51 protein-coding genes, 3 tRNA genes and 1 pseudogene (2 of these 55 only partly in view) are annotated in these 56,810 nt (G+C 64.0%); 21 read left to right on the plus strand and 34 right to left on the minus strand.

Annotated features, from left to right (window positions below; all coding sequences use genetic code 11):
* The 3 genes in view from OOZ51_RS06595 to OOZ51_RS06605 are tightly spaced (at most 5 nt apart) and all read right to left on the minus strand, a layout consistent with a single transcriptional unit that may run on beyond the window.
* Nucleotides 1-389 carry the 5' portion of an acyl-CoA dehydrogenase family protein gene (locus OOZ51_RS06595; RefSeq protein WP_265978446.1) on the minus strand. It extends 775 nt beyond the left edge of the window, so the window shows 389 of its 1,164 coding nt (coding positions 1-389); its start codon is at nt 387-389; its stop codon lies beyond the left edge, outside the window.
* Nucleotides 390-391: 2 nt separating this feature from the next.
* Nucleotides 392-2,524: an acetyl/propionyl/methylcrotonyl-CoA carboxylase subunit alpha gene (locus tag OOZ51_RS06600; protein WP_265978447.1), complete on the minus strand. Its 2,133-nt coding sequence runs from the start codon at nt 2,522-2,524 to the stop codon at nt 392-394.
* Between the two features lie 5 nt (nt 2,525-2,529).
* Nucleotides 2,530-4,137, minus strand: a complete 1,608-nt coding sequence (locus OOZ51_RS06605) for a carboxyl transferase domain-containing protein (RefSeq protein WP_265978448.1) — start codon at nt 4,135-4,137, stop codon at nt 2,530-2,532.
* Nucleotides 4,138-4,289: 152 nt separating this feature from the next.
* Here OOZ51_RS06605 and OOZ51_RS06610 point away from each other — a divergent pair, with 152 nt between their 5' ends.
* Entirely contained in the window at nt 4,290-4,943 is a 654-nt protein-coding gene (locus OOZ51_RS06610) for an SACE_7040 family transcriptional regulator (RefSeq protein WP_323054693.1), read from the plus strand.
* Nucleotides 4,944-5,121: 178 nt separating this feature from the next.
* Here OOZ51_RS06610 and OOZ51_RS06615 read toward each other — a convergent pair whose 3' ends face one another.
* Genes OOZ51_RS06615 through pdhA form a run of 3 tightly spaced genes read right to left on the minus strand, consistent with a single transcriptional unit; the run spans nt 5,122 to nt 8,710 of the window.
* Nucleotides 5,122-6,537, minus strand: a complete 1,416-nt coding sequence (locus OOZ51_RS06615; protein WP_265978449.1) for a dihydrolipoamide acetyltransferase family protein — start codon at nt 6,535-6,537, stop codon at nt 5,122-5,124.
* Nucleotides 6,534-7,544, minus strand: coding sequence for an alpha-ketoacid dehydrogenase subunit beta (locus OOZ51_RS06620; RefSeq protein ID WP_265978450.1), 1,011 nt, complete (start codon nt 7,542-7,544; stop codon nt 6,534-6,536). The genes OOZ51_RS06615 and OOZ51_RS06620 overlap by 4 nt, the downstream gene beginning before the upstream one ends.
* The gene (pdhA, locus tag OOZ51_RS06625; protein WP_416346354.1) at nt 7,544-8,710 is read right to left on the minus strand and encodes a pyruvate dehydrogenase (acetyl-transferring) E1 component subunit alpha; all 1,167 of its coding nucleotides are present in this window, start codon (nt 8,708-8,710) and stop codon (nt 7,544-7,546) included. Before pdhA ends, OOZ51_RS06620 begins: the two co-directional genes overlap by 1 nt.
* A gap of 194 nt (nt 8,711-8,904) precedes the next feature.
* On the opposite strand from pdhA, the gene OOZ51_RS06630 reads away from it, so the two are divergent.
* The 4 genes from OOZ51_RS06630 (at nt 8,905) to OOZ51_RS06645 (ending at nt 11,004) form a co-directional block, all read left to right on the plus strand.
* Nucleotides 8,905-9,390: an Lrp/AsnC family transcriptional regulator gene (locus OOZ51_RS06630; RefSeq protein WP_265978451.1), complete on the plus strand. Its 486-nt coding sequence runs from the start codon at nt 8,905-8,907 to the stop codon at nt 9,388-9,390.
* Between the two features lie 23 nt (nt 9,391-9,413).
* The gene (locus tag OOZ51_RS06635) at nt 9,414-9,869 is read left to right on the plus strand and encodes a hypothetical protein (protein WP_265978453.1); all 456 of its coding nucleotides are present in this window, start codon (nt 9,414-9,416) and stop codon (nt 9,867-9,869) included.
* Nucleotides 9,870-9,997: 128 nt separating this feature from the next.
* Nucleotides 9,998-10,411, plus strand: a complete 414-nt coding sequence (locus tag OOZ51_RS06640) for a DUF4383 domain-containing protein (RefSeq protein ID WP_265978454.1) — start codon at nt 9,998-10,000, stop codon at nt 10,409-10,411.
* Between the two features lie 29 nt (nt 10,412-10,440).
* Complete coding sequence (locus OOZ51_RS06645; RefSeq protein ID WP_265978455.1) at nt 10,441-11,004, plus strand: hypothetical protein; 564 nt, start codon at nt 10,441-10,443, stop codon at nt 11,002-11,004.
* A gap of 84 nt (nt 11,005-11,088) precedes the next feature.
* Here OOZ51_RS06645 and OOZ51_RS06650 read toward each other — a convergent pair whose 3' ends face one another.
* Both OOZ51_RS06650 and OOZ51_RS06655 read right to left on the minus strand, forming a co-directional pair.
* Nucleotides 11,089-12,705, minus strand: a complete 1,617-nt coding sequence (locus tag OOZ51_RS06650) for a solute symporter family protein (RefSeq protein ID WP_265978456.1) — start codon at nt 12,703-12,705, stop codon at nt 11,089-11,091.
* The gene (locus OOZ51_RS06655) at nt 12,702-13,079 is read right to left on the minus strand and encodes a DUF485 domain-containing protein (RefSeq protein ID WP_265978458.1); all 378 of its coding nucleotides are present in this window, start codon (nt 13,077-13,079) and stop codon (nt 12,702-12,704) included. The genes OOZ51_RS06650 and OOZ51_RS06655 overlap by 4 nt, the downstream gene beginning before the upstream one ends.
* Before the next feature lie 164 nt (nt 13,080-13,243).
* Between OOZ51_RS06655 and OOZ51_RS06660 the strand changes: the two genes are divergently transcribed.
* The 4 genes from OOZ51_RS06660 to OOZ51_RS06675 are packed head-to-tail and all read left to right on the plus strand — an operon-like array spanning nt 13,244 to nt 16,994.
* Nucleotides 13,244-14,410, plus strand: coding sequence for a sensor histidine kinase (locus OOZ51_RS06660; RefSeq protein ID WP_265978459.1), 1,167 nt, complete (start codon nt 13,244-13,246; stop codon nt 14,408-14,410).
* A 15-nt stretch (nt 14,411-14,425) separates the two neighbouring features.
* Entirely contained in the window at nt 14,426-15,145 is a 720-nt protein-coding gene (locus OOZ51_RS06665; protein WP_265978460.1) for a LytR/AlgR family response regulator transcription factor, read from the plus strand.
* Nucleotides 15,142-15,504 (plus strand): DUF485 domain-containing protein, encoded by a 363-nt coding sequence (locus OOZ51_RS06670; RefSeq protein ID WP_265978462.1) that lies wholly within the window; start codon nt 15,142-15,144, stop codon nt 15,502-15,504. Before OOZ51_RS06665 ends, OOZ51_RS06670 begins: the two co-directional genes overlap by 4 nt.
* Nucleotides 15,501-16,994: a sodium/solute symporter gene (locus OOZ51_RS06675; RefSeq protein ID WP_265978464.1), complete on the plus strand. Its 1,494-nt coding sequence runs from the start codon at nt 15,501-15,503 to the stop codon at nt 16,992-16,994. Before OOZ51_RS06670 ends, OOZ51_RS06675 begins: the two co-directional genes overlap by 4 nt.
* An 84-nt stretch (nt 16,995-17,078) precedes the next feature.
* Here OOZ51_RS06675 and OOZ51_RS06680 read toward each other — a convergent pair whose 3' ends face one another.
* The 6 genes from OOZ51_RS06680 to rpsB form a co-directional block, all read right to left on the minus strand.
* Nucleotides 17,079-17,663, minus strand: coding sequence for a DivIVA domain-containing protein (locus OOZ51_RS06680; RefSeq protein ID WP_265978465.1), 585 nt, complete (start codon nt 17,661-17,663; stop codon nt 17,079-17,081).
* Nucleotides 17,664-17,684: 21 nt separating this feature from the next.
* A complete protein-coding gene (locus OOZ51_RS06685; protein ID WP_265978466.1) occupies nt 17,685-18,608 on the minus strand; it encodes a phosphatidate cytidylyltransferase in 924 nt (307 codons plus the stop codon).
* On the minus strand, nt 18,608-19,165 hold the full coding sequence (gene frr, locus OOZ51_RS06690; protein ID WP_265978468.1) for a ribosome recycling factor: 558 nt from the start codon (nt 19,163-19,165) through the stop codon (nt 18,608-18,610). Before frr ends, OOZ51_RS06685 begins: the two co-directional genes overlap by 1 nt.
* Nucleotides 19,166-19,267: 102 nt before the next feature.
* On the minus strand, nt 19,268-20,005 hold the full coding sequence (gene pyrH / locus OOZ51_RS06695; protein WP_265978470.1) for a UMP kinase: 738 nt from the start codon (nt 20,003-20,005) through the stop codon (nt 19,268-19,270).
* A 145-nt stretch (nt 20,006-20,150) separates the two neighbouring features.
* Nucleotides 20,151-20,987: a translation elongation factor Ts gene (gene tsf / locus OOZ51_RS06700; protein WP_265978471.1), complete on the minus strand. Its 837-nt coding sequence runs from the start codon at nt 20,985-20,987 to the stop codon at nt 20,151-20,153.
* 121 nt (nt 20,988-21,108) lie between these two features.
* Nucleotides 21,109-22,026 carry a 30S ribosomal protein S2 gene (rpsB, locus tag OOZ51_RS06705; RefSeq protein ID WP_265978473.1) on the minus strand — a complete coding sequence of 306 codons (918 nt, stop codon included), beginning with the start codon at nt 22,024-22,026 and terminating at the stop codon, nt 21,109-21,111.
* 434 nt (nt 22,027-22,460) lie between these two features.
* On the opposite strand from rpsB, the pseudogene OOZ51_RS06710 reads away from it, so the two are divergent.
* Nucleotides 22,461-22,865: pseudogene (locus tag OOZ51_RS06710) on the plus strand (M23 family metallopeptidase); the annotation flags it as partial.
* Nucleotides 22,866-22,967: 102 nt separating this feature from the next.
* Here the strand turns inward: OOZ51_RS06710 and OOZ51_RS06715 are convergent.
* Nucleotides 22,968-24,158 (minus strand): acyl-CoA dehydrogenase family protein, encoded by a 1,191-nt coding sequence (locus tag OOZ51_RS06715; protein WP_265978474.1) that lies wholly within the window; start codon nt 24,156-24,158, stop codon nt 22,968-22,970.
* Between the two features lie 271 nt (nt 24,159-24,429).
* Here OOZ51_RS06715 and OOZ51_RS06720 point away from each other — a divergent pair, with 271 nt between their 5' ends.
* Together OOZ51_RS06720 and OOZ51_RS06725 are read left to right on the plus strand one after the other, a co-directional pair.
* Complete coding sequence (locus tag OOZ51_RS06720) at nt 24,430-25,536, plus strand: hypothetical protein (RefSeq protein ID WP_265978475.1); 1,107 nt, start codon at nt 24,430-24,432, stop codon at nt 25,534-25,536.
* Between the two features lie 206 nt (nt 25,537-25,742).
* Complete coding sequence (locus tag OOZ51_RS06725; RefSeq protein ID WP_265978476.1) at nt 25,743-26,618, plus strand: SGNH/GDSL hydrolase family protein; 876 nt, start codon at nt 25,743-25,745, stop codon at nt 26,616-26,618.
* Nucleotides 26,619-27,083: 465 nt separating this feature from the next.
* On the opposite strand, the gene OOZ51_RS06730 is transcribed toward OOZ51_RS06725, so the two are convergent.
* From OOZ51_RS06730 to OOZ51_RS06750, 5 genes are all read right to left on the minus strand, one after another.
* A tRNA-Ile gene (locus tag OOZ51_RS06730) sits at nt 27,084-27,157 on the minus strand.
* 105 nt (nt 27,158-27,262) lie between these two features.
* On the minus strand, nt 27,263-28,459 hold the full coding sequence (locus OOZ51_RS06735) for a glycosyltransferase (RefSeq protein ID WP_265978478.1): 1,197 nt from the start codon (nt 28,457-28,459) through the stop codon (nt 27,263-27,265).
* A 110-nt stretch (nt 28,460-28,569) separates the two neighbouring features.
* Complete coding sequence (locus tag OOZ51_RS06740; RefSeq protein ID WP_265978480.1) at nt 28,570-29,475, minus strand: DMT family transporter; 906 nt, start codon at nt 29,473-29,475, stop codon at nt 28,570-28,572.
* The gene (locus tag OOZ51_RS06745; protein WP_265978481.1) at nt 29,475-30,098 is read right to left on the minus strand and encodes a CDP-alcohol phosphatidyltransferase family protein; all 624 of its coding nucleotides are present in this window, start codon (nt 30,096-30,098) and stop codon (nt 29,475-29,477) included. Before OOZ51_RS06745 ends, OOZ51_RS06740 begins: the two co-directional genes overlap by 1 nt.
* A 50-nt stretch (nt 30,099-30,148) precedes the next feature.
* Nucleotides 30,149-30,997 (minus strand): phage holin family protein, encoded by an 849-nt coding sequence (locus OOZ51_RS06750; protein ID WP_265978483.1) that lies wholly within the window; start codon nt 30,995-30,997, stop codon nt 30,149-30,151.
* A 175-nt stretch (nt 30,998-31,172) separates the two neighbouring features.
* On the opposite strand from OOZ51_RS06750, the gene OOZ51_RS06755 reads away from it, so the two are divergent.
* From OOZ51_RS06755 to OOZ51_RS06765, 3 genes are all read left to right on the plus strand, one after another.
* A complete protein-coding gene (locus tag OOZ51_RS06755; RefSeq protein WP_265978535.1) occupies nt 31,173-32,402 on the plus strand; it encodes a multidrug effflux MFS transporter in 1,230 nt (409 codons plus the stop codon).
* A gap of 64 nt (nt 32,403-32,466) precedes the next feature.
* Nucleotides 32,467-32,646, plus strand: a complete 180-nt coding sequence (locus OOZ51_RS06760; protein ID WP_059387861.1) for a YMGG-like glycine zipper-containing protein — start codon at nt 32,467-32,469, stop codon at nt 32,644-32,646.
* A 60-nt stretch (nt 32,647-32,706) separates the two neighbouring features.
* Nucleotides 32,707-33,114: a hypothetical protein gene (locus OOZ51_RS06765; protein ID WP_323054695.1), complete on the plus strand. Its 408-nt coding sequence runs from the start codon at nt 32,707-32,709 to the stop codon at nt 33,112-33,114.
* A gap of 78 nt (nt 33,115-33,192) precedes the next feature.
* Here OOZ51_RS06765 and OOZ51_RS06770 read toward each other — a convergent pair.
* Nucleotides 33,193-33,265 (minus strand) — tRNA-Asn (locus OOZ51_RS06770).
* Nucleotides 33,266-33,753: 488 nt separating this feature from the next.
* Between OOZ51_RS06770 and OOZ51_RS06775 the strand changes: the two genes are divergently transcribed.
* Complete coding sequence (locus OOZ51_RS06775; protein ID WP_265978487.1) at nt 33,754-36,885, plus strand: fibronectin type III domain-containing protein; 3,132 nt, start codon at nt 33,754-33,756, stop codon at nt 36,883-36,885.
* 218 nt (nt 36,886-37,103) lie between these two features.
* Here OOZ51_RS06775 and OOZ51_RS06780 read toward each other — a convergent pair whose 3' ends face one another.
* Nucleotides 37,104-37,802, minus strand: coding sequence for a TetR/AcrR family transcriptional regulator (locus OOZ51_RS06780; RefSeq protein ID WP_265978488.1), 699 nt, complete (start codon nt 37,800-37,802; stop codon nt 37,104-37,106).
* A gap of 130 nt (nt 37,803-37,932) precedes the next feature.
* Between OOZ51_RS06780 and OOZ51_RS06785 the strand changes: the two genes are divergently transcribed.
* The 5 genes from OOZ51_RS06785 to mhpA are packed head-to-tail and all read left to right on the plus strand — an operon-like array spanning nt 37,933 to nt 43,793.
* Nucleotides 37,933-39,075, plus strand: coding sequence for a VOC family protein (locus OOZ51_RS06785; RefSeq protein ID WP_265978489.1), 1,143 nt, complete (start codon nt 37,933-37,935; stop codon nt 39,073-39,075).
* A complete protein-coding gene (locus OOZ51_RS06790; protein ID WP_265978490.1) occupies nt 39,072-40,010 on the plus strand; it encodes a fumarylacetoacetate hydrolase family protein in 939 nt (312 codons plus the stop codon). Before OOZ51_RS06785 ends, OOZ51_RS06790 begins: the two co-directional genes overlap by 4 nt.
* Nucleotides 40,007-41,905, plus strand: coding sequence for an acyl-CoA synthetase (locus OOZ51_RS06795; protein ID WP_265978491.1), 1,899 nt, complete (start codon nt 40,007-40,009; stop codon nt 41,903-41,905). The genes OOZ51_RS06790 and OOZ51_RS06795 overlap by 4 nt, the downstream gene beginning before the upstream one ends.
* Nucleotides 41,902-42,249: a DoxX family protein gene (locus tag OOZ51_RS06800; RefSeq protein WP_265978492.1), complete on the plus strand. Its 348-nt coding sequence runs from the start codon at nt 41,902-41,904 to the stop codon at nt 42,247-42,249. The genes OOZ51_RS06795 and OOZ51_RS06800 overlap by 4 nt, the downstream gene beginning before the upstream one ends.
* Nucleotides 42,246-43,793 carry a bifunctional 3-(3-hydroxy-phenyl)propionate/3-hydroxycinnamic acid hydroxylase MhpA gene (gene mhpA / locus OOZ51_RS06805; RefSeq protein WP_265978493.1) on the plus strand — a complete coding sequence of 516 codons (1,548 nt, stop codon included), beginning with the start codon at nt 42,246-42,248 and terminating at the stop codon, nt 43,791-43,793. Before OOZ51_RS06800 ends, mhpA begins: the two co-directional genes overlap by 4 nt.
* A 47-nt stretch (nt 43,794-43,840) precedes the next feature.
* Here the strand turns inward: mhpA and OOZ51_RS06810 are convergent.
* The 12 genes from OOZ51_RS06810 to OOZ51_RS06865 all read right to left on the minus strand — a co-directional run.
* A tRNA-Asn gene (locus OOZ51_RS06810) sits at nt 43,841-43,913 on the minus strand.
* A 63-nt stretch (nt 43,914-43,976) separates the two neighbouring features.
* On the minus strand, nt 43,977-45,902 hold the full coding sequence (gene dnaG, locus OOZ51_RS06815) for a DNA primase (RefSeq protein ID WP_265978494.1): 1,926 nt from the start codon (nt 45,900-45,902) through the stop codon (nt 43,977-43,979).
* 56 nt (nt 45,903-45,958) lie between these two features.
* The gene (locus OOZ51_RS06820; RefSeq protein ID WP_265978496.1) at nt 45,959-47,269 is read right to left on the minus strand and encodes a deoxyguanosinetriphosphate triphosphohydrolase; all 1,311 of its coding nucleotides are present in this window, start codon (nt 47,267-47,269) and stop codon (nt 45,959-45,961) included.
* Nucleotides 47,270-47,383: 114 nt separating this feature from the next.
* Nucleotides 47,384-48,565, minus strand: coding sequence for a tRNA dihydrouridine synthase DusB (gene dusB / locus OOZ51_RS06825; protein WP_265978497.1), 1,182 nt, complete (start codon nt 48,563-48,565; stop codon nt 47,384-47,386).
* Nucleotides 48,566-48,627: 62 nt separating this feature from the next.
* Nucleotides 48,628-49,239 carry a response regulator transcription factor gene (locus OOZ51_RS06830; protein WP_265978498.1) on the minus strand — a complete coding sequence of 204 codons (612 nt, stop codon included), beginning with the start codon at nt 49,237-49,239 and terminating at the stop codon, nt 48,628-48,630.
* The gene (locus OOZ51_RS06835) at nt 49,236-50,390 is read right to left on the minus strand and encodes a sensor histidine kinase (protein ID WP_265978500.1); all 1,155 of its coding nucleotides are present in this window, start codon (nt 50,388-50,390) and stop codon (nt 49,236-49,238) included. The genes OOZ51_RS06830 and OOZ51_RS06835 overlap by 4 nt, the downstream gene beginning before the upstream one ends.
* A 22-nt stretch (nt 50,391-50,412) precedes the next feature.
* A complete protein-coding gene (locus OOZ51_RS06840) occupies nt 50,413-51,189 on the minus strand; it encodes an ABC transporter permease (protein ID WP_265978501.1) in 777 nt (258 codons plus the stop codon).
* Nucleotides 51,186-52,124, minus strand: a complete 939-nt coding sequence (locus OOZ51_RS06845; protein WP_265978502.1) for an ABC transporter ATP-binding protein — start codon at nt 52,122-52,124, stop codon at nt 51,186-51,188. The genes OOZ51_RS06840 and OOZ51_RS06845 overlap by 4 nt, the downstream gene beginning before the upstream one ends.
* A 105-nt stretch (nt 52,125-52,229) precedes the next feature.
* The gene (locus OOZ51_RS06850) at nt 52,230-53,660 is read right to left on the minus strand and encodes a YibE/F family protein (RefSeq protein ID WP_265978503.1); all 1,431 of its coding nucleotides are present in this window, start codon (nt 53,658-53,660) and stop codon (nt 52,230-52,232) included.
* Nucleotides 53,661-53,734: 74 nt separating this feature from the next.
* Nucleotides 53,735-55,108 (minus strand): FAD-binding oxidoreductase, encoded by a 1,374-nt coding sequence (locus OOZ51_RS06855; protein WP_265978504.1) that lies wholly within the window; start codon nt 55,106-55,108, stop codon nt 53,735-53,737.
* 132 nt (nt 55,109-55,240) lie between these two features.
* Entirely contained in the window at nt 55,241-56,215 is a 975-nt protein-coding gene (locus tag OOZ51_RS06860) for a GNAT family N-acetyltransferase (RefSeq protein ID WP_265978505.1), read from the minus strand.
* Nucleotides 56,216-56,217: 2 nt separating this feature from the next.
* Nucleotides 56,218-56,810 carry the 3' end of a glycine--tRNA ligase gene (locus OOZ51_RS06865; protein WP_265978506.1) on the minus strand. The gene runs 793 nt beyond the window's last position, so only the last 593 of its 1,386 coding nucleotides appear in the window; the start codon falls outside the window, past its right edge; it ends in the stop codon at nt 56,218-56,220.

Raw genomic sequence — 56,810 nt, forward strand, 5'->3', positions numbered from 1 at the left:
TCCGGCTCGGTCAAGCCGAACCCGGCGAGCGCTTCGGCAGATGTCAGCTGCGGCAGCCACTGTTCCTTTTGCGCTTGGGTGCCGAAGCGGTACAGCGGCATGGCGCCCAGAGATACGCCTGCTTCAAGGGTGATCGCCACGGACTGATCCACCCGGCCCAGCTGTTCCAGCGCGAGCGCGAGGGCGAAGTAGTCTCCACCCATTCCGCCGAACTCTTCAGGGAAGGGCAGGCCGAAGAGACCCATCTCGCCCATCTGCTTGACCACTTCATAGGGGAAGCTGTGTTCCTCGTCGTGTTTGGTGGACACCGGGGCCACTACCTCGTCGGCGAATTCCCGGACGGAGTTGCTCAGGTCCTGGTATTCTTCGCTGAGTTCAAAACTTGCCATGGCTAGACTTCCTCGTCTTTCTGGTTTTCTGTCGGTTCTCCCGTGGCTTCCGGGGTGGGTTCTTTAGTGGCTTCTGCAGCCACGTGGATGGTGGCGAGGACTTGGTCGGCCTTGACGAGGTCCCCGGTTTTGCTGCTGAGATGTACTGTGCCGGACACCGAGGCCAGCAATTGGTGTTCCATCTTCATCGCTTCCACGGCAAGGAGGACCTGGCCGGTTTCGACGTGGTCGCCGTTGTGCACCGAAACGGAGACGACGGTTCCCGGCATGGGAGACCGGACTTCCGGATCCGCGGCGCCCTCTTCGCGCTGGATGCCCGCGAGGATGCGTTGGAGCCGGGCCTCCCGGTCCAGGATCTCGAGCCGGCAGGACCAGCCGTCGCTGCCAAGCCAAAGGTCGTGTGTCTCGCGCCCCGGAGAAGGCGAGCCGTGCGCGAAATGGTGCTCGACGCCGTCGAGCACCAGCGTCGTATGTCCCGCGGTTCCCGGCCGCATCTCTGCAGTGTGCACGACGCCGCCATCCACGCGCGCCGTGATACTCGAACCGTTGCCGGTTAGCGCAACGGTGGCCAGGCCGGCGTCGGGAAGTCCGATGGTGGTCTTCCACGGCGCGGGAGCGCCGATGCGCCAACCATCCGCGGTGTTCCAGGGCGATTCCGTCCCGACAGGCGCCGGGACCTGGCGGCTCAGCAGCCCCGAACGGCTCAGGATCGCTGCGGCGATCAGCTCGGCGTCGGTCGCCTGACGGAACTCCAGTCCCTCCAGCTTTCGCTCGATCAAGCCGGTGTCGAGGCGCCCGGCGCGGACGTCGTCGTCGTTGATCAGGAGCCGCAGGTACTCAACGTTCGTGTGAACGCCCAGCAGGGTGTAGTCCCCCAGCGCATGGTCAAGGGTGTCCAGCGCCGCCTTGCGGTCCGGACCCCAGGCAATGACCTTCGCCAGCATGGGATCGTAGTCGCCGGTGATGGACAGTCCCGGCAGCATGGCGGAGTCAACGCGGACATGGGGATCGTCGCCGGCCCGTTCCCGGAGCGTCACGACCTCGCCGATCGACGGCATGAATCCGCGTTCGGGGACCTCTGCGTAGACGCGCGCCTCAATCGCATGGCCATCAAGCACGACGTCGGACTGCGCCACCGTGAGGACCTCGTCTGCCGCTATGCGCACTTGCCATTCGACAAGGTCGACGCCGGTCACCATTTCCGTGACCGGGTGTTCCACCTGGAGGCGGGTGTTCATCTCCATGAAGAAGAAGTGCTCCGGATCCTTGTCCGAGACAAGGAACTCGACCGTTCCCGCACCGCTGTACTTGACGCTTCGGGCAGCTTGGCAGGCGGCCTCGCCGATCCGAGCCCGGACCTCGGCTCCATTTGCCAGGGACTCCAGCAAGGGGGACGGCGCCTCCTCGATGACTTTCTGGTGGCGGCGCTGAAGCGAACATTCGCGCTCGCCAAGGTGGATCACGTTGCCATGGTTGTCCGCAAGGACCTGGACCTCGATGTGCCGGGGCGCCTGGATGAGCCGCTCCAGGAAGAGGGTGTCGTCACCGAAGGCGCTCGCCGCCACGCGGCGGGCGGTCAGCAGCGTGGCCGCCATATCCTCCAGCCGCTCCACGATGTGCATGCCTTTGCCGCCCCCACCGGCCGAGGGCTTGATGAGCAGGGGGAAGCCGACGCCGGGCGCCGCCTCGATCAGTTCCGCATCGCTCAAGCCCGGTTCGGCGATGCCCGGAACGCAGGGGACGCCATAGGACATGACGTGGTTCTTGGAACGGATCTTGTCGCCCATGATCTCGATGGCGTCAATGCCGGGGCCGATGAACGCAATCCCTGCGGCGTCCAAGGCCTTGGCGAACTCCACGTTCTCGGCCAGGAATCCGTATCCGGGGTGGACGGCTTGGGCGCCGCTTTGCAGGCACGCCTCGATGATGGCGTCTATCCGCAGGTAGCTGTCCGCCGCCGCGGCTGTGCCGATCCGGACGGCACTGTCCGCTTCCCGCACGTGCCGGGCCCCGGCGTCGGCGTCTGAATAGACCGCCACCGAGCGGATGCCCATCGCCTTGAGGGTGCGGATGACGCGGCAGGCGATCTCGCCGCGGTTGGCGACAAGGACGGCGTCGAAAGAATTGATTGTCATGGGGGTCACATCCGGAAGAGGCCGAAGGAGGTTTCCGGCAGGGGTTGGCGAGACACGGTATCGAGGGCCATGCCCAGGACGCGCCGGGTATCTGCTGGGTCGATGATGCCGTCGTCCCAGAGCCGGGCGGTGGAGTAATAGGGGCTGCCTTGGTCCTCGTATTGCAGCTTGATGGGGGCCTTGAAGGCTTCCTCGTCTTCCGCGGACCATTCCTCGCCGCGGGCCTCGTACTGGTCCCGTTTGACGGTGGCCAGCACACTGGAGGCCTGGTTCCCGCCCATCACCGAGATCCGGGACGCCGGCCACATCCAGAGGAACCGCGGCGAGTACGCCCGGCCGCACATCGAGTAGTTTCCGGCGCCGAAGGATCCGCCGATCACCACGGTCAGCTTGGGGACGCGGGCGGTGGCGACGGCGGTGACCATCTTGGCGCCGTTCTTCGCGATGCCGCCCTGCTCGTAGTCCTTGCCCACCATGAAGCCGGAAAGGTTCTGCAGGAAGATCAACGGGATGCCACGCTGATCGCAGAGCTCGATGAAGTGCGCGCCCTTGAGCGCGGACTCGCTGAACAGCACTCCGTTGTTGGCCACGATGCCCACAGGGTGGCCGTGCAGCTTCGCGAACCCGGTGACCAGGGTGGTGCCGTAGTTCTTCTTGAACTCGTGGAACCTGGAACCGTCCACCAGACGGGCAATGACCTCGCGGACGTCGTACTGGGCGTTGACGTCCGTGGGAACCGCACCATAGGTCTCGCCCGGGTCCACCACGGGCTCGACGGCGGTGTCCACGACCCACGCGGGCGCGGCCGGCTTGGGCAGGGTCGAGACGATGTCCCGGACGATCTGCAGCGCATGCTCGTCGTTCTCGGCGAGGTGGTCCGTCACACCCGAAATCCGCGAGTGGACTTCCCCGCCGCCGAGTTCCTCTGCCGTGACGATCTCGCCGATGGCGGCCTTCACGAGGGGCGGTCCGCCAAGGAAGATGGTGCCCTGGTTGCGGACAATAACTGTCTCGTCGCTCATGGCCGGGACATAAGCGCCCCCGGCGGTGCAGGACCCCATGACCGAGGCAATCTGCGGGATCTTCGCGGCGGACATCTTCGCCTGGTTGAAGAAGATCCGGCCAAAGTGCTCCTTGTCCGGGAACACCTCGTCCTGCTTGGGCAGGAACGCTCCCCCGGAATCGACGAGGTAGACGCACGGCAGTCTGTTCTCCAGGGCTATTTCCTGGGCCCGGAGGTGTTTCTTCACCGTCATGGGGTAATACGTCCCGCCCTTGACCGTGGCGTCGTTTGAAACCACCATCACTTGGCGGCCATGGACCAAGCCGATCCCGGCAATGACCCCGGCGCCTGGCGAATCGTCGTTGTACATCCCGTTGGCGGCCAACGGAGCGATCTCCAGGAACGGGCTTCCCTCGTCCAACAGGTAGTTGATGCGTTCGCGCGGCAACAGCTTTCCTCGGGAAATATGCCGCTCGCGCGATTTCTCCGGTCCGCCGAGGGCGGCCACGGCAAGTCGCTTCTTCAACTCCTGTACCAGGGACAGCTGCGCTTCCGCGTTGGCCGCGAACTGGTCGCTGCTGGTATCCAGCTGGCTGGCGAGTGTCTCCATCGGCTGTGTCCCATCCCGGCCAAAAGGCCATCTCAGTTAGTACCGCATAACTGGAATTTAGGTTAGTCTCTATTAACTGTGTTGTCCATCACCTCGGCACTGGGGCCGCCCCGGTATCGACGCTGAATTGGACGCTTGCAAAAGGAGGAATTGTGGTCACCTTCCAGCGGAGCTCCCAGCAGGACGGCCCTACCCAGCGGAGCCCCAAACAAGACAGCCAGACCCAGCGAAGCCAGGCTAAGGAAACCCGGCGCAAGGCGCTCCTGACCGCCGCAGCGGGGTTGTTCGCCGCCGACGGCTTTAATCGCGTGTCGCTGGAGGACCTCGGAGCCGCCGCAGGAGTCAGCGGACCGGCCGTGTACCGGCATTTCCCCGGAAAACAGGCCGTCCTTGCTGAGCTACTGCTGAGCGTGAGCCGCAATCTGCTCGACGGCGGCCGCAGCGTAGTGTCCGGGGCCCCCGACCCCGAAGCTGGGTTGCGCGGATTGGTGGAGTTTCATGTGGACTTCGCCCTCAGCAATCCCGATGTCATCCGGGTCCAGGACCGCGATTTCAGCAACCTCAGCGATGCCGACCAAGCCGAAGTCCGTACCCTGCAGCGTAACTACGTGGAACTGTGGGTGGGGGTGCTCGGCGAATTGCATCCGGACACGGATCCTGCCGAACTGCGGGTACGGGCACACGCAGCCTTCGGCTTGATCAACTCGACTCCCCACTCCGTCCGGCACCACGGACGACGCATGGCGGTCAAAAGCGCGAGGCCCATCCTCGAACGCATGGCCCTGGCGGCCTTGACCGTTCGATAGCCGACGCTCGCTCACTTTTAGGGCGTTTCTAACGGACGCTCCTGCACTTGTCCGACAGCAAGACGGCAGTTGTGCAGGAGCGTTAAGCATTTTGGGCCCAAAAGCGAGCGAGCGTTGCGCGAACATCGTGCCTGCACGGATCGGTGTGCGCGCGGAACCGTCGAAACGGCCGCGAGCGCTAGATCATCGTCATGACTGTTGCAGGATCGGACAGGATCGCGCCTAGATCAGCTAGGAATTTCGAACCCTGCTCCCCGTCCACGAGCCGGTGGTCGAAGGACAGGCTCAGGGACATCACCTGACGCACCGCGAGTTCATCGTTGTGCACCCAAGGAGCCCTCCGCACCGATCCCAGCGCCACGATGGCAGCCTCGCCCGGATTCAAGATGGGAGTTCCTGCGTCGATCCCGAAGACACCGATGTTCGTGATCGAAATGGTCCCGCCCGTGAGATCTGCCGGAGAGGTCTTTCCCGAGCGTGCTGTGTCTGTGAGCTCGGACAACGCACTGGACAGCTCCAACAGCGTCATCCTGTCCGCGTCTTTGATGTTGGGAACCGTCAGTCCCCGCGGCGTGGCTGCCGCGATACCCAGGTTCACGTAATTGAACTGCACGATCTCCTGTGCGGCCTCGTCCCAGCGGGAGTTCAGTGTCGGGTTCCTGCGCAGGGCAATCAACACTGCCTTGGCCGCGATGGTCAGCGGCGTGAGCTTGTATCCGGCAAATTCGCGGCTGGCCTTGAGTCGCGTCAGCAGTTCCATGGTGGGCGTGACATCAACGGTGAGAAACTCCGTCACATGTGGCGCCGTGAAGGCACTTTGCACCATGGCGGCGGCCGTGAACTTGCGGACTCCCTTGATGGGCGTGCGAGTCTCGCGTTCAGCGGAGATCCCGACGGCGGGCACAGCAGTAGGAGCATCGACGCGGCCCAATATCTGGACCTGTGGCCCAGCAGCGAAGTCCTGGACGTCCGAACGGGTAATGAGCCCCGCCGGCCCGGTTCCCGTGACCAGCCCAAGGTCAATTCCAAGATCCCTAGCCAACTTGCGGACCGGAGGGGTGGACCGCGGCCGCTCTTGTTCCGCAGTCGGTTCAGCAGGAACTGCGAGCGGTGTGGTGGGTTCGACGACGGGAACCGATTCCCGGACCGGCTCGCGTTCGGCGACGCCTCCGTCAAAGCCTCGCTGGCGTCGCGCCGGGCGTCCGGACCTTTCGACGACGGCGCCATAGCCTACGAGGTTCGGCTCACGTTTCCCCGTGGCCTCCAGCGGGCTGCCCGTGGGGGCGACCCCACCGGAAGCGCCCCCATCGGAACCTGGAACACCGGACGGCGAGGCTCCGGCGTCGTCGACTTCAAAGGAGACAATCGGCTTGCCGACCTCCACCACCGAGCCGGCCTGCTCGTGCAGGACGGCTACCGTTCCCGCGAAAGGCGAGGGAAGCTCAACCACGGCCTTGGCCGTTTCCACCTCGGCAATGACCTGGTTCAAGGTCACGGTGTCCCCCACCGCAACCTTCCAGCTGAGAATTTCCGACTCGGTGAGTCCCTCGCCGAGGTCCGGCAGCCTGAATTCCTTGATCATCGTGGCGCTCATCCTTCCAGGCCGCTCAGGGAGTTACCGCGGCCAAGTGCGCGGTCCACGCCGTCAAGGATCCTGTCCAGATCCGGCAGATGATGCATCTCGAGCTTTGAGTACGGGTAAGGGATGTCGAATCCCGTGATCCGGACTGGCGCCGATTCAAGGTAGTTGAAGCAGCGCTCGGTGATGCTCGCGGCGATTTCCGCGCCGAGCCCGCCGGACTGCGCAGCCTCATGGGTGATGACCAGCCGGCCGGTCTTGCGGACAGACGCCTCCACTGCCGGGAAGTCGATCGGAGCCAGCGAGCGCAGGTCGATAACCTCCACGGAGATTCCTTCGTCGGAGGCGGCCATGGCTACATCACTGGCGGTCTTCACGAGCGGGCCGTACGTCACCAAGGTGACGTCGCTCCCTGGGGAGACCACCCTGGACTTTTCCATGGACAGCGCAGTGGAAAGATCTGCGGTCTCATCCACTTCGCCCTTGTCGTGGTAGCGGCGCTTGGGCTCGAAGTACAGCACCGGATCGTCCGAGGCGATGGCCTGCTGGATCATGGTGTAGGCATCCTGCGGGTTGGAGACACTGATGACGCGCAGTCCCGAGGTGTGGGTGAAGTAGGCCTCAGGGGATTCGGAATGGTGCTCGGGTGAGCCGATCCCGCCGCCAAAAGGAACCCGGATGGTGATGGGCATCTTCACGCGGCCCTGCGTCCGGTAGTGCATCTTGGCGACCTGGCTGACAATCTGGTCGAACGCCGGGTAAATGAAGCCGTCGAATTGGATTTCGCAGACCGGTCGGTAGCCGCGGTAGGCCAGCCCGACAGCCGTGCCGATGATCGCGGATTCGGCCAACGGAGTGTCAACCACCCGGTGCTTGCCGAAGTCCTTCTGGAGGCCGTCGGTTACCCGGAAAACACCGCCGAGGGCCCCGATGTCCTCACCCATGAGGACAACCTTGGGATCGTTCTCGAGGGACTTGCGCAGGCCGGCGTTGATGGCGCGGGCGAATGTCAGCTTGCTCATCAGAGTGCACCTTCCTGAGTGGATCCGCTGAAGCTTTCCAGATAGCGGGAATAGTGGTCCTTCTGGCGTTCGATCCAGGAGTTGGGCGTGCTGTAGACGTGGTTGAAGAGGTCCAACGGCGCGGGATCCGGCATGTTGATGACGCCTGCCCGCAGGTTCCTGGCCACCTCGTCCGCTTTGGCCTGGGTCCTGGCTTCGACTTCTTCGGTCAGCAGGCCCTTGGTGCGAAGCAGCGCCTTCAGGCGGGCAATCGGGTCCTTGGCCGCCCAGTCCTCAAGCTCATTGGCGTCGCGGTAGCGGGTGGGGTCGTCCGCCGTCGTGTGCGGGCCCATGCGATAGGTCACCGCTTCAATAAACGTGGGTCCGCCGCCCTTGCGGGCCCGGTCCAGCGCAATTCGGGTGACAGCCAAAACAGCCAGGACGTCGTTCCCGTCGACCCGCATGCTGGGGATTCCGAAGCCTGAGGCACGGTCGGCGATCTGGATGTGCGATTGAATCCGGACGGGTTCGGAGATGGCCCAATGGTTGTTCTGGCAGATAAAGACCACGGGCACTTGGAAGCTCGCGGCGAAGACCATTGCCTCGTTGACGTCACCCTCACTGGTGGCACCGTCGCCGAAAAATGCAACCGCCACGGAATCGGCGCCATCGTGCTGGATGCCCATGGCGTAGCCGGTTGCGTGCAATGACTGCGAGCCGATGATGATCTGCTGGGTGGCAATGTTGTGGCGGTACGGGTCCCAGCCGGAGGACGCATTGCCGCGCCAGGCACGGACCAGGTCCGTCGGCTCCACGCCGCGGCAGTAGGCCACGCCGTTGTCCCGGTAGCTGGGGAATACGAAGTCGTCATCCCGGAGGGCCCTGCCCGAACCGATTTGCGATGCTTCCTGCCCCAGCAGCGGCGGCCACAAGGCCAACTCGCCCTGACGCTGCAAGGCAGTGGCCTCCGAGTCGATGCGGCGGATGACTGTCATGTCCTCATACAGCGAGCACAACTGCTCGTCGGTGACATCGCTGACCCAGAGATCGAACTCCGGGTGGCTGATGCGTTCCCCCTCGGGGGAAATCAGTTGGACCAGGTTTCCGCCGGTCCGACGAGGGTTTTCTGCACTGATTCCGGGATTCGGAGCCTTGTAGGCGTCCTGGCCGGCTTTGTCCGTCAACACAGTTGATCGCACCTTTCAGCTCGTGCTCGCAGGCCTGGGATGGACTTGTGATCCAGCCGCGTGCCAGCATCCTGGCGTCTTCGCCTGGATTAATTGTGACCCTACTCACAATGCTCATTGGGTACAACCACCACCGAAAATCCTGCGCATTCTGCCCTGTCTTGACCACTGGCACCGTGCTAACGTTGCGCATTATGCAAGCTTTGGATGGCACAGACACCCGCCTGCTTTCGGCCATGGCAAAGGACCCCCGCGGCACGGTGGTGGCCTTGGCGCAGAAGCTGGGACTATCACGGAATACGGTCCAGGCACGGATGGCCCAACTGGAGAAGAAGCATGCGTTCCTCTCCTTCGAACGGCGCATCAACCCTGCTGCCCTCGGCTATCCGCTCATGGCGTTCATCTCCGTGCACGTGCAGCAGCAGAAGCTCGGACAGCTCGCTTTGGAACTCGCCGAAATCCCGGAAATCCTGGAGGGGTACGGGCTCACCGGATCGGCTGACCTCTTGTTGCGGGTTGTAGCCCTCGACGCCGAGGACCTGTTCCGGATCAACGGCAAGATCCTGGCGTGCGACGGTGTGGAGAGAACCGATACCGCGATGTCCATGGGCGAATTGATTCCGTTCCGGGTACAGCCGTTGCTGAACCGCACAACAAAGACGGCGCTCGGCGCCAACTGAGTTCGCCGGGAAGGGGAACCACCTTGAGCACCCCGGACGTACCGCCGGCCGCCAAAAACCGAAAGCTCCTCTGGATCATTCTCGGAGTGGTGGGCACAGTTCTGGTGTTGATAGTCGTGGGGGTCATCGTGCTGGCGAACGTGGTGGGAAACGCCACGAACAGGGCCCGGGCCATTTCCGACGATTTCACCCGGCTGATCGTGAATGGCAAAAGCGAGCAAGCTTACGACCAGTACCTGAACCCTGCCGTCGCCCAAAGCTTGCCTAAGGCGGACTTTGTTGCCGGCGTCGCTGGCCTTCAGCTGGACAACAGCTGCACGCCCCACTACGACTCCGTGATGGCGAATTCAGTCAATGGAACCAACACAGCCGATGTCGCCGGAACCTTGCAATGCCAAGGAAGAAGCTTCGAGCTCAGGTACAGCTTTGTGGGCAATGACCTGAAGATGAACGCCATCAGCCTCCAGCCGCAGGGCTAGCGCGGAAAAAAATAGTCACCACCCACCCATCCACGGCTCCACATGGTCCGAATATCAGGTTGAGAGCCCCGTCCGGGGTTTCGAACACAGGCCGGATACAAACCCGGCCTTACCGGAAGGTTTGGACCATGCGCACTTCGCCCAACCGCCTGATCGCCACCATCTTTGGAGCCGTCTACCTGCTTGTGGGTGTCGTTGGATTCTTCGTCACCTCAGGGATTGGATTCTTTGCTACCGAAGGTGCCAACCTGATCATCTTTGCGGTAAATCCCCTGCACAACATCATTCACCTCGCTATCGGTGGAGCGCTGCTCTACGCGGGCATGAATAGCACGGTGCTGTCCAAGACAATCAACACCACGGTCGGCGGCGTCTATCTGTTGGTCGGCATCCTCGGCCTGTTCCTCGTGGGGTCTGCGCTGAATATCATTGCCCTTAACGGCGCAGACAACGTCTTGCACCTTGCCAGCGCCGTGGTACTTCTCGGCGTCGGTCTTTCCCAAGACAAGGTTCCGGCCACCACCGCCAGGGCCCACGTCTAGAAGACCTCGAACCCCGGAAGGAGCCGTCCGTGTCAGCTCAAGCAGCGACGTCCGTAGGACCGACCACCGGAGCATCCGTCACCCTGTTTTCGTGTTTTGCGGGAATGGGGGCCGGCCTTGTGGAGCTTTCCATCGCATCAAGCTACATTTCGAGCCGAGGGCCCCTCATGTGGGCGGGCGGAATCTTCGCGGTCTGGGGCCTGGCCCTGCTCGCGGGATCGATTGCGAGCTTGCAACGCGGACGGCTCCGGTTCCGTAAAGCAACAACCATCGGACTCATCGCGGCCGTGCTGGTCCACGTAGCCGTGCTAGTGGCCGGTGTGGCCCAAAGATTGCTCGACGGCGGGCACCTGGCTGCTCTTTTCCTCGTCCTCATGGCGCTGGGATCGTCTGCTTGGCTGGCCCGGAGGTACCGCGACGACGACGGCGGAACGGCCGCGGCTCCCCCGCGGACTGGTGCGCTTGTGGGGGCAGCCTTTGCCGCCGCCGTCGTGGTTGCAGCAGTGACGACGCCGGGGCTGGCCGCCTCGGTGGCCGGACAGCATGCCGTCCCGCACGGATCGCACTCGATACCGAGCGGGCACAACCACTAACCCTCCCAACCGACGCCTGAAGCAAGAATCCTTCCCACACAGCGTGTGGGAAGGATTCTTGCTATCTTGAGCCAGCAGGAATTCCTAGTGATTCACGGCTTTCTCCGCTCCGATGCCGGTCAGTGACCGGACCTCCATCTCGGCTTGTTTCGCCGCGTCTTCGCGCCTCTTGTCCAGCATTGTGCCGAGCCAACCAAGCAGGAACGCGAGCGGAATGGACACGATTCCGGGGTTGCTCAACGGGAAGATCGCGAAGTTGGCGCCCGGGATCATGGACGTCTTGGCACCGGAAACCACCGGCGACAACGCGATCAGGATGACGGCCGCCGCGAGGCCGCCATACATGCTCCACGTGGCTCCCTGGGTGGTGAACTTCTTCCAGAACAGGGAGTAGACGATGGTCGGCAGATTGGCCGATGCCGCCACGGCGAAGGCGAGCGCCACGAGGAAGGCGACATTCTGGCCGTTGGCGAAGATGCCTCCGAGGATCGCGAGGACCCCGATGACCACCACCGTCCGGCGCGCCACTTTGACCTCGGTCCCGGCGTCGGCCTTGCCCTTGGAGATGACGTTCGCATAGATGTCGTGGGCGAACGACGCCGCTGCCGTGATGGTCAAGCCGGCCACCACCGCAAGGATCGTGGCAAACGCGACGGCGGAGATGAAGCCCAGCAGCAACGGCCCGCCCAGATGGAACGCGAGAAGCGGTGCAGCGGAGTTGACGCCGCCCGGAGCGGACTTGATGGTGTCAGCGCCAACGAGTGCCGCGGCGCCGTAACCAAGGACCAAGGTGAACAGGTAGAACAATCCAATCAACCAGATGGACCAGACCACCGATTTGCGGGCTTCCTTGGCGGTGGGCACGGTGTAGAAGCGCATGAGCACGTGCGGCAGGGCGGCTGTGCCCAAGACGAGCGCCAGGCCGAGGGACAGGAAGTCCAGCTTGGAGGTCTCGGTCTTGCCGTACTGCAGGCCCGGGTTCAGCACGTTGGGGTTCTTGGCGGAATCCGCCGCGGCGCCCAACAGGTTCGACAGGTTGAAGCCGTAGATGGACAGCACCCAAAAGGTCATGACTGCCGCCCCGCAGATGAGCAGCACGGCCTTGATGATCTGGACCCAGGTGGTGCCCTTCATCCCTCCAATGAGCACGTACATGATCATGAGGGCGCCGACGACGACGATCACCAGGGCTTGCCCGCCCCAGTCGCTGATGCCCAGGAGCAGGGAAATGAGGCTTCCGGCGCCTGCCATCTGTGCCAGCAGGTAGAAGAAGCAGACGGCCAGGGTGGACAGGGCGGCGGCGATCCGCACCGGGCGCTGTCGCAGCCGGAACGAAAGCACGTCGGCCATGGTGAACTTGCCCGTGTTGCGCAGCAATTCAGCGACAAGCAACAAGGCCACAAGCCACGCCACGAGGAACCCGATGGAGTACAGGAAGCCGTCGTAGCCATTGACGGCGATTGCTCCGGTGATCCCGAGGAAAGAGGCGGCGGAGAGGTAATCGCCGGCGATCGCGGTGCCGTTCTGCGAGCCCGTGAACGAGCGCCCCGCCGCATAGTAGTCGGCAGCCGTTTTGTTGTTCCGGCTGGCCCGGAACACGATCACCATGGTGACCAGGACGAACAGGGCGAAGATGCCCATGTTCAACAGCGTGGTGTCTTTCAGGGCGGCAACGTTGACCATCGGGACCATGGCGCTCATTTTGTTGCCCCTCTCACTGCGCTGCCCTTGTCGAACTCATGGCCCTCGATCTCGTTCCGGATTTCCGCGGCGATCGGGTCCAGCTTCCGGTTGGAGTAGTGGACGTACCAGGCCGTAATTCCGAAGGTTGAGACGAACTGCAGCAGGCCCAAGACCAGGCCGACGTTGATGTTGCCCCACAGCTTCGTGGACATGAAGCCCACTGCGTAGTCAGCCAGCAGGACATAGGCGAAGTACCAAAGCAGAAATGCGATGGCCATTGGAAAGACAAAACTGCGGTGGCGCTTGCGGAGCTCCTGGAACTGCGCCGTTTGCTGGACTTCCTGGAAATCCACAGACGCTGCTGCGTCCGGTGTCTGGGCCTCGTTACCCATGGCTTCCTCCTGATTGTGAATGTCTACATTGACCACACACTCCTAGCCAACGTGACTGGAATCACTATCCGCCCGGCTTCTGCACCACTTCCAGATCCACAGGCACAGGCGTCGCCCAGCGGACACGTTGCTGCGCCGAACGGCGGGTTCGCTAGTCTTGCTCCATGCCGGATTCCCCACTCGTCACCGCCGCCGCGATTGCGGTCATCGTGCTCGCCGTGGCGGTCGTCGTTGGGGTGGGCCTCAAGGTGGTCCGCTCCTTCCGCGAGCTGGGCACGGACGCCGAGAGGGCCACCTACCAAACCCTGCACGCGGCGTCGAGCGCGGGGCAGCACCTGCGCACGGGACTCCACGCTGCGGGAGCGGCCAAGGCGAGCAAGCAATTGCGTTCCCTGCTCGGCTGCGACGCCCTGGCCATCACAGATACCGAGTCCGTCCTAGCGTGGGATGGGTCAGCGGAAGAACTGAAAGCTGTCCTCATGGGGCTCGCCGCGGGAGTGCTCTCAGACGCGCGGACGGTGGTTGTGTCCGCATCGCGCGAACTGAACGCCGTGATCGCGCCGATCCGGGCCGGGAACCGCGTAGTGGGAGCCGTTGCCGCCTTCGCTCCGCAAGCCGGGGCGGGCCTGGTCCGGGCCACAAGCGAACTGGCGGACTGGGTAGCCGTGCAGGTGGAATTGGCCGAACTCGATGCTTCCCGCACTCTACTCATCGAGGCCGAAGTCCGGGCCTTGCGCGCGCAGATCAGCCCCCACTTTATCTACAACTCACTCAACGCCATCGCCTCGTTCATCAACACCGATCCCGCCAGGGCCAGAGAACTCGTGGTGGAGTTCGCGGACTTCACCCGATACTCCTTCCGGCGCCACGGCGATTTCACCACCCTGGCCGAGGAACTTCGGAGCATCGACCGCTACCTGCTGTTGGAGAAGGCTCGCTTCGGGGACCGGGTGCAGGTGAGCCTCAGGATCGCGCCGGAAGTCCTGAGCACGGTGATTCCCTTCCTGAGCCTGCAGCCGCTGGTCGAAAACGCGGTGCGCCACGGGCTTGAAGCGAAGGAAGGACCGGGTCACATCACCATCTGTGCCAACGATTCCGGAGCCTTCGCCGAAGTCACCATCGAGGACGACGGCGTGGGCATCGATCCGGAACACCTGCGCTCCGTGCTGGCCGGCCATGCCGACGGCGACCACGTTGGACTACGAAACGTCGATGCCCGCCTTCGGCAGGTTTATGGCGACGAACACGGGCTGGTCATCGAGACCGCGCCGGGCGAAGGCACGTTGATCACCATGCGCGTGCCGAAGTCCCAGCCGAGCCATGATGCCTGAGGCTAATCTATAACCATGATCAACGTACTCGTCGCCGACGACGAGCTCCCCGCCGTTGAAGAGCTCGCCTTCCTGCTGGGGAAGGACGAGCGCATCGGTACCATCCACCGGGCAGCCTCCGGTGCTGAAGCCCTCCGCGCCCTCGAAACAGAATCCGTCGACGCTGTTTTCCTGGACATCCATATGCCAGCGGTTTCCGGCCTGGACATCGCCCGCGCCATCTCGCACAGCGCCCGCCCGCCCGCCGTCGTCTTCGTCACTGCCGACGAAGACTGTGCGCTCGAGGCGTTCGAACTGGCCGCCGTCGACTACCTGCTGAAGCCGGTGCGTGCCGAGCGCCTGGCCCGCTCCATCAGCCGCATCAGTGAACTCATCAAGGATGGAAGCAAGGTCCCGGAGATGATCACGGTTGACCAGGGCGGGACCACACGGATGATCCGGCGCGACGACGTCAGCTACGTCCAGGCCCAAGGCGACTACGCCCGGTTGCACACCGCGGAGGCGAGCTACTTGATCCGGGTGCCGCTGAGCGACCTCGAACAACAATGGGCAGAAGCCGGATTCATCCGCATCCACCGCTCCTACCTGATGTCCCTCAATCACGTGGGGCACATGAAACTGGCCGCGGCACGCCCTAGTGTCACCGTGGCCGGGGCCGAACTGCCGATCAGCCGCAGGCATCTTCCGTCCGTGCGGGACAAGCTCGAATCCACCCGGATCCGGCCGCAAGGATGACCCGGGTCAGGGTCACCGCCCCGCAGTCGGCGGCCAGGTTAGCGCCCACGCGTCCGTACCATTCGCGCGAGGCGGCCGAAGACTCAGACGTCGGACAGGTCTTCGTCCGGTCCCTGATCCGTTCGCAGTTGCGCCTCGCAGTGGTGGTGGCTTCGGGTTTCCTTCTGGTGCTGGCCGCCTACGGCCTCATGGTTGCGTTGGTCCCGGACCTCGCGCAAATGCGGATTCTCGGCATCCCCGTCAATTGGATCATCCTCGGAGTAGCGCTCTATCCGGTGATCGGGCTGAGTGCGTGGCTGTACAACCGATCAGCAGCAAGGAACGAAGCCCGCTACCGCGATCTTGTGGAGGAGAAGTGAATCCTGCCGTCGGCCTCGCGGCCTTTTTGGGGGTGGCACTCGCGACGGCGGCGATCGGCTTCTATGGGCTCCGCATTTCGCGGACCACGGGCGACTTCTACGTGGCATCACGCACTGTGCGGCCTTGGTGGAACGCCTCGGCGATCGGCGGTGAATACCTGTCCGCAGCGAGCTTCCTGGGCGTCGCGGGGCTGATCCTGTTGACAGGAACAGACGCCCTCTGGTTCCCGGTAGGCTACACCGCCGGCTACCTCATGCTGTTGCTGTTCGTCGCCGCTCCCTTGCGCCGATCGGGCGCCTACACCATCCCTGATTTCACGGAAGCCAGGCTCCAGTCCAAAGCCGTCCGCCGCGTCACGAGCCTCGTGGTGGTGGCTGTCGGATGGCTCTACATAGTGCCGCAGCTACACGGAGCCGGGCTCACCATCCGGATCAGCACGGGTTTGCCTTCATGGGTAGGCTCCATCGCCGTCATCGTGGTGGTCTGCCTGACTGTGGTGGCCGGCGGCATGCGCTCCATCACGTTCGTCCAGGCTTTCCAGTACTGGCTCAAACTGACCGCCTTGGCTGTCCCTGTGGTATTCCTATTGATGCATCAGGCCGACGCCGGCATGCCAGCCTTGGCGGATGCATCCAGCAATCCCACGGGCCTTCCTGCGGCAGGCCTTTATCAGACCGTCTCGCTCCTGGTGGCACTCCTCTTCGGAACACTGGGACTCCCCCACGTCCTGGTCCGCTTCTATACCAACCCCGACGGCCAATCGGCGCGCCGGACAACCCTCATTGTTCTGGGCCTGCTGTCTGTCTTCTATTTGTTCCCGACAGCGTCCGGCCTCCTGGGCCGGGTCTTCGCACCCGAGCTCGCGCGCAACGGACAACCCGATGCCTTGGTCCTCCTGCTGCCCGGAAAGCTGCTGGGCGGCGTGCCTGGCGATCTGCTCTCGGCGCTGGTGGTCGCCGGAGCGTTTGCGGCGTTCCTCTCGACGACGTCAGGACTGGTAGTTTCGCTGGCTGGCGTCATCAGCCAGGACCTTCTTGGCGGAAGCGTGCGCGGATTCCGGGTCGCCGCACTCCTGGCCGCCGTCGTCCCCTTGTCCTTTTCATTCACCACGGATTCGACGGCCTTGGCCGGGAGCGTAGGGCTGGTCTTCGCCTTCACGGCGTCCACTATCTGTCCCGTCCTCCTGCTGGGCATTTGGTGGCGTGGCCTGAGCGACACGGGCGCGATTGCCGGCATGTTGACGGGAGCCGTGCTCTGCGGGGGTGCGCTGGTGGCTAGCACTTTCATGGGTTCGTCCGTTGCGCCCGGCTGGCTTGCCCAGCCCGCGGCTTGGACTGTGCCAGCCGCGTTTGGCGTGATGATATTGGTCTCGCGGGCAACAAAACACCGGATTCCGGGGACCGTGACCCGGCTGATGACCCGGCTTCACGTCCCGGAACGGCCGCTTGCCTCGGAACGGCCCCTGGCCACGAAACGCCAGCTCCGCTGAAGGCGGGCGGCTTGCGTCCCCTGAAGGATGCCGGCTTGCGTCCGCTGAAGGATGCCGGCTTGCGTCCGGGCTTGTCGTTCGACGTTAGTCGATGGCGGCCATGAGTTCGACAACCCGGTCCAGGAAGGCATCAACCTGGGCCTCTTCGTAGCCGCCGTGACCTCTCGCCTCGGAGAACGCGGCGCGTCGGACATTGTCGACGCTGAGCGGTTTGTCATTCTCCAGGTAGCCGATCAGGGAAACGCACAAGGCGTCGACCTCGGCGATGTTGTAGCTGCGCGCACGCTTCCTCTCCGGCCGGCGGAAGCGTTGGCCATCTGGTCGGTGCAGACGGCCTCGTAACACTCCGGAGAGTTTGCCGATCTTCAGCAGCCAGGCTTCCTCGCCTTCTGCCGCTATCAGCTCGTCACGTTCCCGGCGGGCGAAGGCATCTTCGAGGCGGTCCAAGGCGGCGTCCACAGCGGTGGCGTCGTAGCCGCCTTTGACGGGATCGAAGGAAACAGCGCGGACATCGCTGCTGGCGACTCTTTCCGGTGCCTCAGCCCTGTTTTCAAACGACATCCGGGCGCGCTGGAAGAACTGGTCTACTTGCTTCGCGTTGTAGCCGTACTTGCTACGCTCCACGCGCTCAAATGCTGCGGGGATCTGGCGACGAATGTCCACTGCCACTGCTTTCCTTCTGGGTGGTTGTCAGGCGCCGCTCAACAGCGCGAAAAGAATAAATGCGGCCGGTGCCGCGAAGACGATCGAGTCGAGGCGGTCCATGATCCCGCCGTGCCCGGGCAGGATGCTGCTCATGTCCTTGACGCCCAGCTCCCGTTTGACCATGGATTCGGCGAGGTCACCGGCGGTGGCCGCAGCGACCATGCCGACGGCCAACACCACGCCGACCCACCAGGGCCTCCCTAGGACGAAAACGCTGGCCAGGATCCCGATGACCATGGCTCCTGCCACCGAGCCTGCGAAACCTTCCCAGGACTTTTTGGGGCTGATCTTGGGAGCCATAGGGTGCTTGCCGAACAAAGAGCCTACGAGGTATCCAAAAGTGTCGTTGGACACCACCAGCAACAGCATGACGGCAATCTGCCAGGCACCTGCCGGAACCTGTCCATCGGGCCAGAGTCCCGCCGTCGTCGCTCCCCCGCTGATGTGGAGGGGCAAGATGGCAAAGCTGATCAGGAAAGGCACCCAAGCAAGAGTGAAAATTCCGGCAAAGACGCTACGGGGAGCGCCGGCGGCGCTTTCAAGCGAGCGCCAGAGGAGGACGGCCGCGCTGCTGACCAGCATGGCAAAGAGCTGGCTCTCAGGGCCACCGAAGTAGGCCGCCAGCGGTATCGCCACAGTGCCGGTCATCACCGGGATAATCGGCATCCTGGTTCCCTGGGCTTCGAGCGCGCGGAAAATCTCCCACACACCGAGAACCGCAAATGCAGTGGTCAGGAGGACGAACCCCAACGGCAGGAACAGCAGCCCGCCGAGAACGGCAAAGAGCATGGCAAGACCGACGCCGATGGCGGCCGGAAGATTCCTTCCCGCCTTGGGCGTCGGGTTGCCCCGTAGGCGCCTGGCGCGCGTGGGGATTCCCTGCGCGGGCGCCGGCTCAGCCTCGCTCATCAGACCTCGAGCAGCTCGGCTTCCTTGCGCTTGAGAAGCTCGTCGATGCCGTCGACGTGGGCCTTGGTGATGGCGTCGAGTTCCTTTTCGCCACGGGCGCCCTCGTCTTCGCCGGCTTCGCCATCCTTGACGAGCTTGTCCAAGGAGTCCTTGGCCTTGCGTCGGATGCTTCGGATGCTGACCTTTGCGTCCTCACCCTTGCCCTTGACGATCTTGACGTATTCCTTGCGGCGTTCCTGGGTCAGCTCCGGGATGGTGATCCGGATGACGTTGCCGTCGTTGGACGGGTTCGCGCCCACCTCCGAGTCGCTCAGGGCCCTTTCGATGTCGCGCATGGCGGTCTTGTCGTAAGGGGTGATGAGGATGGTCCTTGCGTCCGGAATGGCGAAAGAAGCCAGCTGCTGCAGCGGCGTTGGGGTGCCGTAGTATTCCACGATCACCTTGCTGTAGAGCCCGGGGTTGGCACGGCCGGTACGGATCGTCGCGAAATCCTCTTTGGCTACCTCGACCGCCTTGTCCATCTTTTCGACGGCTTCGAGCAAGGTTTCCTCGATCATGGTTTCTCCTCAGAAATAGTCGCGCCCCGTTCCACGGGCCGCGATGCACAGTAAATTTCCGCCCCTGCGGGCGGAAGAGTCCTAGAAATATCCTAGCCCTTGCTAGGGAGTGACCAGGGTGCCCAGTTTTTCGCCGAGGATGGCCCGCGTGACGTTCCCTTCGCCTTCCATGCCGAAGACCACCATGGACAAATCGTTGTCCTTGCACATGGTCATGGCGGTCTGGTCCATCACGCGGATGTCACGGCGCAGGGCCTCGTCATAGCTGAGCTTTTCAAGCTTCTCAGCCGTAGGATCCTTCTTGGGATCTGCCGTGTACACGCCATCCACACCGCTCTTTGCCATCAGGACGACGTCGGCATGTACTTCGAGCGCACGCTGGGCGGCGACGGTGTCGGTGGAGAAATATGGAAGTCCGGCGCCTGCGCCGAAAATGACCACGCGGCCCTTCTCCATGTGGCGGATAGCCCGCCGCGGGATGTAGGCCTCGGCCACCTGGCCCATGGTGATGGCGCTCTGGACCCGGGTCTCGACGCCTGCTTGCTCCAGGAAATCCTGCAGCGCCAAGCAGTTCATCACGGTGCCCAGCATGCCCATGTAGTCGGCGCGGGAGCGGTCCATGCCGCTCTGGGACAGTTCGGCGCCGCGAAAGAAGTTGCCACCGCCTACCACGATTGCCACCTCGACTTCGGAAACGGCTGCGGCGATCTGCTTGGCGATAGCGCGGACGGTCTCCGGGTCTACACCGAGCTTTCCGCCGCCGATGACCTCGCCGGACAGCTTCAGCAGCACTCGGCGGCGGGTCTTTCCGGGCTGGATTGCAGTGTTCTCGGTTTCCATGGTGCCTTCCCGTTTGTGGACTCTGGCTAGATTATCTTGCTGTGGGCCGGGCAGAAAGCCACCGACTGTAGATGCACTCGGTGCGTGCCTGCCATTGCATGCAAAAGGGGCGGCCACCGCAGTGACCACCCCTTTTGAAGTCTTACTAGTTTCCTACCCGGAAACGAGCGACTGCGGTTGCCTTGACGCCGGCCTCTTCGAGAACCTGGGCAACGGTCTTCTTGGAGTCCTTGGCGAATGCCTGGTCCAGGAGAACCTCACCCTTGTAGAAGCCCGTCAAGCGGCCTTCCACGATCTTGGTGAGAGCGGCTTCCGGCTTGCCTTCAGCCTTGGCGGTCTCTTCCGCGATGCGGCGCTCGGACTCGACCAGTTCGGCCGGGACGTCCTCGCGGCTCAAGTAGTTCGGAGCCATGGCTGCAACGTGGACGGCAACGTCGTGAGCTGCGGTAGCAGCGGCGTCGCCCTCGCCCTCAACGGCGAACAGGACGCCGACCTGGGCCGGGAGGTCCTTGGAGGTCTTGTGCAGGTAAGCGTCAACCGTGCCGCCTTCAATGCGGGCGATGCGGCGGACGACGACCTTCTCGCCGAGGACTGCGCCTTCTTCGACGACAACCTCGGAAAGGGGCTTGCCGTCGACGTCGATGGCCAGCAGGGTCTCGAGGTCCGCAGCGCCGGATTCGACAGCGACGGCCAGGACCTTGTCAGCCAGCTGGATGAACTTGTCAGCCTTGGCGACGAAGTCGGTCTCGCAGTTGACCTCGATCATTACGCCGACGCCGCCGGTGACCTTGGCTGCAACCAGGCCTTCAGCCGTGGAGCGGCCTTCACGCTTGGTAGCGCCCTTGAGGCCCTTGATGCGGATGATCTCGATGGCCTTCTCGGCGTCGCCGTTGGCCTCGTCAAGAGCCTTCTTGACGTCCATCATGCCGGCGCCGGTGCGCTCGCGCAGAGCCTTGATGTCAGCAGCAGTGTAGTTCGCCATGTGAACCCCTCTGTCTAGAAATTTATGTGTTTACGGACTGACAGGACGGCAGCCCACCTAGTGGGCCGCCATCCTGTCAGTAGCTCCCCGCACCGATATGAGGCGCAGGAAAGATCCGGATTTACTTGTCTGCTTCGGCTTCGCCAACAGCAGCTTCGGTGGCCTCGGCGGCCGGGGCTTCAGCGGCTTCCGCAGCTGGGGCTTCAGCGGCTTCCGCAGCCGGAGCTTCAGTTGCCGGAGCTTCGGTTGCCGGAGCTTCAGCAGCTTCGGCCTTGCTGCCTTCGAGGAGCTCGCGCTCCCACTCAGCCAGCGGCTCTTCCGGAGCCTCTGCAGCACCGGTTGCGCGCTGGTTACGGGCGATGAGGCCCTCAGCAACAGCGTCAGCAACCACGCGGGTCAGCAGGTTTACGGACCGGATGGCGTCGTCGTTACCCGGAATCGGGAAATCAACTTCGTCGGGGTCGCAGTTGGTGTCCAGGATGGCAACAACCGGGATGTTGAGCTTCTTGGCTTCGTCAACGGCAAGGTGTTCCTTCTTCGTGTCAACAACCCACAGGACGGAAGGAGCCTTGGTCAGGTTGCGGATACCACCCAGGTTGGTTTCCAGCTTGGTGAGTTCACGCTTGAGGAGCAGGAGCTCCTTCTTGGTGTAGCCGGAGCCTGCAACGTCCTCGAAGTTGATCTCTTCGAGTTCCTTCATGCGCTGGATGCGCTTGGCAACGGTCTGGAAGTTGGTGAGCATGCCGCCCAACCAACGCTGGTTGACGTACGGCTGGCCGACGCGGGTAGCCTGCTCAGAAATTGCTTCCTGGGCCTGCTTCTTGGTGCCGACGAACAGGACGGTGCCGCCGTGGGCGACAGTAGCCTTGACGAACTCGAAAGCGCGGTCGATGTAGGACAGCGACTGCTGAAGGTCAATGATGTAGATGCCGTTGCGCTCCGTGAAGATGAATCGCTTCATCTTCGGGTTCCAACGACGGGTCTGGTGTCCAAAGTGGACGCCGCTGTCAAGCAGCTGGCGCATAGTTACGACGGGCATGCCGACGCTCCTTCCGGCAGGTCATTCATGAGAGCGCCACACGGGCCGCTCTTACCCTGCCAATAGTTGACGGTTAGTTAGCCGAACCCGAACGGGCCCTGGCTCCTGGCATCCATTGCACTTCTCATCCGGCCAATGACTCGCCGGACCGCAAGAGGCACAATCCTCCGCAGCGTTGAATCCGCAAGGATTCGCAGTTGGAGGGGTGGATACGCGTAGTCAGCCTGGAGCCCCCGCGCAACTGAATGAGAGGCGCTTCTGAACAAGCTTGAGGGCATAGCAAACTGCTCCACCAAGTGTACTACAGCGCCCCCACCCTCTTGACCGCAATTGCACGGGGTTCAGGCTCCGCATTCCCGCGTTTTCTCGCCGGGTTTTCCACATAGTCAGCCTTGCGGCTTCCGAGACTCACCAGGCTGACAAAGGCTTGTTCCATGAGAACGGCAAACCTTCTGGTCCTTTTACCCTTGGTACTGGCTTTGGGCGCGACGCCCACCGCTTCCGCCCCGGGATCCGGCGCAACCGCCGCCAGTCCCCGTCCGGACTGGGCGTGGCCGCTCTCCCCCAAGCCCGCCGTCGTGCGTAGTTTCGACCCTCCGGACAAACCCTGGCAAAGCGGGCACCGCGGCGTAGACCTGCAGGCAGCCGGCGACGGCGTCCCGGTCGCTGCTCCTGCCGACGGCACCGTTAGCTTCGTAGGCGTCGTGGTGGACAGGCCGGTGATCGTGATCGACCACGGCGACGGGCTCCGGAGCAGCTTTGAACCCGTGAGCAGCGAACTCAAAGAGGGCGCCACCGTAATCAGGGGCCAATCAATCGGTATGGTCGCCGCCAGTCACTGCTCCGAATCAACTTGCGTCCACTGGGGTGTGCGGCGCGGGGAGGACTACGTCAACCCGCTTGCGTTCGTCATGGATCTTCGCCCGTCCGTGTTGCTGCCGCTAGACGATGGCGGAAATTCCCGTGATGGCCCGCCCCGTGACGAGGGTGTTGATTTCGTGGGTGCCTTCGTAGGAGTAGATTGCCTCGGCGTCGGCGAAGATCTTGGCCATCTCAAAGTCCGTGACAATGCCGTTGCCGCCCAGGATGCCGCGGCCCAGGGCAACGCTTTCGCGCATGCGGGCTGTGGTGAAGGCTTTCGCCAGCGCGGATTGCTCGTCCTTGGCCGCTCCGGCATCCTCGAGCTGCGCGAGCCGCACCATCATGCCCATGGAGCTGACCGTGTTGCCCAGGATCTGAACGAGTTGCTGCTGCACCAATTGGAACGAAGCCAAGGGCCTCCCAAACTGCATCCGTTCCACCGCGTAGCGGCGGGCAACATCGAATGCTGCAAGCTGCTGGCCCACCGCCTGCCAGGCCACCGAAAGCCGCGTGACTTTGAGGACCTTGTTGGTATCCCTGAAGCTGTTGGCATTGGCCAGTTTGAAGAAGTCGGGAATCACGACATTTTCGAGAGTGATGTCGGCGTTCTGGACTGTGCGCAGCGAAATCTTGTTCTCGATCTTGGTGGCCTTGAATCCCGGGAGGCTTGTGTCCACCATGAAGCCTTTGACCTGGTTGTCGGCGAGGTCGCGGGCAAAGATCACCACCCAGTCGGAAAACGTGGCATTGCCGATCCAGCGCTTGGCTCCGTTGAGGATCCAGTTCTCGCCCTCGCGACGCGCGGTGGTCCGGGTGCCGCCCGCGACGTCCGAACCGCCCAGCGGTTCAGTCAGCCCAAAGGCTCCGATCTTTTTGAGGGAGTAGATGTCCGGCAGCCAAGCATCCTGCTGCTCCTGGGACGCCAGAGCCTCGATGGACCCTGTGAACAAACCGTCATGGACGCCCATGAACGTCGCAATTGAGGCATCCGCACGGGTTGCCTCCGCATGGACGAGGCCTGCAAACACATTTGAATAGCCTTGCCGCCTCACGGGGCTCACGAGGTCGATCTCAGCCAGTTTGGGGATCAGCTCCATGGGGAACTCCCCCCGGTTCCAGCAATCGACCGCAATCGGCTTGACCTCGCGGGAGAGAAAGGCCCGAATTTCGGCCAGCCGGTCCTGCTCCTTGCCTGTAAGCAGTTGCTCAAAGCCATAGAAGTCGCCATCGGCGTATGGGAGGTTCTCGAGGTCGATCGCTGCCTTGGACATGGCGCTCCTTTGCGTAAGTTACTGATGAGTAACATACCTCAACGCCAGCCCTCCGCACAAGAACACATTGCCGCCAGACAACGCCTCCACGAAGCAGGCGGGAGACCGCTTCCCGGGCAAATTCGCTCTCCAGCCCCCCAGCTCCCGCTCGCCCTGGACCGCTCTCGTTAACCTCCATGCCCCCGGGTGTTGGTGCTTTGCACGGCGCGTTCCCAGCCCGCTTCATTAGCTTGGTTATGACATCGTTTCCCCAAGCTAAGGACGATTTTCAATGCCTGTCACACCGAACAAGCTCAAGCGCACCTCGATGGTACTGGTGGGCGCGGCTGTTGCTGCCTCTACGATTGCGTCCATGGCACTGCCCGCCTCCGCCGCGGATGAGAGTGAGAGTCACGCCGCGCCGGGCGGATACACCGTGAAGTCCTTTTCCCCGGTCGGCAACGAATCCGCTCCGGACGACATCACCCGGATGGGCAACTCAGTGTACGTATCGTTCCAGAACGGCGTTGGCCCTTTGGGTGAGCCGTCCGCAACCGGGATCACGGCCAGCACCGTGCAGCAGTTCAGCCTCGACGGAAAGCCCGGCAAGTCCTGGCAAGTCACGGGCAAGGTTGATGGTCTTACGGCCGATCCGGAACATCACCGTCTCCTCCTCACCGCCAACGAGGACGGCAATTCCAGCTTCTCCACCCTCAACCCGGACCAGGCGAAACCGCTGGCCACGTACACGTATTCGGGCCTCACCCACGGCGGCGGAACCGACGCGGTATCTGTCGTCAACGGGAAGATCCTCGTCAGCGCCTCCGCGCCGGTTGATGCTTCGGGTCCCGCAGCCTATTCCGTGGCGCTGGAAGGCACCACGGCCAAGCTGACGCCCCTTTTTAGCGACAATGCCACTGCGAAGGCTGCGAACGGCCCCCAGACAGGAAAAGAAACCACGCTGGCCCTCACGGACCCGGACTCCAACACCCTGGTTCCGGCTGCCGCTCCGCGGTTCAAGGACTCCTTCATGCTTGATGCACAAGGTGACCAACAGCTGATCTTCGCCTCCAACCCGGGTAATGGCAAGCAAACACTCCAGGTACTGTCGGTTGCCCAGCCCCTGGATGACACCGTGTTCGCGGCCCACTCCAACCAAACCCTGTTGGTCACCGACCCGAAGGACAACAAGGTGTTCTCCGTGACGGGTCCGTTCAAGGCAGGCCAGGCCGTTTCCACAGTGGTACCCGATGCGGGCCCGGCATACTTGGCAAACCTTGACTTGAGCACGGGCGCTCTCGCTCCTATCAAGGAACTGGCCGCCATTCACCCCAAAGGATTGATGTTCACCGACGGCGCTGAGGACAACTCGAAGGACGGCAAGAGCGCCGGCGAGTAACGGTCACATCAAAGGAGCCCCTGATCTGCGTTTCCACGGGTCAGGGGCTCCTTTCCTGTACGGTCGCTCGGACTTGAACCGAGGATCTTAGGGTTAGTCCTTTGGAGTCGCCCGAATCTTCTGTGGTCATATGGGGCGCCACCAGTCAAGCACGCTGCTTCCAGCCCGCCGTGGCGCGTCCGGCCCGGTAGGAGCAGTATGGAGGGATGAACGCCCCCAGCGCCGAAAGTCCGGCGCAGGTTGGCCCCTTTGGTTTCGCGACCCGCCTGCATCCGTGGAGCCGTTATGTCGCCCTGGGTGATTCGTTCACCGAAGGGGTAGGAGATCCGGAACCTCGCAGCCCGGGGGGCCTGCGAGGCTGGGCGGACCGGGTCGCGGAAGAACTGAGCGCCGGACACGAAGATTTCGCCTACGCGAACCTGGCGGTCCGTGGACGGTTGCTCCGTCAGATTCTCAATGAGCAGGTTGGCCCGGCGCTGGCCTTGCAACCGGATCTGATCACTCTCAATGCCGGGGGCAATGACCTGATCTTCCGCGGAAGCGATCCCGACAAACTCGCCGTCCGGATGGACGCCGGCGTGCAACTCCTTGCCTCTACCGGCGCAACGGTTGTGCTGTTCGCCGGCCCAGACTGGGGCGCCACGCCCGTGCTGGGACGGACCCGCGCCAAGGTAGCCATCTTCAACGAGAACCTGCGCACCATCGCCGCACGGCATGATGCGGTCATCGCCGATCTCTGGGCTCTGCGTCAACTCACCCACCCACGAATGTGGGATCCGGACCGGCTGCACTTCTCCCCACTGGGGCAGCACACCATCGCCATCATGGTGCTCGACACCCTCAACGTCCCCCACACCCTCGAGCCGATGACACCGAAAGACCTACCTGGACGTACTTGGCGCGAAGCAAGGTCCGATGACATTATCTGGGCACGCGAGCACTTGTTCCCATGGGTCCTGCAACGTCTCAAACAAAGAATCTCCGACGACGGGCGGCACGCAAAGAGGCCGGACCCCGGCCCCGTGTTTGGCGCCTGGATGCCGCCAGGAACGTTCGTTGGAAACGATCCACAAAGCCAATAGCGACCCCTCATCCAGGACACCGAGGAGCAGGTGGGGATAACGCTCGGGCTGGGAACGCTTTACGGAGCGTTGGCTCGTTTGGAAGAACCGAGGCCACATCAGCGCATTGCCCGGTGAGGACCGCCGCCGTCTTATGAACTCACGGCCAGCGGCTCGGCCGTGTTGGCTCAGCGGCTGAGGGCGATGCGCAATTTGGCCACGCGTGGGCTTGTCAAACTTCGGACGGCCCAGCCGTCCTCCATTGTCTTGGTGGCATGGCTTGTCGGTTTAGCGGCCTTCCTCGGCTGCGCTGGTATAGGGGCGGCAGTTGGCCTCCAATGTCTGGAGATCAAGGCATCGACGCTACAAGTACCAACGTTGCTTGCCATGCCGCTGGCCCTCGTCCTGGCATCAGCCCAGGCCTCAGAACTCCAAAATGAAAGAGCCCCTGACCTGCGTTTCCGCAGGTCAGGGGCTCTTTTCGGGTAGGGCTACTCGGACTTGAACCGAGGACCTTAGGATTATGAGTCCCGCGCTCTAACCAGCTGAGCTATAGCCCCAAGTCGGCAAGGGGACCGCTTTGTCAGCGTCCTTCCCGGCCAAAACACTCTAGCAAAACAATTCGACTCCCGATGCCAACCGGAGAACCACGCGGAGCCAGATGACTAGACGACCTTGTCCTCATAGGACGCGCCGCGGTACAGGTCTTCGAAAGTCTGCAACGTGCCCTGGATGCTGTGGGGCTCCACCATGGCACGGCTGGCCTTGCCCATGGCTTCGAGCTCACCCGCCGGCAAACGCAGGAGCTCGGTGATCCGGGCTGCCAACTCGTTGCTGTCTCCCGGCGTAAACAGGTGCCCGTTCTCGCCTTCGCGCACCAGATGTGGCAGCGCCATCGCATTGGCGAGGAGTACCGGCGTCGACGCAGACATCGCTTCAAGGGTCACGAGGGACTGCAGTTCGGCAGTTCCGGGCATGCAGAACAGGTCGGCGCGAATGTACGCCTTCCTGAGGTCCTCATCGCTCGCCAAGCCCAGAAACTTGACCCGCTCCCCCAAACCAAGCCGCTTGGCCTGGGCCTCCAGTCCTGAGCGGACCTCGCCGCCGCCTACCACCTCGAGGTGCACATTGAGGTCTGCCGGCGTTTTGGAAATGGCGTCGATCAGCACGTCCACGTGCTTTTCTTCTGCAAGGCGACCTACGAAGAGAACGGTGGGGTTGGCATGCGGCTCGATCTCTTCCCCCGGCTTCAACTCGTAGGCTGCGGAGTCAATACCGTTAGAGAGCGGCAGGACCTTGCGAAGGAATGCGTGCTGGTGCATTGCCTTGGCTGCAAGCGGCGTGGGCGTGGTGACGACGTCTGCCAGGCCCATGACCTTGCCCATGTCCTTCCACGAGACGCGCCCGATGATGTCCTTGAACCACTGTGGGAACGGGAGGAAGGGGTTCAGGTTTTCCGGCATGAAGTGGTTGGTGGCAATGATTCGGATTCCGCGCTTCTTCGCCTCGTAGAGAACGTGCTCACCGATCATATAGTGGCTCTGGATGTGCACGACGTCGGGCTGCACCTTGTCGAAGAGCAGCCGAATGTCGTTCTTGATTTCCCAGGGGTAGCAGATGCGAAAGTACTCGTGCGTAAAGACTCCGTGGGACTTCAAGCGGTGCACCGTGCCCTCATCCCCGAACTCGGTGAAGCTCTTGCCGTTGTCTGCCCGGCAGGCAAGCACGTGGACGTCGTGCCCCCGCGCCTTCATGCCTTTGGCAAGCCGGTACCCGAACTGAGCAGCACCGTTGACCTGCGGGCGGTAAGTTTCCGCCGCAATCAGGATGGTGAGGGGTTTGTTGGTTTCGGGAACGGTCACGTGGAGAACTCCTGATGGTCACGGTGCGAACATCGCAAAACGCCTGGCCCTGCGGTGTCTTCGCCGGTTGCCTGCCGCGGTTGTGCGGGGCACGGTTGTCGAACTTTGCCCTAAGCCTTCCGGCTTGCTGCCGCCTTCGCGTCACGTTTCCGCTTGGTGACCTCGGGATGGTGCCGGCTCAAGGCAATAACCCCCACGATAGCAAGTGAAGCGGCCACAGCCATGCCGATTGCGAGCACGGCGTGGACATCGGGACGAAGCTCACCCAAAATGGCGATCCCGATGGCGATCCCGACAATGGGGTCGACCACAGTGAGGCCTGCGATCACCAAATCCGGCGGCCCACCGGAGTATGCACTTTGCACGAACCAGGAACCGAGCCCGCCGGCCGCGGCGATGGCCACCACTGTGTACCACTGGACGTTGAGCAGAAAGTGCCCGTTGGGATCCAGAAGGTGCCTGCCAATGATGCGCGTCAGTACGGCGACGAATCCGAACAACACACCGGCGCCAAGGATGTACACAAAGGCGCTCAGGCGGTGCCGGAACATGAAAGCCAAAGTTCCAAAGAGCCCTACGGCGAGCGCAAGCAGGAGCACGATGGTTATTTCGTCCTCGCCGCTGACATGGTGGTTCTCCTGGGTGGCGTTGACCGCCAGAAGGACGAACAGCGCCGAGCCGGTCACGCAGGCCGAGATCGCCACCACGGTGCCGCGATTGATGCTGAGTCCTTGGTCCTTGGCGTTGACCACCGTGGTGATCACCAAAGCGATGGCTCCAATGGGCTGAACCACGGTTAAGGGAGCTGACACCAAGGCGATGGCGTTCATGCCCATGCCCAAGGCAAGCAACAGCAGGCCTAACATCCAGCGTGGATTCCTGAGAAGTCTCAAGAATCCGCGGGAACTCAAGGCGAGTCCACCGGTATCGGCCTTGACCGCGCTGCCCTGGCGCTGGGCACCGATGGCAAGGCAGAAGGCGCCAAGCACCGCAAGAAGGACTGCAAACCAGACCATCAGCTACGACCGCCGTCGTTGGCTTTGAGCTCTTTGCCCTTGCGGAGGATCGCCCAGAAGTAGTTGTACGCAGCCACCCAGTGGCCCAGAAGGCCCAAACCCAGGCAGACCCAAGCAATGACGAAGTAGACGCCGGCGAAAGGAATCGCGAGTTTGGAGAGGACCAGAAGTGGCGTGCCTAGGAGCAGGAACGCCGTCCGGATCTTGCCGATCCGGCTTACCGGGAGGTCGGGGTGGCTGTGGAAATAGAACAACGAGGCGGTGGCGAGTACGGCGTCGGGCACCACAAGGGCGGCCAGGTACCACCAGTCCACTACCCCGGCGATGACAAGCGTGACAGCGACAGTGATGAGTGCCAGGCGGTCCGCTACCGGATCGAGGATGCGGCCCAGCTTCGAAGTTTGGTTGAAGCGCCGGGCGACGTAACCATCTACCCAGTCGGTGCCGCCCATGATGGCGAGGACCAACACGGCGAAACCGTATTCCCTCTGCCACAGCACCAGCCACACAAACAGCGGAACGCCCATGAAGCGCAGGACTGTCAGGAAATTGGGGACGGTGAAGATGAGATCGTGGTCGATCTGCGGCTGCCCCGGGCGGGCGCCTGCACCGATGAACTTCATCTGTCCCCCTTTCCATGGTCCGCGGCTGATGTGGTTGCTTACTGTCCCGACTACTTCTTGAACAGCTTCCGTAGTCCCACTGCAGCCACCGTGGCGGACGCGGCAAAGAGCAGTAGCTCCTTCCAGCGTGCGGCGAGCTGCTCCGGCAGCCCCGCCGGAACCTTCTCGGCGAGATCTGCAAGCTTGTCGGCCGCAAACTGGCGTCCGTCGTCGACCTTGTGACCGGCAACGTCCAGGAGGACCTTCCCTTGGGTCTTGACATCGAGCTCGACGCCGAGCTGATCGCGAACGTCCGCGAGGTGTTCGCGGCGCTGCTCCAGACGGCGGAGCAGTTCGGTCTCGCTCGGGGCGGGGGGCAGCTCGGCCTTGTGTGCCTCTTCCTTGGCGGCCTTCTCGGCCTTGGCCTTCTCGGCTGCTGCCGCTTTCGCTGCTTCCGCAGCCTTATAGGCCTCCGACGATGGGTCCAGGATGCTGGCGTCGAACGACGTCCCCTCTTTGATAATGCCGAGATCGTGCTTGATACCGCGGATAGTCTTTTCAGGTACAAGAGGCATGGCCCTCTTGAAGGCGAGGAATGCCACGAGGGCTCCCACAAGAATGATCAGGAGGAACACTGCAGCAACCACAAGCGCAGCCAGCCACGCCGGCATGACCGTGGCCAAGCCGAGGATGGCGGCAACTACCAAGGCGATGACGAGCAAAGAGAGGAAGATCAGCGCGACGCCGACGAATGCACCGGCAACCCCCAGATGCTTGCCTTTGCCCTTGAGCTCAAGCTTAGCCATGCTGATTTCGTCATTGAGCTGCCGCGGCGCAAGCCGGGCGGCGAGTTTGAGGGTGTTCGGCAATGCCGAAATGCCCGGGCGTTGGCTAGCCCGGCCGCTGTGACGTCCACTCATTGGTTCCGCCTCACTGCTTCCTACTTGCTCCTACCCGGCACTGGCACGGGGCGGAACAACCGCCCACGCGCACCTGTCCACAAAACTACCATTCAGCCTCAGCCTCAACTTCCGGGACAGTCCTGCGGCGCGCCCCGCCATCCCTGATAAATCTGATCTGTGGCACATAGGATTGATAATCGTGAACACTCCCCCTGTACCGGGCGATTCCCTCAGCCGACGCGAAAAACTCCTCTACATCCTGCTACTTGGCGCATTGACCGCCCTGGGTCCGTTTACGGTGGACCTCTATCTACCTGCATTCCCCGCGCTGGAGCACCACTTCGACGTGTCGGCGGCTGCGATTCAACTCACATTGACCGGTACAACTGTGGGCTTCGCCGTCGGGCAGTTGATGGTGGGGCCGTTCAGCGACAAATTCGGACGGCGGATGCCGTTGATCCTGGCAACGGCCCTGCACATCGGCTCCTCCCTCGGCGCCGCACTGTCCACGGACATCAACACGCTCGCCCTGTTCCGCGTCCTCATGGGCGTCGGTGCGGCCGGCGGCGGCGTGGTGGCCATGGCCATGGTCCGGGACCTCTTCGCGGGCTACGCCATGGTGCGGATGTTCTCCCGGATGTCGCTGGTCAATGGCCTCGCACCGATCCTGGCCCCGATCATCGGCTCCCAACTCTTGCTGGTGATGCCATGGCCCGGCATCTTCTACTTCCTGGCGAGCTACGGAATCCTTGTGTTCATTGCCGCGGTGTTCCTTATCCGCGAAACGTATCCTGCCGAACTCCGCAGGCAGACCACGTCGACGGCGGGCCAGCGCTACAAAGCCGTGTTCGCCGACCGGATTTTCGTCGGGATGCTCCTGGTGGGCGGGTTCAACTTCGGCGGGCTGTTCGCGTACCTCTCGGCATCGACTTTCCTGTTCCAGCAGGTCTACGACTTCTCCCCGCAGCAATACGGCCTGTTGTTCGGCATCAACTCCCTTGGCATCGTCGCCGGCGTCCAGATCAGCTCCAGGGTCATCAAACGCGTGGCACCCCAATGGATCTTGGCGTTCGCCACAGCCTGGATGCTGCTGATGGCGCTGCTGATTGTGGTATTCGATCTCCTGCACTTCGGACTGTGGGGAATCATGGTCCCGTTGTGGTTCTACATCCTTGCCACCGGGTTCATGTTCCCGTGCGTCCAGGTGATTGCCCTGGCCAACCACGGCGCGCAGGCTGGAACCGCGGCCTCCCTGCTGGGTGCGTCGAACTTCCTGATGGCCGGGATCATTCCGCCGGTGGTCGGCTGGTTGGGCGTTGGCTCGGCCGTGCCCATGGGAGCCGTCCAGGCGGTGTGCCTCGGGTGCTCCGTTGCGGCCCTCTGGCTTGTTGTGCGACCCCGCACTGTTCCCTCCATCCACTGATGCGGGCAAATCCATCCGCTGATGCCCGAAGACCGCACCTTCCGGCGGCAAGTAGGCTCAATCCATGACGCGTAAACCGCACCGCAACGGCCGGGGCCTGTTCCTCGGGGCGGTGCTGGGCGCCGTCGTCGGCTTCTTGCTGGGCCGCGGCGCCGGCAACCCCGTGTTCGGAGCCCTGCTGGGCGCCGTCGTCGGCTCGGCGATTCTTTACCGGATCAATCCCGGGCCCTGGAAGCGGGACTAGGCAAGCCGTCCGTCGTGTCGAGGCCTGTTGCAGGGCATGGCCCGGCGATAAAGTTGAGATGTGCCCCGTTGGCAGGAACTGCAACCTATTCCAGCCCCATGGCAGCGCAGGGATGACGGCATCCTGCCGCTATGGTGGGATCGCTTGTGCACTGTGACCAGCCCCCAGTCTGCGGCCCTCTACGCGGCCGGACTCTTCACAGAGGACCGCCGCCGCCCGATTGCCCAATGGTTCAATCCGATCAATGGCGCGGCCTTGCTTGTGGCTCCGGAAACCTCGCCCGAATGGCCCGTCCAACGCTTCGGAATCTTCTACGCGCCCCCAGGTGGCGGATTCACACGCGTTCACTCCGCTGCCCACGAATGGCACCCCCGGGAACCGAGGACGCCACCCACCGAGGAGGAGGCTTTCCGGACGGCCGTGGCCGAAGCGGCTAGATTTTTGCAAGTGGAGATGGATTTCGTCTGAATGATCGCGCGAAATCCGAACAAATCGAAGCAAAAAAATAGGCCCCGCACCGATCAAAACCGGTGCGGGGCCTTCGCGCTCCTCCGACTGGACTTGAACCAGTAACCCTTCGATTAACAGTCGAATGCTCTGCCAATTGAGCTACGGAGGAATGAAGCGGTTATGACTTTAGCAAAGGTTTTGCCGCAAGTGAAATCGATCCAAGATCACTGTGGGCAAGCCGGCAAGATACCCCTCCCGGGTATCGCCCGCGCCGCAAACGTGGTGGGCCAAATGTCCGCTGGGGCTCCTACCCCACCTTTCGGTTGAGTCCCTGGCTTCCAGTCCGGTACGCGTATCGGAGCCTGAGTGAAGAGCGCCGGGACCGCTCAAAACAGGTACCGCCCACTCTTAACCCGTGCAGTGCCGAGCCCATAAGCTCCGGACCTGGGGATACTGATCCGGTCTGTTCAGCCTAAGGGGAAGCCGATGCGGCTCCTGACCATACTGTTCCGGCGGCCCATATCCTTCCGGCAGCCCAGGTTGTTGTTCCAACAGCTGCGGCAAGCTTCGGGAGGGCGCGAGAAGTTACCTGGCCGTCGGAACCCATGGTTCCGCTGGGCAACTGCCGCGTCCGTCCTGTTGTTGTCTGGCTACTCCATGGTCTACGTCGGAGCCCCGGCGCGGGCGCTGCCAAAGACAATCATCAGCCTGACCTTCGACGACGGCAATGACGATCAACTCGCGGCCGAACAGGTGCTGAAGTCCCATGGACTGCACGGGACCTTCTTCATTACGACCAGCTGGATCGATAATCCGTCATGGCTTACCCGGGCCAACCTGAACAGCATTGCTGCGGACGGCAACGAGATCGGTGGCCACACCATCACCCACCCGGACCTCACCACCCTGTCCGCCTCGGCAGCCACTAACGAGGTTTGCGGCGGCCGGACCACCCTTGCCAGCTGGGGGTTCAACGCCACCAACTTTGCCTATCCCTTCGCCGCCGAAAACTCTTCGGTCGAGCAAATCGTGAAGAATTGCGGTTTTGCCAGTGCGCGCAATTTGGGTGACATCCGTTCCCCTGCCAGTTGCTCAGGTTGCCCCTTCGCGGAGACCCTTCCCCCGGCCAATCCTTACAACACAGCGGCGCCGGATGAGGTGGACAGCACCTGGACGCTGCAGAACCTCGAGGACCTGGTCACCAATGCAGAACCGGGTGGCGGATGGGTGCAACTGACCTTCCACCATATTGCCGTCGGGACAGACCCCACCCTGACCATCAGCCCCTCGCTCTTCAACACCTTCATTACGTGGCTCGCGGCGAGAACGGCCAACGGGACAACGTCCGTACAAACGGTTGCCCAGGCCCTGGGAAATACGCCGAACCAGCCGCCGACGGCCGCCTTCACCTCCTCGACGTCAGGGTTGACGGCGACGTTTGACGGTTCAGCTTCGACTGATCCGAACGGGACTGTGGCCTCGTATAGCTGGGACTTCGGCGACGGGTCCCCGGCAGGAACCGGCGTGAAGCCGTCTCATACCTACACCGCGGGGGGAACCTACCAGGTGAAGCTGACGGTGACCGATAACGGCGGCCTGACAGGGACGGTCACCCACCCGGTAACTGTCGCTGCCGCTGCGACGGCGCCCGCGGCACCAAGCGGGGTGACCGCGACGGCCGGCAACGCCTCTGCCACAGTGTCCTGGACGGCTCCGGCTAACGGCGGCTCCGCGATCACCTCGTATGCGGTGACGCCTTCTGCCGGTGGTACGGCCCTGGCCCCAGTCACCGTCACCGGCGCTCCCCCGGCGACCAGCACCACCGTGACAGGGCTCAGCAACGGCACGGCCTATACGTTCACCGTCACGGCGACGAACGCCGTCGGGACGTCCGCGCCGTCTGCCGCCTCACCACCCGTCACCCCAACGGCGCCAACGGTTCCGGGTGCTCCCGCGGGGGTGACCGCGACAGCGGGGAACGCTTCTGCTGTGGTGTCGTGGACGGCGCCTGCCAACGGCGGTTCTCCGATTACTTCGTATGCCGTGACCCCGTCGTCTGGTGGCACGGCTTTGGCTCCGGTGACGGTCTCCGGAAGTCCGCCCTCAACTGCGGCGACCGTCACTGGGTTGACCAACGGCATGGCGTACACGTTTACCGTGACGGCGACGAACGCCGTCGGGGCGTCCACGGCGTCGCCCGCATCGGCGCCCGTCACGCCGACGGCGCCCGTTCCCGGCGTCACTAACGGCGGGTTCGAGTCCGGCCTGACGTCCTGGACCACCGGCGGCGTCAGGGCACCCGTGGCCTCCACCACCGCCCACACCGGCACCGGCTCGGCACTCCTGGGCCTGGCTTCCGGCAACGAACCCCTCGGCGACAGCTCCCTGGCCCAGACCATCACCGTGCCCGCCACCGGGACGTCCACGCTGTCCTTCTGGTACCAGCCCCATACCGCGGACGACACCTGTAGCGGCACCACGTGCCGGTACGACTGGATGGAAGCCCAGGTCCGCAACACCAGCGGCGCCACCCTTGCCAGCCTGTTCAAACTCAGCAGCAACTCCGGCGCCTGGACCCAGCTCACCGCCAACCTCTCCGCCTACGCTGGCCAGACCATTACGCTCTGGTTCAACGTCCACCTCGACGGGTCCAGCCCGGCGGATGACACCTGGATGTACCTCGACGACGTCACCCTCACCAACAGCCAATCGGTGGGGACGGCGCCTGCCGCCCCCACCGGGGTAACAGCCACCGCCGGGAACGCCTCGGCGACCGTGTCCTGGACCGCGCCGGCCAACGGCGGCTCCCCGATCACGTCCTACGCCGTGACCCCGCATGCCGGCTCCACCACCCTGGCCCCGGTCACCGTCACCGGCAACCCGCCCGCGACGACGGCGAGCGTCACGGGCCTGACCAACGGCACCGCGTACACCTTCACGGTCACCGCGACCAACGCGATCGGCACCTCCCCGGCGTCGGCGGCCTCGGCCCCGGTCACCCCCACGGCAACCGCGACGGCGCCCGCCGCCCCCACCGGGGTAACAGCCACCGCCGGGAACGCTTCGGCGACCGTGTCCTGGACCGCACCGGCCAACGGCGGCTCTTCGATCACGTTCTATGCCGTGACCCCGCATGCCGGCACGACCCTGGCCCCGGTCACCGTCACCGGCAACCCGCCGGCGACGACGGCGAGCGTCACGGGGCTGACCAACGGCACCGCTTACACCTTCACGGTGACGGCGACCAACGCTATCGGCACGTCCCCGGCGTCCGCGGCCTCGGCACCGGTCACACCCACCGCAACAACCACGTCAACCATTGCCAACGGCGGCTTCGAATCCGGGCTCACGTCCTGGACCACCGGCGGGGTCAGGGCACCCGTGGCCTCCACCACCGCCCACACCGGCACCGGCTCGGCACTCCTGGGCCTGGCGTCCGGCAACGAACCCCTCGGCGACAGCAGCCTGTCCCAGACCATCACCGTCCCCGCCACCGGGACCACCACACTGTCCTTCTGGTACCAGCCCCACAGCGCAGAAGACCCATGCACCGGCAACGCCTGCCCCTACGACTGGATGGAAGCGCAGGTCCGCTCCACCAACGGCACGGTCCTGGCGAGCCTGTTCAAGCTCTGCAACGACAACGGCACCTGGACCCAGCTCAGCGCCGATCTGTCCGCATACAAGGGCCAGACCATCACGCTCTGGTTCAACGTCCACCTCGACGGGTCCAGCCCGGCGGACGACACCTGGATGTACCTCGACGACGTCACCCTCACCACGAGGTAAAGAATCAGACGCCAAAAATCCCCGCCCTCATGCTGAGGACGGGGATTTCGGATAGCCACTTTGATGCTCCGGATACATCGGAGCGAGTAGGACTCGGTGATCGCCCAAACGGGCAATTGCGCCAGGAGTACCTCGACGCGGTGGCCAGCCGAGCCGTTGAGCATCAAGGAGCCACCCACCTGATCGAGTAGCCAACAAGCGGCCCAAGGTCACGCAATTCAGCGAGCCGCGTCTCCGTCGGTTGTCGCCTCGCCGACGGCACCGCGCAGCTCTGCCGTATGGAGCTCGGGGAGTGGGCTGCGACATATTGCACGCGCTTCGTTGGAAGACACACCCAGCATTCGCAGGAGTGCCTCGGCCGCCCGATCCGTCGTCTCGGCGTCGTCGCGGTCCGGTTCAGCATGCAAGAGCTGTCCGAGGAAAGTTGCCGCCCCGACGGCGCACACCACGGCGACGTCGACGTCTGTCATTGTGAACCGACCGGACTCGACGCCGGCCTGGATGTCACGCCGGACACGCGGTGTCAGTCCTGTCTGCGCGCCGAGGAGGTCAAGTGAGCTGTGCAGGATCACCTTGCTGAGCTGAGGTTCACGGCGGTGGAAGCGACCGGTCAACCGGAAGCTTGTCGCAAACGCGACGGCGGGGTCGTCGACGTCGGAGGTGAGCTCGTCGAGGACCGCGCCGAGGAGATCCAAGACGTGATCGACAGCTGCCTCGAACAGTTGGTCTTTCGACTCAAAGTGGTTGTAGAAGGAGCCGAGTCCGACGTCCGCGGCCTGGGTAATTTCCAGCACCGGCATGTTGGTCTGTCCTTGAGCAAGGAATGACTGTGCTGCGCGGACCAACGCGGCGCGAGTCTGCGCCTTCCGCCGATGCGACCGGGTGGGTTCAGAAGACGAGGCTGGGGGTGGGGTCATCGCTGCCTCCTTGAAGTCATTCGGTCACAGGAAGCTTAGCAGCGCGCCGTCAGATATGAAGAAATCTTCAATTGCCCTTGACTGACGATATCGTCATAATCGATGATTTAGTCAGAAAGAGAGCCAATCAATGAACGACCACCACGACCACCACGGCACCCACAGCGATCTTCACAGTGACCAGGGGGCGCTGCGAGGCGAGCACCCCGGACGGGCGGCGAACCCGATCATCAAGGTGCACGACATCGCCTGGCTCGAGTTCCAGAAGCCAGACCTGCCCGCTGCAGAGACCTTCGCACACGCTTTCGGCTTCGCCACGAGTCTGCGAACCCGTGACGAACTGCATCTCCGCGGCACTGACACCGGAGCGCCGTGCGTGATCGTACGGCGCGGACCGAGATCGCATTACGTGGGTGCCGCGTTCGCTGCGGCCGAAGCATCGGACGTCCTTCGCCTGGCTGACGCGACGGGCGCGACCTCGAAGAAGCTGCCGGAGACAATCGGCGGCATAGGAGTCGGCCTCGTGGATCCGAGCGGCGCTGCGATCCGCGTCGTCGCAGACACACACAAACTCCCCGCCCTACCGGCCCAGACGCCCCTCACGTTCAACGCCGGCCACGCGGTGGCGCGGACCAACCAGGCCCAGCGGCCACTGCGTCAACCAGCGACGGTCCAGCGCCTCGGTCACGTCGTGCTGCAGAGCACAAAGTACCGTGAAACGCTCGACTGGTACCTCCAGCACCTCGGCCTGATCGTCAGTGACTTCCTCTACTACCCGGGGCAGCGCGAGCGCGGTCCGACAATGAGCTTCATCCGGTGCGACCGGGGTTCGACACCGACCGATCATCATACGATCGCGATGACGCTGGGACCGACGAATCGCTACGTGCACTCCGCATACCAGGTCGCCGACATTGATGCTCTTGCCGCCGGGGGTGAGCTTCTGCGCAACCTTGGGTACCAGCGTTCGTGGGGGATCGGCCGCCACATCCAGGGCAGCCAAATTTTCGACTACTGGCGCGACCCCAACGGCTTCCTGGTTGAGCACTTCACTGATGGGGACATGTTCGACTGCACCCTCGAGCCCGGTTGGGCACAAATGTCCGCCTCCGGTCTCGCCCAGTGGGGCCCTCCGGCCAGCAAGGACTTCCTCGGTATCTCCCCGGGCCGAGAGTCGCTGCGCGAGCTGGCCTCGATGGTCTCAGCGCTCCGCGACGACAACGAGTTCGATCTCACGAGGCTGCGCGGCCTGATGAAAGTAGCCACCTCATGACCGTCTCCATCCTGCGTACCGCCGACGGCTGGTGGGTCCATACGCCCACTGGTGCTATCCGAATCGCCACCCCTGCGACCACCACGGGCGAGCTGCTCGCCGATCGGGCGGCCATCCAAGCCGCTATCGGCGGAAGTGAGACTGTGCCCGTGGAAAACCTCGACCTCGTTTCGCCGATCACAGTGCCGTGCCGGGTGATGGCCCAAATGACGAACTTTGCCTCGCACGTAAGAGACGCCGGCATGGATCCTAAGAAGATCCCGCTGACATTCTTCCGCAAGTCCTCCGGCTCGATCAGCGGGCCTTATGACGACGTCGTCCGGCCCGGGCACGTGCGGTTCCTCGACTACGAGGCTGAGATTGGCCTCGTGATGGGCCGTGAGACCCCGGTCGGCGCTGTCATCAGCGATGAGACGATCGCCGACTACGTCGCTGGACTCGTGATCACCAACGACGTCTCGGCCCGCGACCTGCAACTCCTGAAGACCCAGTTCTACGAGTCCAAGTCCTATCCGGGCTTCACCCCCACCGGACCGACGCTCGTGCTTTTCGACGATGAGGACTGGAAGCGCTTTGGTGAGCTGCGGTTGCGGCTTTGGGTAAACGGTGAGATCCGCCAGGACATGACGGTGGCCGACATGATCTACCTCCCGGTCGAGGCGTTGCGGGCACTCACCCGCTTCCAGCACCTCTCACCGGGTGACCTGGTCCTGACAGGCACACCTGCCGGCACCGCACTGAGCGCACCACCGAAGCCAGTCGAGATGATCGCCAATCTGCTACCTCCGGCCATTAAGTGGCGTCTTTTCTTCAAGGCCCAAGGCCGCAATCCGAAGTACCTCAAGGGGGGTGACGTCATAGAGATCGCCATCAGCACCGACGACGGGAAGGTCGACCTGGGGCGCCAGGGCACGATGGTGAGGGAGGCCCGGTGAACGGTACGCCTCTTTGGCCGCGGTACTCGAGCCCGGACGACGTCGTCGAGATCGAGAGGACGCCCCTCTCGGAACGCGGTCTTCCGGCGTCGACATACGAGCTGCTGTGTAGGGCCGCCCAGCTGTGGCCGGATCGCACGGCGGCGGCGATAATTCGGGACTCTGAGCGTTGGCAGGAACCGGTCAAGCTGACGTTCGCCGAGCTTCTCTGGGACGTGAACCGGATAGCGAACCTGCTGGCAGAAATCGGGGTTGGCCGCCAAGACACCGTTGCCTTACTCTCGCCCAACTGCCAGGAGCTCATCGCCGCGACCTTGGCCTCCCAGGCTGCCGGGATCGCCGTCCCGATTAATCCCGGCCTATCCGAGGATCATATTGCCGAGTTGCTCCAGCGCTCGGGTGCGCGTGTGCTGGTGGCCGCCGGGCCTGATCTTGATCCGGTCGTCACCGAGACCGCGTTCAGCCTTGCGAACAAGGGCCTGGTGGACCATGTGCTCCTTTTGTCATCAACCGGACAGGCGCCAGCCGGCCCGGCCGGGACCGTGGGATATGCAAGCGTGGACTACCTGATGCGGCGGGCAGCAGACGCATCGTCCGAGCAGTTCCACGGCGATCAGCCCGGACCAGGCGATCTGGCGGCGCTCTTCCACACCGGCGGCACTACCGGGACCCCGAAGCTGGCGGCACACACCCAGGCCAATGAGATCGCAGACGCTTGGATGCTCGCAGCCAACGAGCTCGTCGACGAGAACGCGGTGTACTTCGCCGCCCTGCCGCTGTTCCACGTCAACGCCCTCGTGGTGACCGTCCTCGCTCCCCTTTTCAAGGGCCAATCGGTGGTGTGGTCCGGACCGTTGGGCTATCGCGAACCGGCTCTCTACAAGGTCTTCTGGAAGCTCGTCGAGCACCACCGGCTTACCGCGATGAGCGCCGTCCCTACCGTCTACGCCAAGCTCGCCGCGTCTCCCGTGAATGCCGACATCAGCAGCCTGCGCCACGCCATGGTCGGAGCCAGTCCCCTGCCCGCAGCCGTGCGCGCCGGCTTCGAGACGGCGACCGGCGTCGCCCTCACCGAAGGGTACGGCCTGACGGAAGCGACGTGCGTAAGCGTACGGAGCTTCCCAGACGCCACAAAGGGCTCGCTCGGCTGTCGACTGCCATACCAAGAGATCAAGGCGGTGCATGTCGACGACGCCGGACGCTGGCATGATCTCGAACCAGGCACGAGAGGCCTGCTGGTGATCAAGGGCCCGACGGTCTTCCCCGGCTACGTGATCGGGAACGGCCCCGGCGGCCTCTTGCTAGACAGCCTCGGCAAACTGCGGGATGGCTGGCTCGACACCGGCGACCTCGGACAGATCGATGAGGACGGCTTCATCCAGCTCACTGGTCGCGCCAAGGACCTGATAATCCGAGGCGGCCACAACATCGACCCCGCAATCGTCGAGGACGTCCTCCTCACCCACCCGGACGTGACCGGCGCAGCGGCGGTCGGCAGACCCGACCGGCATGCGGGGGAGGTACCGGTCGCCTACGTCACATTGACCGCGGGTGCGACCACCAGGACCGAGGACCTGATTCGATGGGCGGAGGACCGTGTCGGGGAACGGGCATCCACGCCGAAGTCCGTCACCGTCGTCGACCAGCTTCCGGTCACCGCGGTCGGCAAACCATACAAGCTCGCGCTCCGGGCGGACGCCACAAGGGAAGCGCTGAGGGAGGCCTTACGGGAGATGGCCGCCGTGCACGCCGTGGAAGCCGATATCGAGGACGGCGCGATAGTCGTCACCGTGACTGCTGACGAGGCATCGCATACGGCCGTCAAGCATGCCCTCGGCGAGTACGGCGTCCGATGGCGGGTCAGGCATTGTCCGGCACCAAAGGCGGATCGATGATCATCGTCCTCACGGCAGTCCTGGTTGGATGCTTCACCATGCTCGGCCTGGCAAAGGTGGTCGGCGCGCCGGGGATGCTCGTCCGCGCCGCGCATGTGGGTTTCAACAGCGACGCCTACAAGCGCATCGGCGCGCTGGAGCTGCTTGCCGTCCTCGGCCTCCTGCTCGGGCTGATCGAGGCGTGGATCGGCCTCGCAGCAGCCGTCGGCCTCGTGCTTCTGATGGCAGGAGCCTGCGTCACCCACCTCAGGAAAGGCGACGGTCCACGCGAGATCGCCCCGGCGGTGGTCATGACGGCGGCACTCGTCAGCTATCTTGTTCTCATTGCGGGGGCAATAGCATGAGCACCCACAACCGTGGCGCGGTGTCTGTGGTCGTAATCGGCGCTGGCCCTTCCGGGCTGGCCGTCGCCACGCTACTCGGCCTGTACGGAGTCGAGTGCCTTGTCCTGGACCGCTGGGAGGGCGTCTACCCGCTACCACGAGCGGTACATCTTGACGACGAGGTCTATCGCATCCTCAACCGCCTAGGCGTGGCGACGCAATTCGCCGGGCTCAGCCGCCCCGCACGCGGGCTACGTCTGCTCACACCCGGCCACCAGGTGATCGCGGAGTTCCAGCGATCGACCGACATCGGCGCCCACGGCTACCCCCAAGCGAACATGTTCGACCAGCCGGACCTTGAGCAGCTCATGCGAGACAACCTCCGGATGATGCCTACGGTGACCCTGCGCGGCAATGTGGAGGTGCTCGGTGTGACCCAAGGCAACGCGGCAGTTCGGGTGGACTTCACGGATCGTGTCACCGGGATACGCGAGTCGGTCCGTGCCAGCCACGTCCTCGGCTGCGACGGCGCCAACAGCGAGGTGAGGGAAGCCATCGGGGCGGACATGGAGGATCTGGGCTTCGAACAGCGATGGCTGGTTATCGACATCGACACCGCAGCGCCACTGAACCAATGGGAAGGCGTCCACCAGCTGTGCGACTCCTACCGTGCCGGTACCTACATGCGCGTCGGAGAAGTGCGCTACCGCTGGGAGTTCCGACTGCTGCCTGGCGAGACTGCCGCCGACTTCGCGACGATGGACACTCTCCATCCGCTGATCCGGCCGTGGACCGGCGACATCCCGGCGGACGATCTGCACGTGCTCCGGGTGGCCGACTACACCTTCCACGCCCAGATCGCCAACAAGTGGCGCGACCGCCGCGTCTTCCTCCTCGGCGACGCCGCTCACCTGAGTCCTCCCTTCATCGGTCAGGGCATGGGGGCGGGACTCCGAGATGCGATGAACCTGGCCTGGAAGCTCGCCGGCGTTCTTGCCGGCGACCTCCCCGCAACCGCGCTGGCAAGCTACCAGGCCGAGCGCAAGCGACACGCGAGAAGAACAATCACCCTCGCAAAGCTGGTCGGCCTCACTATGACCGCGGGCGGTCGCTTCGGCACCGGCCTACGGAGGTTCCTCGGACCGGGCCTGCACCTCGTGGCAGGACTCGCCGCCCGGTCCTGGGCAGCGCTACCCTCTGGCTCTCGCGTTCGGCTCTCGGCACTCGCCCGCACCTCCGTCGTCGGACGTCTCTGTCCCAACGCCCCGACGTCGGTTAACCCCGACGCCAACCGGTTCGACGACGTCGCCGGAGACGGATTCGCGCTGTTGGCTCTCGCGATCACGCCCGAGGAGTGCGAACGCATCCTTCACAAGGGCGCGGCACCTGTCGTCCCCGACCCCGGATCTGAGCTCCACCAGTGGCTGGTCCGTTATCGAGTCGCTGCTGCGGTTGTCCGCCCGGACAGAACCGTGATGTTCACCTCCGACTCCGTCTCCGGGAGCCTCACCCGCTTGCCGTCGTTCCTCTCGGCAACCGCGCACGCTGAACGAACAAAGCGTTGAACCAAAAATCCCCGCCCTCTACTGAGGACGGGGATTTTTGAGTAGCGCTCCTCCGACTGGACTTGAACCAGTAACCCTTCGATTAACAGTCGAATGCTCTGCCAATTGAGCTACGGAGGAATGAAGCGTGTACCAGCCTAACAAAGGGCCGCCGGTAAACGAAATCGGCGCCGCGAAAGGCCCTCAGCTATCCATCCGGAGAGCACGGCGCTGCATTTCCAGCTCCATGAGTTCCCGGTTGAGGCGTTGGAACTCCTCCGGCTGGGCCGAGGCATCCAGACGCTGCAACTGGCCCATCTTGTCCGCCTTGACACGGGTGATCTGCAGTTCGAACAGCCGCGCCAGGATGTCGCGGCAGTACCGCTGGAGAGCTTCAGGCGTACTGGCCGGCAGGGGTACAACGGCAAGCTCGGAAACCAAGCCTCTGAGTGGCTCCGGAACTTCCCGGCGGATCCCTTCCACCCAGGCAACAGGGTCGCCCACATGAGCGAGCCCGGCGGCCCGAACCGCCGTGTGTACCGCAGAGTAGGCCGGAGTGACGAAGTGGCAGGCCTCAAACCGTTCCCAGGCTTCGCCTCCAAGGACAGCAGGGTTCTGGATGACCACCTCGAGGGCCTGGCGTTCCATCGCGGCCACGGGATCCCGCGGATCCGGACGCATGAAAGCGATAGAAGCGTCCGACGGCGGTGCTGCCGCCGGCTGGCCGGCCTGGGCCGGCGCTGTTCGGGAACCGGTCCCTGCAGCTCCCGCAGCCACCGTCGCGGGAGCGCCGGAAGCAGCGCGCTTGGCAGCAGCATTCACCATTCGAAGTACTTCGTTGGGGTCCGCGAGTCCCAGCCATCCTGTGAGAGCTTGGCTGTACCCCGTACGCGTCGAAATGTCACGAATGGCGGCCACGACCGGGGCCGATGCCCGCAATCCCTGCACCCGACCTTCAACCGTGTCGAGGTCGAACTGCTTCAAGGTAGTACGGATAGCAAACTCGAACAGCGGTCGCCGCGACTTCACAAGCGAATGGACAGCCGCGTCCCCCTTGAGTTGGCGCAGATCGCAGGGATCGGCTCCGCTAGGCTCCACTGCCACGTAGGTCTGGGCGACGAAACGCTGGTCCTCCTCGAAGGCGCGCAAGGCCGCCTTCTGCCCGGCGGCGTCGCCGTCGAAGGTGAAGATGACCTCTCCCCCGGAGCCGTCGTCGGACAGCAAGCGGCGGGCGATCTTGATGTGGTCCGTACCGAAAGCCGTACCGCAGGTGGCCACAGCGGTACCGACGCCGGCCAGATGGCAGGCCATGACGTCCGTGTAGCCCTCCACCACCACCAATTGGCGGTCCTTGGCGATGTTCCGCTTGGCAAGGTCGATGCCGTAGAGGACCTGTGATTTCTTGTAGAGCACGGTCTCCGGGGTGTTCAGGTACTTCGGGCCTTGATCGTCCTCGTAAAGCTTGCGGGCGCCAAAGCCGATGGTGTCTCCGGCTATGTCCCGGATGGGCCAGATGAGCCGGCCGCGAAAGCGGTCGTAAATGCCCCTGTTGCCTTCGGAAAACATCCCCGTCAGCTTCAATTCAGCGTCCGTGAACCCGCGGCCGCGCAGGTGTTTCAGGAGCGAGTCCCAGCCCTGCGGCGCGTAGCCGACCCCAAACTGTTCGGCGGCGGTCCGATCGAAACCGCGGCCATGGAGGAAGTTGCGGCCCTCCGCGGCGCCTGCCGTGAGCAGTTGGGCACGGAAGAACTCGTCGGCGATCTTGTGGGCGTCCAGAAGCCGTTGGCGCTTACCGACCTCTTCGCGGTTGGGACCCGTGCCACCGTCTTCATAGCGCAGCTCGTAGCCGATCCGGGCTGCAAGCTTTTCCACGGCTTCATGGAAGGAACTGTGGTCCATCTTCTGGACGAAGGAGATGGCGTCGCCGTCTTCGCCACAGCCGAAGCAGTGGTACCGGCCTACTTGGGGACGGACAGTGAACGACGGCGAGCGCTCGTCGTGGAAGGGGCACAGGCCTTTGAAGGTGCCCAGGCCAGCCCCCTTGAGGGTGACGTAACCGTCCACCACTTCCTTGATATCGGTGCGCTGGCGTACTTCGTCGATATCTTCACGTTTGATCAGGCCAGCCACGTCACCATCCTAGTCGCTCCGCCGGACCTGCCCCGGGCCGGGAACTACCGGGGCGGCTACCAGAGCGACGGCAAACTACCCACCAGGCGTTCGTACATCGCCAGCGCCGAAGCGTCCGTCAGGGACGCCACTTGGTCGATGACGACGCGAAGGCGGGCGGCGTCGTCGGGGGCGTCCCGCCAGTCCGCAGCGAACATCGGTTCCAGATGCCGGTCTCCGCTCGCGTTGAGTACGCCGACCAGGGCGTGCAGGACTTCCCGTTGCCGTTCATAGACGGGTTGCCGGTGGTCGGTGGAGATCACAAATGTCGTGGCAAGGCCCTTCATGGCCGCAATCTCGGTGACGGTTCCTTCCGGAACCATGAGTTCAGCGCCGTACCGGGTGAGGTGGTCCGGTCCGAAGTGGGCCCGCGTGGTCTCCAAGGCGCTCTGGCAAAAACGGCCGATCAGCTGGCTGGTCATGTCCTTCAGCGCGGCCATCGACTTGCGGCTGCCGTCAGCCTCACGAACCCAGACGCTGGTCGCTTCGAGGCGGGCGAGGGCAGCATCGATTTCCGCGGGGTCGTTGTGGGGCAGGTACCACTGCTTGGTGTACCCCACCACGCGTGCGCGGTGATCCGGGTTGTCAAGCCACTTCAGCTGGAAGTGACCGGCAACGATGGCGTCCTCCACGTCGTGGACCGAGTAGGAGATATCGTCAGCGAGGTCCATCACTTGGGCCTCGATGCAGGAGCGGTTCCCGGGCGCACCGTCCCGAAGCCAGGTAAACACCGGCAGATCGTCCTCGTAGGCGCCGAACTTGCTGCTCCGCTGTCCGTGGATGACCGGGGCGTCGACGGCGGACCATGGGTATTTGGAAGCCGCATCAAGGCTGGCGCGGGTCAGGTTCAACCCGGCGGGCTGGCCGTCTGCGGTGAGGACCTTGGGCTCAAGCCGGGTCAGCAGGCGCAGGGTCTGTGCGTTGCCTTCGAAGCCACCGATTCCGTGGGCTACCTCGTTGAGGGCGGATTCCCCGTTGTGGCCGAAGGGCGGGTGGCCAAGATCGTGACTCAAGCATGCCGTGTCCACAACATCCGGATCGCAACCAAGCGCGCGGCCCAACTCTCGGCCTACCTGGGCCACTTCAAGGCTGTGCGTCAGGCGGGTGCGGACGAAATCGTCGGTATCCGGGGCAACCACTTGGGTTTTCGCCCCGAGGCGCCGCAGGGCGGAAGAATGCAGCACCCTTGCCCGGTCCCTCTCGAAGTCCGAACGGTAGGTGTTCTTCCGAGGCTCCTGGACCCAGCGTGCCGAGTCGGCCTCCACATAGCCTGGAATGCCCGCTCCGTTTTCGGCAGTGCGTGCCGCAGACATCGCTTCAGTTCCCATGGGTATCCGCCTCCTCCGCTTGCCGTCCACCAGCGTCTCTTCAGCCAGTGCCTATGCAGCCAGTTTTCCACGACTCGGGCCGTGCGCGTGCACGGGTCGAGGCCAGGCCGCGCTTTAGCCGCCTGAGACGTCGAGCTCGGCTGCAGCGATGTCGCGGGTCTGGTCCGCGTCCATCTGCCGGCTGAGGAGCCAATCCTTGGGCAAGGCCGGCTTCTTGGGTGAACCTGCTCGGCCGCGCGGGCCCTCCGAGTCGATGCCCGGATACGGCAGGTCCATGTCCAGTTGGTCCAGTAGTTCGCGCAGGACCTCGAGGGTGGGCACGGTGGCCAGTTTGGCGCGCAGTTCCCCGCCCACCACGTAGCCCTTGAAGTACCAGGCCATGTGCTTGCGGATTTCGCGCAGGGCCTTGTACTCATCGTTGCCGAAGGTCTCGATCATGAGTTCGGCGTGGCGGTAAACACCGTCGGCGACCTCCCGCAGACCCGGGCGGTGGCGCTGATCGCTGCCTTCAAAGGCCGCCTGGAGGTCACCGAAGAGCCACGGGCGTCCCTGGCAGCCGCGGCCGACCACGACGCCGTCGATCCCGGTTTCTCGCACCATGCGCACTGCGTCTTCGGCGGACCAGATATCGCCGTTGCCGAGGACGGGAATGTCTGGAAGGGCCTCACGCAAGCGGGCGATGGCGGACCAGTCGGCCTGGCCGGAGTAGAACTGGGCGGCGGTGCGGCCGTGGAGCGCGACGGCGGCAACTCCGGAATCGCGGGCGATCCGGCCGGCGTCGAGGTACGTGAGGTGGTCCTCGTCGATGCCTTTGCGCATCTTGATGGTCAGCGGGACATCGCCTTTGGAGGCTTCCCTCACCGCTGTCTGGACGATGGAGGTGAAGAGGTCGATCTTCCACGGCAGGGCGGAACCCCCGCCGCGCCGGGTGACCTTGGGTACGGGGCAGCCGAAGTTGAGGTCGATGTGGTCCGCGCGGTCTTCTTCGACAAGCATGCGTACGGCCTGGCCCACGGTGACGGGATCCACGCCGTACAGCTGCACGGACCGGACCTTTTCGTCGTCGTCGTGGGAAATGATGCGCAACGATTCCGGCGTGCGCTCCACCAGGGCACGGGAGGTCACCATTTCGGCGACGTACAGGCCGCCGCCGTATTCACGGCACAGCCTGCGGAACGCCGAGTTGGTGATTCCGGCCATCGGGGCCAGGATCACGGGAGTGTCCACCGTGATCCGGCCAAGCTGCAACGGGGGCAGCTCGAGCTTGGGCGAAGGGGGTGTTGCTACTACAGTCACCCGTCCATTGTCTCAAAGCGGGGCAAATCGGCTGGAACGGCCGAATACGTGGGTGCAGGCCGCTAGAGCAGCCAGCCGTTGTCCTCGGCGATCCGCACGGCCTCGGCACGGGTCCGCCCGCCGGTCTTGGACATGGCCGCGGACAGGTAGTTGCGGACGGTCCCTTCGGAAAGCATCGCCGACTTCGCGATATCGGCGACCGTTCCGCCGTCGGACGCCGCCTTGAGCACCTCCCCCTCGCGTTCGGTCAAAGGGCTGTCTCCGGCGGTCAATGATTCGGCGGCGAGCGCTGGGTCCACCACCCTTAGCCCCTGGTGGACTCGGCGTACGGCTTCGGCCAGTTGCCGCGCCGGGGTGTCCTTGACGACGAACCCGGAGGCTCCTGCCTGCATGGCGCGCTTGAGGTAGCCGGGCCGTCCGAACGTGGTGACCATGAGGACCCGGCACGATGGCGCGGCCTGCCGCACGGCCGCTGCCGCGCTGATGCCGTCCAGGCCGGGCATCTCGACGTCCAGCATTGCCACATCGGCGGAGTGCTCGACGACGGCGGCCGCCGCACCGGTGCCGTCGCCCAGTTCTGCGACCACCTCGATGTCCGGCTCCAGACCCAGCAAAGCTGCCAGTGCCCCGCGCACCAGCGCCTGATCGTCTGCGATCACCAATCGGATGCTCATACCTCAACCGCCAATCTGAACCCTCCCAGGTCACTCGGGCCAATACTGACAGTTCCCCCGGCGGCGCCCACGCGTTCGCGGATTCCGGCCAGTCCATTCCCCGAGCGGCCTCCGGATGCCGGGCCGACGCCGTCGTCCTCCACCAGAACGCTCGACGCCGTCAACCGGACGCGGCAGCGCGCGGCGCCGGAGTGCCGCACGACGTTGGTGATCCCTTCGCGCAACACCCAGCCGAAGAGTTCCCGGTGCCTTGCCGGAACCTGTTCAACGGTTCCCGGCAATTCGGCGTCGATCCCGGCCGATTCCAGGGCGGTCCGGGCGACTGCGAGCTCCGCCAGGACGTTGACGCCGCGGTAACCGGCCACCGTGGCGCGGACGTCGGCGAGTGCGCCACGGGCCAGGTCCTGCACCGCGGCGATCTCGGCAGCGGCCCTGTCCCGGGCAGGGCCACCGGGGACCGCGTCCAGCATCCGCCCGGCCAACTCGGCCTTGACGGCGATCACCGTCAGGGAATGCCCCAGGATGTCGTGCATGTCCCGGGCCACCCTGCTGCGTTCGGCAGCGACCGCGGCATCAGCCAACCCGGTCTGCGCTTCCCGGAGCCGTGCCGTCTGCCTGATGAGGCGCGCAAAGGCGGACATCATGAGGCCGAGGGACAGGATCAGTCCGGATTGGAGCAGCGCCTGCTCCCCGTTGCCCGTCAACAGCTGGGTGGAGAGGGAGGCAAGGGACAAGGTGACGATAAGGAAGAAGTCCGCGCGCGGCGGAAGGGTGGTCATGGCGATGGCGCAGGCGAGGAACGTCCAGGTCCACAATGCATCCCTTCCGATGAAGAAGATGATCACCCCGTTCAGGGCCAGCAGGATGCAGACGGACACGGCGCCTGCCCGGATGCCAAGGCGCCAACTGATCTGGGGCAGGAAAGCGTAGGCAGCGAAAAACACGACCAGGGACGCCGAGGCCGCCGCTTTCCAGGCCAGCGGCTGGTCCACGGACCACACGATGTTCCACGTCGGCCAGGCCCAGAGCAGGATTGAGAGTCCCGCGCCGATGAACCAGCCCCGTGGCCCTGGCCCGCGGAACATGGTGCCGGTTAACACGTTTCCGGTTGACACATCCCTGACGGAAGTGCCGCCTGCGCTGCTGGTCATGGTGCTTACCCTAACGGCCTGTTCAGACACGTTTAGTGTCGCGGCGGAACGCCATCGCGGCCCCGGCCACGAAGATTACGAGCCAGAGAACCACGTTGACGATCCACGCCCAGTCGAAGGTGCCGGTGATGGGACTCCGGGCCAGTTGCCCGATCCCGTAGGCCGGCGTGAATTTAGCAATGTTCCCAAAGGTCTCCCCCATGACCTCGATCGGCATGAACAACCCGCCGAGCATGGCGAGGATGGCCAGGGCCGGGCCGAGGATCTGCATGACGTTCTGGCTCGGCATGAGGTAGCCGACGAACAGTCCGAGCGCCGCGAAGACCAGGGAGCCCAGCCAAGCTACCAACCCCGCTGTCAGCCAAGTCTGCGCATCCATGGTGACCCCCGCCAAGGCACCGATGGCGAACTGGGCCACGACGGCAACGAGGGACAGCGTCAGGGCGGCCAGGGCTTTCACCGCGATGTATGCGCCGGGCAGGAGGGGCGTGAGGCGAAGCTGGCGGCTCCAGCCTTGGGCACGTTCCACTGCCACTTGGCTGCCCGCACCGGTGGCAGCGGTCATTGCCGCATAGACCGTCAGGCTGATGAGGATGTACTGGCCGTAGCTGTGCCCGTTGGGCAGAAGCTTGTCCTTGTTGGACAGGCCGAAAATGAAGAAGAAGACGGCCGGCATGAACACCGTGAAAATGATGGTCCGGCGGTTCCGGAGCATCCGCTTGATCTCGATCCAGAGGAACGTGCGGTTTACCCCGCCCGCGGACGGCTTCCGGTCCTGGATGACTGTTGCCGCGCTCATACGAGGTCTCCTTCAAAAGTGATGCTCGTGGATTCCGGTGCTGCGTCGTCTCCAGTGAGAGCGACGAAGGCCTCCTCGAGGTTGTTGGCTGCCACCTCGACGTCATGCGCTCCGGTGTTGTTGAGCAAGTAGCGGACGACGGCGTCCGAGTCGCCGGTGCGGACGGTGAGGCGACCGCCGTCGTAATCCATGCTTTCCACCGGCGGCATCCCGGCGAGCAGCCCGCGCTCTATTGCAGGAAGCGAAGCCTTGACGGTGCGGCCGGAGGCAAGGTTCTTGATTTGGGCGGCGGTACCGTCGGCAACGATGCTGCCCTGCCGGACCAGGACAATCCTGTCCGCGTAGGCATCGGCCTCTTCGAGGTAATGGGTGGCGAAGACGACGGTCCGTCCGCGCAACGCGTCGGCCCTGATGGCGCTCCAGAAGTCGCGCCGCCCGGCGACGTCCATGCCTGTAGTGGGCTCGTCCAGGATGAGCAATCCAGGATCGGAGACTAGAGCCATGGCGAAGCGCAGCCGCTGCTGCTGGCCGCCGGAGCACTTCTCCACCTTGCGGTCCGCGATCTCCAGGATGCCCGCGCGCGCCAGGACTTCGTCAACAGGGCGGGAGGAATCGAACATGGCTGCATTGAGCTGCACGGTCTCGCGGACGCTGATGTCCCGCAGCAAGCCGCCGGTCTGCATCACCGCGGCCACCTGGCCGCGGGCGATCGCTCCCCGGGGAGTGTGCCCGAAGATGGAAACGCTTCCCCGGTCCGGGGCGCTCAATCCGAGGATCATGTCTATAGTAGTGGTCTTGCCCGCCCCGTTGGGACCGAGGAACGCCACCACCTCACCCGGCTGCACGGTCAAGTCCAGGCCGCGGACGGCGTAGACCTTCCCGAAGCTCTTGTGCAGTCCGGCGGCGTGGACGGCCGGCACACTCGTTGTTGTCATGACGCTCCTTGGCTTTGGTTTGCTCCACTACCCATCAAAGCCGAGATCCGCGTCCGGCGCCCGGGCGTGTGTCACCGATGAGGGATGACAAATGTCATCGAGGGGCTAGCGCCGTTCTGCTTCCCTGCGTGCCCGCCTGGTCATGACGACGGCGGCGAGCTCGCCGGTGTCGAACGATTCGAAGGCGTCCGCGGACTCTGCGGTTTCAAGCTCACGGACCTTCCCGTCGTCGTCGGCTGGTGCCGAATCCGCCGCGCCGGCGGCCGCGAGCCGCCTCGGACCGGTCGCTTTGACCACCAGCACTGCGATCAGGGTAGTCACTGGTATGGCCAGCACCAGGCCGATGGAACCCACCAGCGTCCGGATGACTTCCTCGGACAACTCTGCACTGGTGAGCGCATCAACCAGCGGGCGGTCGTACAGCATGACAATGATCAGGATCGGAAGCGCAGCGCCAGCGTAGGCAAAGGCGATGGTGTAGACCGTGGAGGCGATGTGGTCACGGCCAATCCTCATGGCGGACGTGAACAGCTTGCGCGCGCCAGTCTCCGGCGCCAGCTCGTAGAGCTCCCACACGGCCGCGGACTGGGTGATCGTCACATCGTTGAGGACTCCGAGCCCGGAGATGATCAGCCCGCAGAGGATGATCCCGGAGAGGGAGATCTTGTCTGACATGTTCACCAGCGTGGCGCCCTCGCTGCTTCCGATCCCGGTCAGATTAGCCGCATCCGTGGCCCAGGCCGCCAGCAGCGCCGTGATGCTGAGGCCGAAGATCGTGCCCAGCAACGCAGTGGAGGTCTTGGCGGAGAAGCCGTGGGCGAAATAGAGCACCCCCATCATGATCGCCGTGGAGCCGACCAATGCCACGAGCAGCGGCGGCTTGCCCTCCACCAATCCCGGAAGCATGAAGCTGACCATCACCACGTAGGCTCCGGCCAGTCCAAGGAGCGCCCTGAAGCCGCGCCAGCGCGCGACGGCAATGACCACCACCGCGTACAGGATCGCCAGAAGGGCCATGGGAACGGTCCGCACGAAATCCAGGAAAACGTACGACGGCGAGCCGTTGCCTGCCGCTGCGCCCTGCACCCCGGAGAGGTTCAGGTAGCGGATGCTGTCCCCCACTTTGACGCCGTGGGACTTGGCGACATCCGGGTTGATGACCACTCTTACGGGGCTGCCGCCGTTATCCGGTTGCGTGGACGCGAAGGTGCATTGGGACCCCTGCGGCTGTGTGCCGCTGCTTTGGTTCGCACCGTTCGTACCCGATGCCTGGGTCCCTTGCGTACAGCTTTCCTGGGTGACGGCTTGGATCTTGCCGGTATCAAACGTCACCCCGGGAGCGGCCGCGTACGGGCTCGCGAACGTGATGCCCGCTTTGCTCCCTGACGGCCACATGACGAGCATGGCGACGATCGTGAGCACGGCAAGCGGCGCCAGCACGGCTACGAGGAGCCAGTTGGCCCGTTTGCGCGCCGCGAGCGCCCGTGGACTTGGCTCCAAGTGTTCCGTGTGACCGTGTGAATGACCGTGACCCATTAGCTGCAAAACCTCATGCCTACAACCCTACGTGGGCCGGCGCTGAGTCCCGCCCAACTGGCTCGCAGCCGGGTTCAGGCGGGTTTGATGTTTTGGTTCACGTGGAAGAGGTTTCCTGGATCGTACTTGCTCTTTACGGCTTGCAGTCGCTCGTAGTTGACCCCGTAGTTCTCACTGATCCTGCCCTGATCATCACCGTCCATGAAGCCGATATAGCCTCCCGGCGAGGAGTGCGGGCGCAATGCCGCGGCGTAACTGCGGACCCAGTCGATATTCGCCTCGTTGTCTGCGGGGTCGTTCCACATGCAGGCGATCACCGGAGAGAACTTGACGCCGCGGTTGACGAAGGCGGTGTCTGTCTGACCCACGCGTTGCACCGCACCGTCGATCGGGTAGACATGGACAGACGTCTGCACGCTCGGAACTTTGCTTCCGTACTCAAGATGGGCCGCAATGGCGCCGTCGTTGAGTTCGGAGAGGAAATCCGCTTTCCAGTAGGCCTGCATCCCTTTCGGAAGAAGCGGATCAAATGCCGAGTTGAGTGCCGGGTACGGCATCGGCCCCACCAGCGAACCCGCCACGGGAGCAACATCCAGGAACGGCTGCCAACGGGCCCCTCCTTCTCCAGGATCACCGGTCCACATGCCAATGACCACGCAGACTGGTTTGCCGTGCCACTCCTCCGGCAGGAACGGTACGGGCGGCCCTTGGTGGAAGCCCACGAACGCCCCGAATTCCTCAGGGGCAGTGTCCATGTAGTCGCGGTAGAACTTCGCTACGGTCTCAGCGTGCTCCATGCCGTAGATGATGATCGCAGCGTGGACCATGTCCACCGGGTGCAGTTTGTATTCAAGCGACGTCACCACGCCGAAATTGCCTCCGCCTCCCCGCAACGCCCAGAAGAGGTCCTCGTTCCGGGTTTCGCTGGCAGTGAGGAATTTGCCGTCTGCCGTCACCACGTCCGCGGATATCAGATTGTCACAAGACAGGCCGTGCTTGCGGGCGAGATAGCCGATACCGCCGCCCAGGGTCAGGCCTGCGATACCGGTGGATCCCACGATGCCGCCGGTGGTGGCAAGGCCAAATGCGTGGGTGGCGTGGTTAAAGTCTGCCCAGGTTGTTCCTGCCTCGGAACGGGCCGTGCCGGCTTCGGGGTCAACACGGACTCCGGTACGGTTGACGAAATCTATGACAAGGGCGTCGTCCCAGGTCCCGAAGCCGGGGGCGCTATGGCCGCCGCCGCGAATGGCCAAGGGCAGGGAGTTTTCCCGGGCGAAGTTCACACTCGCAATGACATCCGCCACCTGCGCCACCCGGACGACCCCTGCCGGGCGCTTGTCGATCATCCCGTTATAGACAGCGCGGGCAGAATCATAGTCAGGATCATTTGGTGTAATGAGCTGCCCACGGAGCTGTTCGCGCAGTCCGTCGAGCGCTGTTCCGTTCATGGGTGTTACCGCCGATTCTCTTCAGGAGACCGGATTCGTTCCACCTGCCGCTACCCCACCAGACCAACGACTGGGGCTTACGTCGTCATGCCTACACCCAGGGCAGCGGCGTCGTCAAGGGTTCGTCCGGGGCTAGTCGCTGACCACCAAGGTGTCTGCGCCCCGGAGCTTCGCTTTGCCCAGCTTGAGCAGCGGATCCACGACTGCGCGCACAGCCCTCATGGAATCGTCCACTTCAAGGAGCACCGGATGCTGGTAGGCAATAAGCGCCAGCAAATCACGGACTGCCTCGCGGGCCTCGTCATCCTGCAAACGCGGTTCGTGGCCCAGGAACACTTCCGAGGGTTCATCCGAGCTGCCATGGGCATAGCTGATGGCGAAGGCCTGCAATTTGCCCTTGCGGGTGGCCGGAACGCCCGAACCAAAAGCACTGGCCTTCGGAGCGCGCAGCACGAGGGCACCGTGCGCCCCCGTCAGCTCGTCAAGGAACAGCCGCTGCACCGTGGGGATGCCGAGTTCGCCCGGGCTGTCCCAGTGGTGCACTGCCGTGTAGTACCGGCCGACGACGTCGCTCAGTTCCACGGATCCGGTAGCGAGGTCTTCAACCTGTTCGGAAGCTGCTTCCTCGGAACCGTCGCCAAACACCGGAAGCCTCAGCGGCTCCGGATCCACTACCACAAGCTGTGAGCGCTGGATGGGCGCGAGTCCTGCCCACTCGGCGAAAGCGGCGCCGGAGGTGCCGGGCTCCACCTTGCTGCGTAGCTTTGTAACCCCCGACGGCGACTGCTCGGCTTCGCGTCGCAGCATGGTGAGGAGCGTGGCCCCTATCCCGCTCCGGCGGTGATCCTTGGCAACCTCGATGTAGGCCCAGAGGCGTTCCGGATGCAGGGAAGCTTCATGGACCACGCCGGCAGCCACCGGGATGCCGATGCCGTCAACAACGTCTTCCGCCACGATGCACCTGCGCCAAGGCCGGCCTTCGCCGCCGTTGCCCGATGGCGCCAGTGCCGGCCGGAACTGCTGGGCCGGCAAGGTTTCTGGCCCACCCCACATTTCCAGGAGCGCCAGGTCGTCGCCATCACGCCATTCGCGGTACTCGATTGGCACGCTTAAGCGCCGATCAGTCGTGCGGCCAAGTAGCCCTCAACCTTGTCGAGCGAGACGCGTTCCTGGCTCATGGTGTCACGCTCACGGATCGTGACCGCCTGGTCGTCAAGGGTGTCGAAGTCCACGGTGATGCAGAACGGAGTACCGATCTCGTCCTGGCGACGGTAGCGCCGGCCGATGGCACCGGCGTCGTCGAAGTCGATGTTCCAGTTCTTGCGCAGTTGGGCGCCCAAGTCCTTCGCCTTCGGGGACAGGTCCTCGTTGCGGCTCAGGGGAAGCACGGCTGCCTTGACGGGAGCCAGGCGCGGGTCAAGCCTCAGGACAGTGCGGACGTCGACGCCGCCCTTGGCGTTGGGTGCCTCGTCCTCGGTGTAGGCGTCGATCAGGAACGCCATGAAGGAACGGGTCAGGCCGGCCGCGGGCTCGATCACGTACGGGGTGTAGCGCTCGTTGGTGGCCTGGTTGAAGTAGCTCAGGTCCGTGCCCGACGCCTTCGCATGCGTGGTCAAGTCGAAGTCCGTGCGGTTCGCGATGCCTTCGAGCTCGCCCCACTCGGAGCCCTGGAAACCGAAACGGTATTCGATGTCCGTGGTGC

The sequence above is a fragment of the Arthrobacter rhizophilus genome, from assembly GCF_026241105.1.
Classification (GTDB): Bacteria; Actinomycetota; Actinomycetes; order Actinomycetales; family Micrococcaceae; genus Arthrobacter.

What these genes read in the sequence shown, in the direction of transcription:
- OOZ51_RS06600 (WP_265978447.1), bottom strand. Translation starts at nt 2,524, where the DNA reads ATGACAATCAATTCTTTCGACGCCGTCCTTGTCGCCAACCGCGGCGAG.
- OOZ51_RS06605 (WP_265978448.1), bottom strand. Translation starts at nt 4,137, where the DNA reads ATGGAGACACTCGCCAGCCAGCTGGATACCAGCAGCGACCAGTTCGCG.
- OOZ51_RS06615 (WP_265978449.1), bottom strand. Translation starts at nt 6,537, where the DNA reads ATGAGCGCCACGATGATCAAGGAATTCAGGCTGCCGGACCTCGGCGAG.
- OOZ51_RS06620 (WP_265978450.1), bottom strand. Translation starts at nt 7,544, where the DNA reads ATGAGCAAGCTGACATTCGCCCGCGCCATCAACGCCGGCCTGCGCAAG.
- OOZ51_RS06630 (WP_265978451.1), top strand. Translation starts at nt 8,905, where the DNA reads ATGCAAGCTTTGGATGGCACAGACACCCGCCTGCTTTCGGCCATGGCA.
- OOZ51_RS06640 (WP_265978454.1), top strand. Translation starts at nt 9,998, where the DNA reads ATGCGCACTTCGCCCAACCGCCTGATCGCCACCATCTTTGGAGCCGTC.
- OOZ51_RS06650 (WP_265978456.1), bottom strand. Translation starts at nt 12,705, where the DNA reads ATGAGCGCCATGGTCCCGATGGTCAACGTTGCCGCCCTGAAAGACACC.
- OOZ51_RS06655 (WP_265978458.1), bottom strand. Translation starts at nt 13,079, where the DNA reads ATGGGTAACGAGGCCCAGACACCGGACGCAGCAGCGTCTGTGGATTTC.
- OOZ51_RS06660 (WP_265978459.1), top strand. Translation starts at nt 13,244, where the DNA reads ATGCCGGATTCCCCACTCGTCACCGCCGCCGCGATTGCGGTCATCGTG.
- OOZ51_RS06665 (WP_265978460.1), top strand. Translation starts at nt 14,426, where the DNA reads ATGATCAACGTACTCGTCGCCGACGACGAGCTCCCCGCCGTTGAAGAG.
- OOZ51_RS06670 (WP_265978462.1), top strand. Translation starts at nt 15,142, where the DNA reads ATGACCCGGGTCAGGGTCACCGCCCCGCAGTCGGCGGCCAGGTTAGCG.
- OOZ51_RS06685 (WP_265978466.1), bottom strand. Translation starts at nt 18,608, where the DNA reads ATGAGCGAGGCTGAGCCGGCGCCCGCGCAGGGAATCCCCACGCGCGCC.
- frr (WP_265978468.1), bottom strand. Translation starts at nt 19,165, where the DNA reads ATGATCGAGGAAACCTTGCTCGAAGCCGTCGAAAAGATGGACAAGGCG.
- pyrH (WP_265978470.1), bottom strand. Translation starts at nt 20,005, where the DNA reads ATGGAAACCGAGAACACTGCAATCCAGCCCGGAAAGACCCGCCGCCGA.
- tsf (WP_265978471.1), bottom strand. Translation starts at nt 20,987, where the DNA reads ATGGCGAACTACACTGCTGCTGACATCAAGGCTCTGCGCGAGCGCACC.
- rpsB (WP_265978473.1), bottom strand. Translation starts at nt 22,026, where the DNA reads ATGCCCGTCGTAACTATGCGCCAGCTGCTTGACAGCGGCGTCCACTTT.
- OOZ51_RS06715 (WP_265978474.1), bottom strand. Translation starts at nt 24,158, where the DNA reads ATGTCCAAGGCAGCGATCGACCTCGAGAACCTCCCATACGCCGATGGC.
- OOZ51_RS06720 (WP_265978475.1), top strand. Translation starts at nt 24,430, where the DNA reads ATGCCTGTCACACCGAACAAGCTCAAGCGCACCTCGATGGTACTGGTG.
- OOZ51_RS06725 (WP_265978476.1), top strand. Translation starts at nt 25,743, where the DNA reads ATGAACGCCCCCAGCGCCGAAAGTCCGGCGCAGGTTGGCCCCTTTGGT.
- OOZ51_RS06740 (WP_265978480.1), bottom strand. Translation starts at nt 29,475, where the DNA reads ATGGTCTGGTTTGCAGTCCTTCTTGCGGTGCTTGGCGCCTTCTGCCTT.
- OOZ51_RS06745 (WP_265978481.1), bottom strand. Translation starts at nt 30,098, where the DNA reads ATGAAGTTCATCGGTGCAGGCGCCCGCCCGGGGCAGCCGCAGATCGAC.
- OOZ51_RS06750 (WP_265978483.1), bottom strand. Translation starts at nt 30,997, where the DNA reads ATGAGTGGACGTCACAGCGGCCGGGCTAGCCAACGCCCGGGCATTTCG.
- OOZ51_RS06760 (WP_059387861.1), top strand. Translation starts at nt 32,467, where the DNA reads ATGACGCGTAAACCGCACCGCAACGGCCGGGGCCTGTTCCTCGGGGCG.
- OOZ51_RS06775 (WP_265978487.1), top strand. Translation starts at nt 33,754, where the DNA reads ATGGTCTACGTCGGAGCCCCGGCGCGGGCGCTGCCAAAGACAATCATC.
- OOZ51_RS06780 (WP_265978488.1), bottom strand. Translation starts at nt 37,802, where the DNA reads ATGACCCCACCCCCAGCCTCGTCTTCTGAACCCACCCGGTCGCATCGG.
- OOZ51_RS06785 (WP_265978489.1), top strand. Translation starts at nt 37,933, where the DNA reads ATGAACGACCACCACGACCACCACGGCACCCACAGCGATCTTCACAGT.
- OOZ51_RS06790 (WP_265978490.1), top strand. Translation starts at nt 39,072, where the DNA reads ATGACCGTCTCCATCCTGCGTACCGCCGACGGCTGGTGGGTCCATACG.
- OOZ51_RS06800 (WP_265978492.1), top strand. Translation starts at nt 41,902, where the DNA reads ATGATCATCGTCCTCACGGCAGTCCTGGTTGGATGCTTCACCATGCTC.
- mhpA (WP_265978493.1), top strand. Translation starts at nt 42,246, where the DNA reads ATGAGCACCCACAACCGTGGCGCGGTGTCTGTGGTCGTAATCGGCGCT.
- OOZ51_RS06820 (WP_265978496.1), bottom strand. Translation starts at nt 47,269, where the DNA reads ATGGGAACTGAAGCGATGTCTGCGGCACGCACTGCCGAAAACGGAGCG.
- OOZ51_RS06830 (WP_265978498.1), bottom strand. Translation starts at nt 49,239, where the DNA reads ATGAGCATCCGATTGGTGATCGCAGACGATCAGGCGCTGGTGCGCGGG.
- OOZ51_RS06835 (WP_265978500.1), bottom strand. Translation starts at nt 50,390, where the DNA reads ATGACCAGCAGCGCAGGCGGCACTTCCGTCAGGGATGTGTCAACCGGA.
- OOZ51_RS06840 (WP_265978501.1), bottom strand. Translation starts at nt 51,189, where the DNA reads ATGAGCGCGGCAACAGTCATCCAGGACCGGAAGCCGTCCGCGGGCGGG.
- OOZ51_RS06845 (WP_265978502.1), bottom strand. Translation starts at nt 52,124, where the DNA reads ATGACAACAACGAGTGTGCCGGCCGTCCACGCCGCCGGACTGCACAAG.
- OOZ51_RS06850 (WP_265978503.1), bottom strand. Translation starts at nt 53,660, where the DNA reads ATGGGTCACGGTCATTCACACGGTCACACGGAACACTTGGAGCCAAGT.
- OOZ51_RS06855 (WP_265978504.1), bottom strand. Translation starts at nt 55,108, where the DNA reads ATGAACGGAACAGCGCTCGACGGACTGCGCGAACAGCTCCGTGGGCAG.